We start from the raw sequence: 56,645 nt of genomic DNA, 5'->3' as shown, positions 1-56,645 counted from the left end.
TCGCTTACCACCAAGCAAGCATCCTGACTCAAGATGGAACCCTGATTCAGATATGAATCTTCGTTCTACGGGCTAATAAGCTTTCGCAGATTTAATTTGCAATCTTTTTAGAGACAGGGAGTAAAGTAAGGCTCTATCTGAAAAAATAACTTTTTAATTCCTTCTTTTGGCAGTCGGCATTGTAATTCTCGTGAGGCGTACTAATAGTAAAGCGAAAGTATGATTCGCTCTGCTTGGTAGATTTACTCATTACTTTTTCGGAATTTCTATTGCCCAAAGGAGAAAACTTCAATGGCTCAAACTCAAAAACCAGGCCGACCAACTGATGCTAAGCCAGATGAGTGGCAACAAGACCTAAATCCGCAGCCTATGGCTGGCCGAAATCATGGTCTTGAGGGACCGCATCCAGAGAAAGCAGAGCTGAATGCTTATGAGGTTAAGGAACTGCATCAGCAACTCTCAGATTATACAGATGACGAACTCAAGCAAATTACAGTGCTACCCCCCCGGAAGTCGTCTAGAACAAGGTGCAAAATAAATTGACCTGAATGATCCAGAACGTAGAGAGTTGACTGCAATGGGTGGAATGGAAGCTGGCCCTAATAATTGGTATGTACCGAAGACCGAGGTTGGTTATCAGCTTTGGAATCGGTTGACTGGTGTGCAAAATCCCGATCGCTTGGGAGAAGCCAGCGAGTCCTAAGCTAATGTGCGTTGAAATCGCAGATATTTTTCTGAAGAAGGTCATTTGTTATTTGTCTTTTGTAAATATAAATGACAAATGACCACCCTAATAAATATACAATTCAAATTTATTGATCTACTGGTTGGCAATTCACATATAGGACTCATATTTGATTTTTGAAAAAAACTCAGTACAGTTTTATTCCTTCTTCCCTGTTCCCTCCCTACGTAAATAATTTCAGTAATCAAATCGGATTGCTATATTTTTGTTGTAATTCATCGGGAACTGGCACAGGGCGACCATTCTGAAAACTCACAAATGCACCTTTTTGTGTAGCTACTGCTGCTATAACATTGTTAGCTAAAATTTCTGCTTGTACAGTCCATTTTAACCGCCCCAAATTACTTAACCATAAACGGCCAATCACTTGGTCAATCAATTTGACAGGACGTTTATATTCAATTTCAGTGCCTGCAAGTATAGGTGCATATCCTTGAGCGATTTGTGTCTCAATAGGTAAATGTTCATTTAAGAATTTCAAGCGTAAATCTTCTAGCCATCTGATATAAACTATATTGCTGACAATGCCAGCAAAATCAATATCATAGGTTCTTACAGGTATAGCAAGCTCTACTTCTAGTGGTCTGTGCAAGTTATCAGTTAATGACATAATTACTCCTGAATTTCATAAATAAAACCGAACTGTCTGTTAATTATCAAAAAAATTTCAAAGATGACTTCCTATATATTGATTCAGGTGATTAATTGCTCTTTGCATGTGAATCGAATCTCCATATAGCTTGCTCATCATAATGGCTCCCTCCAAAGTTGCAATTATGACCGTGGCGACTTCATCTGCATCAACTCCAGAACGAATTTCATTCCTAGATATTCCTTTTTCAATAATTAGACCAATGAGTTGACGCCAAGAATCCATCCCCTGTTGAGCGCGTTTTCGTAATGCTGGATGCGCATCATCGCTCTCAATAGCAGTATTCAGTAGTGGACAGCCTCCTTTAATCGGGGGGTTATCTACAAAGCTGCTAAATACTCCAATTATTGCTTGCAGACGTTCGATCGCATGATGTTTGCTACGCAATGCAGCTCTGGTATGCTGACTAACGCAGGCGATCGCATAGTCAAAAGCCTGTAATGCTAGTTCATCTTTACTTTGGAAGTGATTGTATATTCCGCCTTTCTGCAAACCAGTAACACGCATAATGTCGGAAATTGACGAGCCAGCATACCCCTGTTGGTTAAACAGTTCGGCTGCTTGTTGGAGAATTTTTGCTTTTGTTTCTTCGCCTTTAGACATTAAAACTTTTCCGACCGATCGGTTTTATTTAGTCTAGCACGATGAATATCGGAGAACCAAAAATTTTACTCTAAACTCCTGAGACTACTGTCACATTTACTAGTGCGATCTGACCTTTCGGTTGTGCCTACACTACAACAGCGCAATAAAATCTTCAACGGTCAAGTCTATTTGTCGAATGATTGCACGTAGAGTACCTCGGTCTAGTTCATCGTGATTTGGCACAGTAACAGTTGTTTTAGGCTCCTCACGAACTAAAATAATATGACTGCCCCGTTGTCGAGTCACAATAAAGCCAATTTTTTCCAAAGCTTTGATGCATTGTGCACCTGAGACAACAGGTAGCTTAGTCATACCAAAACAATTTCAACTCTATCTTCTGGAACAGGTTCACCCTGTTCTTGTAAAACTTCGATGTAGAGAGTAATTGCTTCTTCGATGTTTACTAAAGCCTCCTCACGTGTTTTCCCTTGACTAATACAACCTGGTAAACTTGGGACTTCAACAATAAAATATCCATCTTCGCCGGGATAAAGCAGCACTGTACGCTTTGATTTGGGCTGAGTTTGTGCCACAGTCATTGCTGAACACCTGCTTGGTTAACTTTAAGCCAATGCTAGCATTCGCTAGAAGGAAAGCTTGAGTGCGATCGCACTCAGTATGAACCTGTTTAGATAGGGGCCTATCAATGGCTGTTGGAATGAAAATTGCTGGAACAAAACAAGAAGTGATATCAAAGCTTTTTGTAATCAGGGATGATGGAAAATTAGTTTTTTCAGCAATGCCGACAGCAATTAGCAGAAATGTTATAACCCCAGAAGAGTTATTCCATAATTGGCAAGAGTTCTATGATTACCTTATGGAAGGTACTGTGATGTATAAAATCAGGTTTGAAGATCGGGGGGATGTAGTAGAGATATTTACTCAGCTTGATGGCTCTCCAAAATATCAATACATCAAGTCAGCGTTGAAGTTTTATATTAAAGTATCGGGGCTAAGTATTGTTGAATAGCAGTTTTACATAAACGATTAAGGTATATGGTAACTCTCGAAACAGAACGTCTGCTGCTGCGAATGTTCCGTGAAGAAGATTTCGATGATTATGCTGCGATATTTAGCGATCCTGAAGTAACCCGCTATCTTGGCGATGGCAAACCCTTGTCACGCTTTGCAGCTTGGCGTAGTTTGGCTGTCATGCTGGGACATTGGCAACTACGAGGCTATGGAATGTGGGCGGTTGAAGAATGTCAAAGTGGAATTTTAGTTGGTCGCATCGGATTTTTTTACCCTGAAGGCTGGCCTGGATTTGAAATTGGATGGGTATTGAAGCCAGCTTATTGGGGATTAGGTTACGCCACTGAAGGGGCAAAAGCCGCACTTAATTATGGTTTTAGCGAGCTAGGTCAAGAGCATGTCATTAGCCTCATCTATCCTGATAACATCAGATCGATCCAAGTCGCTAAGCGGTTAGGAGAGAAACTTGAAGGAAAGACCACAGTTTTTGGTAGAGAAGCTTTAATTTATGGCATCAACCGAGAAGCATGGGATATTACCTAACATATTTAGTGGCGCTGAGTTCTAAGTTATAAAGCTCGGTTCAACTTTATCTTTAAGCTAGTGAACTTATCTAACAAAACAAGTGGCTGCCAGATTAAGAGTATGTTCGCTTAGACTCATTTATAATCTATGTGTTAAAAAAGTATTGTTAGTCTAAAAGATTACAGTACCGAACGGATTGCTTCATTCTTGGAGACGTATTTTCTAGCTATTTAGCGTCGGTCAGCTAAATCTTGAGATTGCTAAGGGTATGTTGAATAAGGAATAGGTTAACATGAGTGTGCCAGAGTCTAGCTACGTTTTTGCTAATTCCCAACATCTTAGAGAGCTTGAAAGACTTCAAACAATTGAAAAAGTATTTGATCCAGCAAGCCAACGACGAATTTTAGCAACAGGATTGACAACAGGTTGGCGATGTCTGGAAGTAGGCGCGGGGGCTGGCTCAGTCATGCGATGGATGGCAGACATAGTTGGAGAAAGCGGTAGGGTTGTTGCTGTAGATGTAGATACTCGTTTTTTAACAGAGCTACAGCCATCTAATGTTGAAGTATTAAAAGAGGATATTCGGCATCTAGTGCTGGAGAACCAATCTTTTGACTTGATTCATGCACGTTTCGTTCTCGTCCACATACCCGACTTTCGAGTTGCTTTATCCCAAATGTTGAGCCTGCTAAAACCAGGTGGATGGATTGTGCTTGAGGAGCCTGACTTTGCTGCTGCGAGGGCAATTGTGGGAAATTCAGAAGCACTCCAATCTGTGAATCGAGTTAATCAAGCTATCCTGCGGATGTTTGCAAATAAAGGACTTGATTATGCTCTTGGTGTGAAGTTACCTGCTATCTTCCAAAGGCTAGGATTACAAAATTTATCTGTAGAGAACGATACACCTTTAGCCAATGGTGGTTTTGGGATAGCAACAGTGATGAAAATGTCTGCGATACAACTTGCAGAAAATTACATTGCAACTGGTCAAGCAACTGATCATGACATTGAGCAATATTGCCAATTTGCAGATGAGCCAAGTACTTGGGCCATCTATCACGCCACGGTGGGAGTTGTCGCTCAAAAAGAAGCAATTATCTAAAATTATGCCCAATTGCTGCAAGGGAAGTGATATCTTGTTCGGTGAAAGACTGATCATTAAGACAGCAGGAAAACAAGGAGAAAAAGAGTTTTCTGATGTTTGCATAGATGCGAGAATTATAACTAATAAATCGGGCTTGATATCATTTCTAACTTTGATTAGACGCTGTATTATAACCACTAAAAGGAGGTTGCTTGGGTAAGCTGACTGTCACTTTAGTTCCTTGCCCTATTTGACTAGACAAAGTAATACTGCCTCCATGTAACTCTACACAAGATTTAGCGATCGCTAGCCCTAAACCTGTTCCAGAAATTGTACCAACGTTACTTCCGCGACTAAAGGATTGAAATAACTTTTGTTGATCTGCCATCGGTATCCCAATACCCTCATCTTTGATGTAAAACATCACATCTAATTCTCTGCCAAGTAGGTAAACCTCTACACTACCTCCCTGCGGAGAATACTTAATAGCATTGGAGATTAAATTTACAAATATTTGTTGCAAAAGCCCGCGATCGCCACAGAAGCCTTTGTTATTTCCACTACTGTTAAAAATTAATTCATGGCGCTCAGTTAATGTCTCTTGTGCTTGTTCCATTAGATCACAGAAAAATTGCAGCAGATCGAGTGGGATGGGCTGAAATCTGGTTTTGTCTAGTTCAATTTGGTTAACCATCAGCATGTTATCTACGAGTTTCGACATAGACCTAGCTTTCTGCTCAATAATTCCTAGTAACCTCTGTTGTTTAAGCTCATCCAATCGCTGACTATGTTTGATCAGAGTTGATGCAGCAGCCAAAATTGAAGTTAACGGCGTGCGATACTCATGGGAAACTGTGGCTACGATTTGGGATTTAAATGTATTGAGTTGCTTTTCTTTCACAAGCGCCGCTTGAGTTTGGGCAAGCAATTCAGCCTGTTGGATGGCGATCGCTAGTTGCACTGACAATTCATTGAGTATTTCTACTTCATCAGCTTGCCACTGCCGTTCTCCCGACTTGTGGTGAGCAATCAACAAGCCCCAGATCTGATCTTCTGGTTTGCTATTATTACTCAAATTAATCGGAACTACTAAATTTATTTTTGGATTAAATTGTTTTAATAGGTTGAGGTAACTATGACTCAAACCAGCTTCGGAGAGTTGAGGAATAGCTAACTTGCATCCCCAATGATGATTTTCGCCTCCTACCTCATGACAGATAGCTTGGATATCATTGCATTGTGTCACAGTCTCCCATGACTCAACAGAGGAGGCTACAGTCTTACCGCCATTATCTGCGGCAAACTTATACACCAAGACGCGATCGCACTTGAGAAGTTGCTGTACCTCCACCACCGCCGTATTTAATATTTGCTCCAGATCGAGAGACTGACGAATTCGTAAAGCAGTCGTAGCAATTAAGCGCTGTCGTTCTCGATTTTTACATAGCTGGGCTTGCAAGCACGATTGCTTGATTGCATTGCGCACAGCTAGTTGCAGTACATCTGGTTTCAGGTAATGCTTGACCAAATAATCTTGAGCACCCCGTTTCATTGCTTGTACGGCGACCTCTTCATCACCCCGTCCAGTTAGCATAATCACTGCTAGCGGAGGATCAAATCTTTCTTGTGCTAATTTGTCAAAGAATTCCAATCCACTCATATCAGGTAAGCAGAAATCCAGCAGAATTACATGGCAATGATTTTTTTGGCACAAAGCCAGTCCATTCTCTGCACAGTCTGCCTCTAAAATCTGATAGGACTGGTACGGATCTTGTAAAAGATATCGACGATAAATTTTCCGATCCGCTGCACAATCATCAATTATCAGTAACGTCGATATGTCCAGCATAAAAGTATGAGGAGCAGGAGAGTATATAGATTTTTTGAGCAGGTTGCGATCTATTGCATAATTCTAAAAATAATCTAAAATAAATATAAATAAAATCTAAAATTTATTGAAACAACTTAAAGCGATTGACTAACGTGCCCGAAAAACCACGTCGGTATTAAGTCGTAAGCAATTAGTAGTAAAGAAAATCCAGAAATCGACACTAACAGGGGGATACGAGGTGACGCGGAGAACGAAGAGATCGCGAAGACGCAGAGAAACAGACTCGCTGAGAGCCTTTGTGCCATATGGGTATCAAAACCCAGCCTCAACAGACGCATACAGTCTACTCCTGTGTTGCGCTCCACGGCCTTCTTTTCTTCCGACTACCGCATCTACAAGAACGACACAAATCAGTTTTAGGCTGGCGGAGTATTAGCCTCAAGCCAATAGTCTACAAATGCTTGAATCGTCTTTTGCAGTTCTTGCGCATCCATTGGCTTGACAAGATAGCCATTTGCGCCCTTTTGGTAACACAATTCAATATCCCTAGGGTTAGCTGATGTAGTGAAAACAACTATAGGGATTTCTCTGAAACTTCTGTCTTGCTTGAGTCGCTCTAGAATGTCACGACCATCAATACCCGGCAAATTTAGATCGAGCAGGATAACAGAGGGTCTGAGCGCTACATGAGAATTTTCATTGCTGCCCTCTTTATACAGCAAGTCTAAAACCTCGTCCCCATTTGTACAGCGATATATGGGGTTTTGGACAGCCATGCGTCGCATTAGGCGTTGCAATATCCTAAAATCTTCATTGCTGTCCTCAACTATCAGCAGAGGTTCATGAAGTTTCCTTGTCATCAGTTGTCTTAACAAAATGTAATAATTAAAAGATTTTTGTTACTTATCTTAAACTATTCCAGAGTAAAATAAAACGTCGAGCCAATGCCTACGGTAGATTCAACCCAAATCCGGCCGTTATGCAGCTCTACAATCTTCTTAACAATAGCTAGCCCTGCACCTACTCCCCCACCGTACTTTTCCTGGGAGTGGAGTCGCTTAAAAAGTCGAAAGATGGTTTCGCGGTGATGCTCTGGAATGCCAATACCGTTATCTCGTACATAAAACAGCGGGGGTACTGGAGTTTGCTCTTTTGTCTGCTGCTCATCGGGATCTAAATAGCCAATCTCAACCCATTGCTCTGCCTTATCGTTGTATTTGAATGCATTGCCAATCAGGTTACTAAAGACCTCGTTAACGAGAACTGAATCACACTGAACTGTTGCTAAAGGTCGAGGAATGCGAATATCCAAAAGCTGAGAATCTTGACGGCTAGCACGAAAGACATCAATTAATTGGTTGAGCAATTCGTTAAAATCAATGGCTCGCTTGCGCAGTTGTGCTTTTCCTAACTGGGCGAGTCGCAGCAGCGCATTAATCAGAGTTTCCATGCGCACCGATAAAGTCACGACTGTCTCTAAGCACTCAATCCCGTCATCATCCAGAACTAGTCCGTAATCTTCCAACAGAATTGTTGAGTAATTATAGATACCCCGCAAAGGTTCCTTCAGATCGTGGGAAGCAGCATAGGCAAAAGAGGCTAGTTCGCGGTTGCTGCGTTCTAGATCTAGGTTAATTTTGGCTAACTCATCTGCTTTAGAAAGCACAATACCAACAATTGCATTCCTGAGAGCGATCGCACTATCAAGTTCACATGGTTTCCAAGGTAAGGAAGTTAATCTCACCGTTTCCTGCCATTTGGCAAAGGATTTGCGCGGATTCAGGGTGAGAGTATCATCTGCTAAGTGAATAAATTCATTGGGGTTACCTGCCCAATTTACTGTTTGGATAACTTCGGGACGAAACCAGAGAATGTAATAGCGTCGGACTTGAGAAATCCGCAGTAGTAATAAGCCACTGACAGTATCTTTAAAGGCAATGCCATCAGGATAAAGCTGCGGTAGAGAATTTGTAGAAAATAGGTTGTCCTTTACTTGAGTATCTGCCCATTCAATTAGGGCACGAACTTGCTCAATATCGGGTGTTGCTCCTACAAGTGTAATTTCATTATCTAAACAAACTGCTGCACCAGAGGCGCTAACAACATCTAGCAAGCGGAGTTCTGGCTTAATCAAAGCATCAATAAAATTATCGGCTTGGGAAATAGACTCGATAAACTCAGACTGTAGAGATTTAAGTTTGACTTTATAATCTAATTCCAATTGATTAACTTTGTGCGTTAACTCTGAGGACACAATCCGTCCCAAAAACTCGCAGATTTGACGCAGTTCGTAGGAAATATGTTTAGGCGTGTGATGATGGCAGGAAATTAAACCCCAAAGCTGCTGCTCTTGAATCAGCGAGATTACCAACAGTGCTGCTACGCCCATATTTTGGTGATATTCAATACAACATGAATCAACGCTCCTGAGTACAGATAGACTTAAGTCTAGAGGTTGATGTGTGATGGGATTTTCAATGGGAACTAGCTTGACTGGTTGAGCAGTTAAATTAGGGATAAATCGCAGCAAAGAACGCGTGTATAAATCTCTAGCCTGTGCGGGAATATCTGTAGCGGGATAATGTAGCCCTAAATATGGTGGTAAATCCTCACGTTTGGCTTCGGCAACGACGGAACCTGCTGCATTACGATCAAATTGATAGACCATCACTCGGTCAAAAGCTGTAATTTCTCTAAGTTCTGTTGCCACCAGATGCAAAAATTCTGTCAGGTTTGATGTCTTTTGCATTTGGGCGATCGCTTCATTGACTAAAGTATAGAAACTTAAGAAACTCACCTCATCTCTAGAATGAATCGGTTCTAGTTCAAGAATTACAACATCTTCTGTACGATGGACAATACAGTCGAAGTATCGCTCTTGATTTAAAGTAATAATTGATACTTTGTAACTTGTGACACTATCAACTTTTTTTGACCAGCATTGCCTGATGGCTGCAACTTGTTCTTGAGCCAGCAAGGTGTTTAGGGGTTGACCAAGCAATTCTTGAGTAGTTCTGCCCAAGTAGTCCAGGGTGTTATCGCTAACTTGCAGAATATCTAGCTGGGGACTAAGAGCCAGCAGTACACCATGAGGTTGGATTGAGCCAGGGATATGAATTGGTTTGCGATCGTGATTAGTCAAAGAAGCAGTTTGGGCAGTTTTGTCTTCTGACTGGCTCATAACTTATCTAACGAAAAGCCTCTTTTACAATACCGCAATTAAATTTTATATTTCTTTAAACATTGAGTAAAAAGTACAATTATCTAGCAAATTCTCCTCTCATCCCCTGCTGTCCATTTACTGAGTAAGTGTGAGCGATCGCTCTTACTCTATGAATATTAGACAGAGAGTTGTGCGATCGCGTGACTATACACGGCTAAGATTGAAGTTAATATGCTGTGGTTTATATTGGAATTTTTAATTATGGCTTACGAAGCCACAAATTAACTTCTCCCGGAGCCTAATGTTACTAAAGCTATATAATCTGCCTGGTCATGAAAATCATTACAGTAAAGCAAACAATGTTGGAATAAAATCTTTAAAGGGAATACTTAAGCTATCAATATTTAGTAAATTATAGTATAATTAAATACTAAGTTTTACAGACTTACTATTTAATTTAAACAATACCCTCAATTTGAAGTAAGGATTTTTATCCTACTGTAAAAAGCAAATTTATAATAGCTATAAAGTTTTATGGTTAATAAGTAAGTTTTAATTATTATTTAATCTATGAATCTTGACAAATTTAAAGAAAATATCTGTAAAACTGGATTTGAATTGGAGTTCAGGATATCTGAAACTCTTCGTAATAATGGGTGGACAGTAATAAACAATAAATACTATATAGATGATTATGAAGATAAAGTTCGTGAAATAGATTTAATAGCTTATAAAGCATCAAAGGTACAGGATGATTTTATTATATACACTACTTTAGTTATAAGTTGTAAAAAGAGTGAAAAAAATTTATGGGCTTTACTTTCTAAAAATCTAGATGTAAAAGATCCTAATTTAGAATTAAAACCAGTTCATATATGGACAAATAATAAAGTTTTGAATTTTATAATTTCACACGAAAATTTCAAAGATAAATATTATAGCTATATTGAGACAAAAAATATTAAAAGCGCTATAAAAGTGCCTGAATTTCATATTTTTGCGTTTCAAGAAATGGATATTCAGGAAGCAAAACCGAAAAATGATAGTGCTATCTATGATTCAATAACTTCTTTAATGAAAGCTCAATCATATGAAATGAATTCTCTAATAGAGAGAAATGATAAAAGACCTAATACAATATACCAATTCAATCTTTTATCATTAATTGATTCAAAATTAATAAGAATCCATTTTGAAGAGACTAATATTAATGCTTCAGAGATACAAGAAGATAATTATATAGCAAGATATATTATAAAAAAAGAGCAAACGTTTGCTAGTATACATTTTATACAAGCATCTGCTTTTAAAGAAAAATTAAATCAATATGATAATCTTCACAACGAAAATTGTTTATTTTTTAGAGAGCATTATAATTTATTTTACACTGATGCTGCAATTAATAATCATAAAAATATATTATTTTTTGATGTTTTTTATTATAAATTGAAAAAAATTATTTTAGGATATTTTAATAATAAAAATAATAGTATTTATTTTGAGTTGCATGATTTATTCTTTGATAAAGTAACTCATGTTTTACAGGTAAATAAACATGATTGCTCCTTTAGCTATAACAAAAATAATATATTAGAAATATATTTACATTTACCAGAGCATATTTTTGAAAAAATACAAAATAATAGAAAAATAAAATTGGAAACAGGAAAGCTCCTAAAAAATGTTTATAGGTATACTGGAAAATTTGATTTTACAGATATACCTTTTTAAATTCTCAATCTCAAAAAGTAGAAATTTATTGTCTTAAATTAAGTAAAAATTTTACCAGATTTTACAAGTTAATCTAGCGAAGATGTTTACTCTAGGTTGCTTGTAAAAATGAGATTCATCTTACACTGTATAAGTTACTTATTCACAGAAGCTTAACCAAGTTTGAATGAGTTAACAAGTTTGCACTGGCTCTTACTTACAGTTTTATGATTGATATAAATATGCGTAGACTTATAGTATTTCATACTTTTTATAAGCATCTGTTAATTAGCTGCAAATTTATGCCAAGCTAGCAGTACTTAACGGCATTAATTAGATTAAATTTCACTAATACTGCTGAATCAGAATAATGCTCAGATGACCCATCACATTTTAAAAGCAACTAAAGAAACAGTTCATCTCGGTGGTTTTTCGCATTTGCTATCACCCGTGCTAACTGTTGCTTCTGGTGACACTATTGAGGTGGAAACTTACAGTGGTTATTATGTATATGAGAAAGCACCACCTGAGTTTGTTAACCAAGAATTTCTTGATATCTGCCAAAATTTGCCGTCAGAACGCAAAATTGCAGGAGGGCCACATTTACTGACAGGGCCAATTTATGTGCGGGGTGCGGAACCAGGAGATGTTTTGGAAGTACAATTAGAAGCGATCGCACCGAGTTTACCTGTAGGCTTCAATGCAATTCGTACAGGTTGGGGAGCTTTACCTGAAAAGTTTCATCAACCTGCTTTAAGATTTATTCCCCTCGATCTAGAAAACAAAATTGCTGAATTTCCTCAAGGTACTGGCATCAAAATTCCCCTCAAACCATTTTTTGGTATCCTTGGTGTTGCTACTCCAGAAGCATCTCGAACTTCAATTCCTCCTGGTAGTTACGGCGGTAATATTGATAACCGAGAATTACAGGCAGGTTCTCGGTTATTTTTACCGATTTTTGTTCCAGGCGCGTTATTTTCTCTTGGTGATGGTCATGCAGCACAAGGAGATGGTGAAGTAAATGTTACTGCTATTGAAACTTCTATGAACGGTACAATTAAACTTACAGTTCGTAAAGACTTACATTTAACAACACCAATTGGGGAAACTCCTACTGATATCATCACAATGGGCTTTGGTCAAACCTTAGATGAAGCCTTAGAAAAAGCTTTGAAAAATATGATTGATTTTCTAGAACGCTTCACATATTTATCACCAGAAGATGCATATGTACTTTGTAGTTTAGCGGTAAACTTTCGGATTACTCAAGTTGTGAATAGTCCGCAAAAAGGAGTGCATGGTATGCTACCTAAATCAATTTTGTCTCAGACAATTAGTTTATAACCTCACATCTAGAGACCACTTATTATGTCTAATATTCTCATCCAACTGTTACTAATTGGTTTAGTTGCTGGTGTTGCTGGAGGTATGTTTGGTATTGGTGGCGGAGCAATAATGGTGCCAGCAATGGTGTTACTGATGGGTATGGATCAGAAGTTCGCCACAGGTACTTCCATTGCTGCACAGATATTACCAATTGGTATTTTAGGAGCCGCAGTTTACTATCGCAATGGTCAGCTGAATATCAAATATGCTGTGATTATTGCAGTTGGTTTAGTAGTGGGCAATTTATTTGGAGCATTGTTTGCAAATCAGCCTTTTATTAGCAGCGAGACAATGAAAAAACTGTATGGTATCTTTTTGCTACTCCTAGGTGCTCGCTATTTAATTAACCGCTGAAAAATTTAGTTGAGCTTTGCCAGAATTGTGGCTAAGCTTTCACCCAGCTTTTCAATAGATTGGTGTTGCTTCTCATCTTTTAATGTATCGTCGGCATTGAAAGCTTCGTAAGCTTTGGGTACAGCTATTTGATCGGGAAGCACCAAGACTCTAATATTTCCTAAAATACTGCGCAGATGAACCAACCCCCGCAAACCACCTAGTGCCCCAGGTGAAGCACTCATCAGCGCAGCCACCTTGCCTGAAAAAGCTGCTAGAGGAGGTTCATTTGGCGCTGGACGGGATGCCCAATCGATCGCATTCTTTAAAACTGCTGAAATCGAACTGTTATATTCAGGCGAAGCAATTAGCAATCCTTGATGCGAAATTAGCAACTCCTTAAATTTACCTGCGTTTTCAGGTTGTCCTTCTTGTTTTTCTAGATCCTCATCGTAAAGAGGCATCGGTAAATCGCGCAGATCTAAATAAGTTACTTCCGCGCCTGCGGTCTTAGCACCATTCGCTGCGATTTTAGCCAATTTCTTGTTGTAAGAGTCTGCGCGGGTGCTGCCAGCAAAGGCTAGAATTTTAGGTGTATATGTCATAGGTATAAATGCTTTAAGGTTGATAGTTTAGTAAATCCTAATGCATTATCAGGTTTTGTAGCTGGCACCATTTGCTACATTAGATTTTCTTTAGAAATTCCTGTTTAGAGATCCATTGTGAGAGTGGAGAGATGAAGAGGCGATCGCTGTTAGATAAATTGCTGGATTATGAGATGCGATCGCCTACTCTACTAGGTAATTGCTATCATCAGTAAATCATTAAATTCCGCCAAGCGGTACTAGGCTACGTCTACCGTTATCAGTAATCAAATGACCCTTGACTCTTGACCCTTGTTGAATTTTAAATTGCTTAACAATGGATCGTCGGAATTTTCTCAAGTATGCGACTTTAGCAGGATCTAGCTTTGCCTTGACTAGCTGTATTCAAGGTAAAAATTCCAAATCACAAAGCGAACTAGTGCCAACAGCCTCCCCTGTGGTAGTCAACGAACCGCTAAAAGTGGGATTTGTATATGTGGGGCCTGTCGGTGACTTTGGCTGGACTTACTCCCATGATTTAGGTCGCAGAGAAATGGAAGCGAATCTCCAAGATAAGGTTAAAACTACCTTTGTGGAAAATGTTAGTGAAGGTGCTGATGCTGAGAGAGTAATTCGGCAACTAGCATTAGACGGTAATAAATTAATTTTTACAACTTCCTTTGGCTACATGAACTCCAAAATTAAAGTTGCCAAAGACTTTCCTCATGTTGCATTTGAACATTGTAGAGGATACAAACTTGCTGCCAATGTCGGTACTTATTCAGGACGCTTTGAAGAACCGCACTATTTAACCGGTCTGATTGCGGGTAAGATGACCAAATCTAATGTCATTGGTTTTATTGGGGCACATCCAATCCCAGAAGTAATTCGCGGGATCGGCGCATTTACCCAAGGACTGCGGACAACAAATCCTCAGGCAAAAGTCAGGGTGATGTGGGTACAAAATTGGTACGATCCTGCAAAAGAAAGGGACGCCGCCCAAGCTTTGATTAATTTAGGTGCAGATGTACTAAGCCAACATACTGACTCTGCGGCTGCTATTCAACTCGCAGCAGAGAAAGGCATTTATGCCTTTGGTTACAATACCGATATGAGTAAGTTTGGTGCTCAGGCACACCTCACATCAGCAATTAATAAATGGGGAAAATTTTATATAGATACAGCCTTGGCTGTCATAAACAACACATGGAAGCCGCAAGCGATTTGGCATGGTATTGCTCAAAGCATGGTAGATATTTCCCCGATGAATCCAGTGATTCCTAGCGATGTTCAGCAATTAGTCAATACTAAACGCAATCAGTTTATTCAGGGTACTGCCAATCCTTTTGACGGCCCGGTAAAAGACCAAAAGGGAGTTGTAAGAGTACCAAAGGGTAAAGTGTTGGATAATAAAGCACAACTGGAAATGGATTGGTATGTTGAGGGAATTGAAGGGTCGATTCCTAAAAGTAAATCCTAAATAAATTTTGCGATTTAGTGATTGAAGATGGTGTATTTAAATATTGATAATTTATTTATTCGTTCTCAAACCAAACTAGTAGGGTGGGTACTGCCTAGGCTGTTGACTCTGTGCCTTTTTAGGAGTGGAAAAATCATGCAAAATATGTGTTGTCATTGCGAACGCTTTGCTCGCAATGACTAAAGGGAGACTTTCCAGTAGACAGAAAAGTTGCATGAACCAAAAATGGGAAAATTCCATCAAAGTGAACAGCCTAGGTACTGCCCACCAATACTTCAATATCCAGCAGATAAACTCTAGGTGGGCGATGCCCATTTTACGAAATCCAAAAATTCTCTGATTTGTGAAAATTGTTTCTAAATAACCTCCAAGTACGCTAAGCAGGAGAAGACACAGAAAATTTTAGTAAGATTTTACAAAATTTTTAAAAGTAAACTATTACTGTAAGGTAGTAAGAATTTTACAATTTAAAAAATCTTAAAAGTATAGAATAAAACTTTTTGACGCCGCTAAGGCTTTCCTTAGAGAATTTTAAATTTTGAATTCTGCACAGCAATATTAATATATGCAAATCTGCCAAAACCCCAATTGCTCAAATCCCTTTAACCTTGACGGCAATAGATTTTGCACCAGTTGTGGTTCAAACAGCTTTGGTGTGTTGTTCAAAAACCGCTATCGGATCAACAGATTATTAGGTGAAGGTGGTTTCGGTAAAACCTATGAAGCAAGAGATATAGATAGATTAGATGCACCTTGCGTAATCAAGCAATTTGTACCACAAGTACAGGGAACAGGTGCACTGAAAAAAGCAGCAGAAATGTTTAAGGAAGAGGCAAGGCGCTTATTTGAGCTAGGAGAAAATCATCCCCAGATACCGCGACTGGTTGCCTATTTTGAGCAAGGATTAAATTTATATTTAGTGCAAGAATTTATTTCTGGGGAAACTTTATCAGAAGAACTCCAACAACACACTTTTAGTGAAATCCAGATCCGAGAACTGTTAGCTGATTTATTGCCGATTCTGCAATTTATTCACGATCGCAATGTAATTCATCGGGATATTAAACCAGAAAATATTATTCGCAGGGCATATGACCGCAAATTAGTACTCATTGACTTTGGCGGTGCTAAGCAAGTTACACAAACTACCTTAGCCCGCCAAGGAACGGGAATTTATACGATTGGTTATGCTCCTTTGGAACAAATGCAAGGATACGCTTATCCTGCAAGTGATTTATATGCATTGGGTGCGACTTGTGCGCGGCTGTTAACGCGGTGTTTACCGTTACAAGATGCCTATGGCAATCTTGCTGATACTCTTTATGATGTCAACGAGGCGCGGTGGTTGTGGCGGGAACGACTTAAAGAGCAAGGTTTAAGCATTAGTAATGATTTAGGACATATTCTCGATAAGTTACTGAAACATTTTGTCAAGGAAAGGTATCAAACAGCAGCAGAAGTTTTGCAAGACTTGCAAAATACTACATCTAGTGTGCCACCGACAATTCCAATTTTTTCCCAATCAACAGCTAATGCTCAAGCCTACAATTTTTGGGGATTAGATAAGGTACAACGCCAAGACTACCAAGGGGCTATTACTGATTTCAATCAAGCTTTACAGATTAATCCTAGCTATATTGAAGCTTGGAGTAACAGAGGTAATGTCTACTTCCAAATGGGCAAGTATGATGCTGCACTTGCAGACTTCGATCGCGTTTTGAGCATCAATCCCAACTTTGTAGAGGCAATTCAAGGTCGGGAGAAAATTATCGCTATGCAGCGCCACCATACACCTGTGCAGTCTCAACCGCAATTTCAACAAGCTGCTTTCGCCTATGCTTTAAGTGGACATTCCCAGCTTGTGAGGTCTGTTGCCTTCAGTAGGAATTACCCAACCCTGATTAGTAGCAGCAATGATAAGACAATCAGGACTTGGAACTTACAAACACGCAAAGTGCAAGGTGTGCTTTATGAAACTGGGCTTTGGGTAGTGGCGGCGATCGCTCCCAATGGGCAGACTCTTGTTAGCGGTAGTAGCGATAAGACAATTAAAGTTTGGCATCTGGGCGCTAGCAAACCGCAGCGCGTCCTCAGAGGACATTTTGACTTAATTAACTCGCTGTCCATCAGTCCTAATGGGCAGATTCTTGTGAGTGGAAGTAGGGATAAAACAATTAGAATTTGGCAACTGGAGACAGGAAATTTACAGCAAACCCTTCCCGCACAGAGTGGCTTTGTGTACACCACAGCTATCAGCCCAGATGGTAAATTTCTCGTTAGTGCTGGTAGCGATAAGGCAATTAAAATTTGGCAGTTGGACAATGGCGAACTGCTACGCACGATTACAGATAACCCTGCCTTTGTGCGTGCTGTTGCCATTAGCTCAGTCCGGCAAATTATCGCCAGTGGCGGCTACGGTGCAACTATCAACCTCTGGAACTTCTACACAGGACAGCTACAGCAGCGTCTGGAAGGACATAATGGCTTAATTCAAAGTCTGATCGTTACCCCAGATGGGCAAACTCTGATTAGTGGTAGTGGCGATCGCACAATCAAGATTTGGAGTTTACAAACTGGGAAGTTGCTGCAAACTCTGACAGGGCATACTGCTAGCGTGCTAGCTCTCGATATCAGTCCCGATGGACAAACCCTCGCCAGCGCTGGCGAAGATAAGACTATTAGGATTTGGCAAGCAAGTTGATTAGTGGAACTGTGTTTGCTGGCGCTTGTAAATAAAAAAAATAGGAACATCCTAATATCTAATAGTTTAAGGAATTCCTATAGACAATTGCTATCGGTATATTTTCAAGGTGCTAGCCAAGAAAAAGGAGCAAAAGGGATATTTCTTAATACCCAATAGCCAAGAATAATTTTCAAAACCAGCCAAATCCAAGCAGGTTTAATAAAAATTTGGGGAATTTTTGCACCAATAATTATAGGCGCGCTGTAGCATACATAAGAATAAACTAAGTATGGCATGGCTAACATCATCAAGGGGTTCAACTCAAAAGCCTTGAGTATATGCCCGTGAAGTAGCTGGTGTAAAGCTCTTAGCGTGCCACAGCCAGGACAATATAAGCCAGTCAGCGACCGAAATGGACTAGGGGGGTAAACAGGGGAATTGCTGGGATTAAAAAAGTATAAAATAATTGCAGCTAAAACGATAATCCCGGAAAGGGCTGCTACTTTCAAAGTTTTTGTAGATACAGAAGATGAGCGACGATAAATTATGTTCATTTTCGGATTTCAGGAATTTTCTTGCTAAAGTTTTTCAATTTTTAATTACATAACTTTTAGCGTGGTTGCGGGGCTAAAGATACCAAAACTGCTAGGAGAAAATATACTAATATCACAGCGAGTCCTGAACCAAAAGATACCCAACACCATGTTTTAGCACTTTTAGATGCTTGCATCGCACCTTCATAATCCCCGGCTTGCAACTTTGTATTTACTTGAGCCGCATAAACGATCGCCACAATTCCAAACGGTAAACAGCAGAAAAGCGTAGTTAAAATTGCTTGCGGCAAATAGTTTGGTACATTCTGAGATTGCATTAAAATATCCTTGCAATGTCATTAAACAGACAATTTGCGTTTTTAGTAATATGTCTATAAAAGATATCAGAATTAGCTTTACGTCTCAAAAGCTGCTTCATAAAAATAAATACTAAGTATTTTTCCGCTTTTATAGCGTTATTATTTAATTTGTGAAATCTTTCTACGTAGCATTGCTCAGATATTTGACTTATTGTTGATAATGCTTACCTACAACTGTCCAAGTGATATTTTAAAAGACTTTTTTTTAGTGTTATTCGGTCTTCGCTGTTTAATAATTATTTTTAACTGTATTGGTTTAAAAAAGAAACATTCTCTTTTGGAACTCGAAACTTTGAGTTCAGAATCCAAAACTTGGAGATAAAAGCTTGATTGGTGAGGCTGGAAACTTAAATTTTACTGTTCTGAGTTGAGAGAATCGTGCAAATCTGCTAAATTGTAATGCACACTAAAAGTATGGGGATGATTTGTCCCTAATCGTCGCTCTAAAATATCTAAAGCTTGGATGAACAGAGGTTCAGCTTCGCTGTATCTACCTTGGGAATAGTAAAAAAATGCTAGATTGTTGAGGCTAGTAGCAAAATCTGGATGTTCTTCTCCCAACAACTGACGTATAATTGCTAAAGCCTGGATAAACAGAGGTTCAGCCTCGCTGAATTTACCTTGAGAGTAGTAGACAACTGCTAGATTGTTGAGGATATTAGCCACATCGGGATGTACTTCTCCCAGTAGCTTGCGCTTATGTGCTAAGGCTTGCATAAAAAATTGTTCTGCTTGTTGGTATTTGCCTTGGAAACGACAGATTTCTGCTCGGTTGTTGAGGTGTGTGGCAAAATCAATATGTTCTTCTCCCAGCAGCTTCTTAATGATTGACCCAGCTTGTATAATAAATAATTCAGCTTCCCTGTACATACCTTGGGAGTAAGAGAGTGCTGCTAAGTTGTTGAGGCTAACGGCGACATCACGATGTTCTTCTCCCAGCAGCTTGCGCCTGAGTGCTAATACTTGAGTGAACAATAATCGAGCTTCCCTATATCTGCCTTGGTAACGGTAGAGTGTTGCTAAGTTGTTAAAAATAGTGGCAACATCACGATGTTTTTCTCCCAGCAGTTTACACTTGAGTGCTAATGCTTGGGCATAGAGTGTTTCGGCTTCATTGTATTTACCTTGGGAACAGTAGAGTGTTGCTAGGTTATTGAGACTATTAGCGACATCGGGATGTTCTTCTCCTAGCAAATTGCACCTAATTTTTAAAGCTTCAATATACAAAGGTTCGGCTTCGCTATATTTAGCTTGGTAACAGTAAATTTCTGCTAATTTGTTGAGGCTAGTAGCGACATCTGGATGTTCTTTTCCCAATAGCTTACTCTTAATTGCCAAGGCTTCGATATACAAAGTTTCAGCTTCGCTATACTTACTTTTGAAACAATATAAATATGCTAGATTTTTGAGGCTGGTAGCAACATCAAGATGTTCTGCTGCCAACAGCTTGCGCCTAATTACCAAGACTTCGATGTACAACGGTTCTACTTCGCTGTATCTACCTTGGGAATAGTAGAAAGATGCTAGATTGTTGAGACTAGTAGCGACATCAAGATGTTCTGCTACCCACAGTCTGCGCGTAAGTTCTAATGATTTAACGTAAAAATATTCAGCAAGGCCGTTTCTACCTTGAGAATAATAGAAAGATGCTAAGTTGTTGAGGCTAGTAACAACGGCTGGATGTTCTTCTCCCCAACGATTTTTAGAAAATTCTAGACATTGTATATAACAACTTAAAGTTTGATCGTATAAACCTTGAGCCTGATAAAATTGAGCATCGCTGACAAAAGACGAAATTAAATCATCATCACTCAAGTCCATAAATGAACAATCTTAGTTATTGAATTATACTGTTTGTTATTATTTTAATAATCTCTCTCTATAAAATAAAAAGTATTACCTGGGATGTGGCAATAGAAAAACCTAACAAAACCTAGGATATAGGAAGCTCATCATCTAATACGGTTCAGTTAAGCCTCAAAGTTGTGTAAGTTGACGGTTATTCCTAAAATGGAAATTAACTTTGGTGCATCTTCAAGATTTCTCACTGTTGTCTCCATAGATACAAAGCAACCACGTTTCGTTCTAAAAAGCCAAAAAATAGAGGTAGTGGACAACTTGTTCAATCTCCCATATCTCACATCTCTAATTAGCTTTTTAGTTTTAATTGAATCGTATTGTGTTATGCCTAACTTTACCTATGAAATTGTACAGATGCAAGCTGGTGAAGCTACAGATCGTCTGTCTGAGTTTGCTGAGATCCGAATTGATGCTGTTGAGGATGGTGCATCAGTTAGCTTTATGCTGCCTTTTACAAATTGTGAGCAGGTAGAGAAATTAAAAAATATCAAAAAATAAATTATCAAAAATTAAGCGATCGCATTCGGCTAATTCATTAAGGATTAGTTTTCCTCCCAAAGCCATTTACCCATACTAGCCGCCATGAAATAGGACAGTGGATGGGAGGAATTAATCATAATTAGGTTCAGTCACCAACCTAAAAATTCACTACTAATGCTACTCTTCAGGGGGAGCAGCTTGTGGCAATACAGAACGGTCTTCATCTGAAGTTGTCAGAGGTACGTTTAAATGTTTTCTTGCCATTTCCTCTGCTAAGCTACGGTCTTGCTCATTCTCAAACTGACTTTCATCAAGTAAATGCCGATTCCGTGCTGCTTGATCTCGACTTGGCGGAGCGCCATTTTTCCATCTGTATTTAAAGTCCATACTTACACAGCAGTTAGACTGCGGTTTATTTCTACGGTCTTAATAGTAGAGATGAAACAAACATTTTGCTTCTACCATAAGTCGAAACCACTATAATTTCGCTCAATTTTTGTCTTCGTTGATCAAAACTAGCTGTCCTTCTTGATATGCCTGTCGTAAGGCTATAGCTTCTGCTACGATTTGTTGGGCGCTTAAACCCTCTGTATCCATCATGCGTTGCAGAGTTACCCCTGTGCGCTCATCCTCTTCATGAATGGCAGGAATTTGGCAATATCTTCCGCCATTCTTAGTGCGCCGCCAAATACTTGGTTTTTCCGGTTTTGGTGCTTTGGGAGTGCGATGTTCTTTGATTAAAGAACGCACCGCTTCTTGGGTAATGGTGCTCAAATCTAAAAGCGCGTCTATTACCTGCTTGTATTTATTACTGTTATTTGCGAGCTGATATACAGTCAAGGGTTCAATTTGTGCTAAATCTTGGGGCGAAAATTCATCAAATACCGCCGCAATCTTCAGATACCTTTTTTCCTCACCCATCCAGCCTCGGTCAACAAGTAGTTTTTTGTACTGCTTCAGTGAAAGCTTCTGTTTTTGTTCGGCTAACCAAAAGGCATGATGTAAAATTGTTTTGGTAACATCAGCCAGTGAAAGTAAGGAGAATTTTTCTCCACCAACACTTTTGAGAGCATTGGCTTTTTCTTGAGCGTATTGCTCAAACTCTGATTTTGTAATGGCTTTAGAGTCAACCTGCGTTGGAATTACACTCTGCACTTGTGTGATCATGATGTTGACCTCCTAAAAAATCCCCAATATGCACAACAAATCCATCGCCTTAGGTTCTTGCTAGAAGGCAATCGCACTCAAGTTAGTGGAAGTTGGGAAATAAAGTTTGTTACTAGAACAATTGTACTACCAAAAGATAAATAAGAATCCCCAAACATACCCAAATTTTAGGGGAGGCGATGAAAGCTTTATACCAGAGAGCTTGAACTCAGCTATCCAAGAGCATTTTGGCTTGCATCCTACAGAAGATTGGCGATCGCTTAATTAAGGAAGGGAGCGTTTGCAGTGCCTCAGTTGCAAGGGTTTGATGTTCACCTTAACCATTTCTTTGACTAATGGACGCGATCGCATCGCACCACACAATTTTTTTTCTTAGTCGTTTTATAGAAACTAGAACTCAACACTCTCAAGTGCAGTCTTTTGCGATCGCAAAATAGTTTTGGTAATTAAAATTGATCCGAGCCGGAAATTATCGATAACTATTCAGAAACTCCACAAAAACTGATAGCGTCAGACAAAGGAAAGATTATTGTGGATGTGACAGATTGAAAACGCGATCTAATTATTGGCAACTGCTACCTTATATCCAACCCCAGTGGCAAACCATCACTAAGGGATTTATTGGCATTTTAGGATATGTGCTAGCTACATTAACGCTGATTAATCTCGCAGGTAAATTGGCAGTTCCTTTTGGAGACGGTAATGTAGTAGCGATCGCACAAATAGCTGGAATCTGCGCTGTAGTATTTCTTGTCCGCGGCTTTTTTCAGTCTGTGCAAGATATATATATGGCGCAAGCTGCTTTAAGAGTAGCTTTTAATCTCCGCAAGCAAGTTTATGCCCATCTACAAAAACTTAATCTCAGCTATTTTGAAACAGCAAAAGCAGGTGATTTATCTTACCGCCTGACTGAGGATATTGACAGGGTAGGGGAAGTAGTCAATAAAATATTTCACGATTTTATTCCTTGTGTTTTGCAGCTGCTAGCAATTCCCATCTACATGATTTGTCTGAATTGGCAGCTGACACTAGCAACGGTGATTGTTGCGCCGCTAATGGGGATTTTAATTGGCTGGTTTGGCGAACGGTTACAGAAGTATTCTCGTCGTAGTCAAAATCGTGTATCAACTTTATCTGCGATACTTACAGAAGTTTTTAGTGGGATTCGTTTAGTACAAGCTTTTGCTGCCGAAAACTACGAAATTGCCAGATTTAGCCGAGAAGCAGAACGCAGCCTCAAAGCCAAATACTCAGCAGAACGACTCAAAGCAATTCAAATCCCTATCGTGGGATTTTTAGAAGCGGTGAGTGCTTTATCGCTATTAATGGTGGGAGGCTGGCAAATTTCTCAACGCAATTTAACAGTAGGAGAGTTTTTCAGCTACCTGGCGGCGGCGGCGTTATTAATTGACCCGATTGGACATACTACCAATAATTACAACGAATTTAAGCAAGGTGAGGCATCGGTTGACCGAGTTTTTGAATTATTGGCAATTCAACCGACGGTATTAGAAAAGCCAAACGCCATAGTTCTTCCTCCTGTGCAAGGCAAGGTGGAATACGCTCGTGTTGCTTTTGCTTATAAGCCTGGTGAACCTGTATTAAAAGATATCAGTTTGTTGGCACTACCAGGAGAAGCGATCGCTCTTGTGGGTGCTTCGGGTGCTGGTAAAACTACATTTGTGAATCTCCTACCCCGTTTTTATGACCCTGTATCTGGTCAAATCCTGATTGATGGTGTGGATATTCGAGATGTCACACTCCATAGTCTGCGGCGACAAATAGGAATTGTTCCCCAAGAAACCATCATGTTTTCTGGAACTATTGCCCAAAATATCGCTTTTGGACAAGACTCATTTGAAATGTCAGCAGTGGAAGCAGCGGCGAAAATTGCTAACGCCCATCAGTTTATTAGCCAGCTACCAGAGGGTTATGATACTTGGGTAGGTGAGCGTGGGGTGAATTTATCAGGGGGACAAAGACAAAGAATTGCGATCGCCCGTGCTGTTCTTCTCAATCCACAAATCTTGATTTTGGATGAGGCGACATCGGCTTTAGATTCGGAGTCAGAAGCACTGGTACAGGAAGCCTTGGAAAGACTGATGCAAGGTCGCACAGTGTTAATTATTGCCCACCGTTTAAGTACAGTGAGAAGATGCGATCGCATTTTAGTGCTGGAACAAGGACAAATGGTGGAATCAGGAACCCATGAAGAACTTTTAGAGCTTCATGGCCGCTATGCACGGTTTTATGCGCAACAGTTTAGTTAGTCATTTGGCATTTAGCACAGTTGGGGAGTTTGATTGCATCAGGGTGTAGATGCCGTGATTGGGGTATATTTGGGGGGCGATCGCATCAAAGATATTTCCACATCACTAGTCTTTGTTTCAAGATAAGCTCTAAGTAGCGCTCAGACACGATGGATAGGAGATCTAATGGGTCTATGAACAATCAAACCTGTTTTGGATACTCAGCTGTCCGAGTCTATATGTCAAGGTTCCTGGTATTTAGCGCTTACGTTGCGATTACCGTAGCGGCTTTCTCGCTGGCTGGCTGCGTGCGCGAGAAAACGAAAAAGATTGTCGGATTTTCGCAGACAGAGAACATTGGCCCGTGGCGCGTCGCGGAAACAAATAGCATCAAAGCCGAAGCCGCCAAGCGTAAGGAAACTTACGATTTCTTGATGACAGACGCCCAAGGGCAGACATCGAAGCAGTTCGCCGACATTGAGGATCTGATCGCACGGCAAGTCGATGCCATATTCCTCGCACCACGTGAGTATGAGGGTCTGACGCCAGCTTTGGAAGCGGCGAGAGCGGCAAAGATACCAGTGTTTCTCATTGACCGTGAAGCTGCGGGAAAACCAGGCGAGGACTTCATTAGCTTTCTGGGGTCGGATTTCATCGCGCAAGGCAGCCGCGTTGGTGAATGGTTGGCCAAGGCGACCAACGGTAAGGCATCCGTCGTGGAACTCACGGGAACGGCGGGTTCATCGGTCGCAATCGATCGGGCTAAGGGATTTCGCAACGCGATCGCTCCTTATCCCAACATGAAAATCATCGCCACGCAGACGGCAGATTTTTCACGGGCTGCGGCCCAGCGTGTAATGGAAAACATCATCCAGGCTAAGGGTTCTGAGATCACCGCAGTGTATGCTCACAACGATGAAATGGCATTGGGTGCAATCCAGGCTATCAAGTCCGCAGGCATGAAGCCGGGTAAGGATGTAATCATCGGTTCAATCGACGGTCAGAAATCTGCGCTCGAAGCGATTATCCGCGGCGAGCTTGGCGTCAGTGTCGAGTCAAATCCACGTTTTGGGCCGCTTGTTTTCGCCACGATGGAGAAGTATTTTGTCGGTGAAAAAATTCCTCCTCGGATCATTCTCAAGGATAGACTCTTCGACGCGACCAACGCCAAGGATTTTGTGCATGAAGCATACTAGTGGTCTATTGGGCATGGCGCATGGGGCATTGAGGATTAGCGAGGAAAGATTTCCATCAAAATTAATGTGGTGAAGTACTAAGTAGTTCCCGCCCTAAAATAAAGAAAAGATAACCTGGAATTATCCTGAGCTTCCACGATAGACAAAGATTACTATCGTGCGAAGTGAAGGATATCCACTATGGGCAATCAGGACAAAAACAGGTAAAGCCGATGAATCAGGCTACTCGAACTGTCCTTCGCATGACGGACATCAAGAAAAGTTTTTCCGGCGTGCCAGCGCTCTGGGGCGTTGATTTTGAACTCAAGGCAGGCGAGATTCATGCGCTGGTTGGCGAGAACGGCGCTGGCAAATCAACGCTGATTAAGATTATGACGGGAGCGTATCGACGGGACTCAGGCATTATAGAGTACGACGATGAACGCGTTGCATTCCAGAACCCGACCGAAGCGCAGGCGGCAGGTATCGTAGCCGTCTACCAGGAGATTCAGCTTGTGGGTTTCCGAACTGTTGCCGAGAATATTTTTCTTGGCAGAGAGCCACATCGCTTTGGCATCATCGATAGAGAGCGCATGAATACCGGAGCGGTCGAAATCCTGGGGCGCTTGGGGTTGCATATCGATCCGCGCTCGGTAGTTGGTTCGCTCAATATTGCCCATCGCCAGATGGTGGCGATCGCCCGCGCTATATCCTTTGGTGCGCGTGTGCTGATCCTCGATGAACCTACGAGTTCGCTTACGGAAACCGAGGTTGCTGTTCTTTTTGACGTTATGCGCCGGCTCAAGTCGGAAGGGACAGCCATCGTTTACGTCAGCCACCGTTTTGAAGAACTTTACGCCGTGTGCGATCGCGTGACAGTCCTGCGTGATGGGCGCAACATCGTGACGCAGCCGCTGACCACGCTCAATCGCCTGGATCTGGTGTGTCATATGCTGGGCCGCCAGCCCGATGAGGTGAGCGAAGGAGTTACAGCCTTTGCTGAGCGATCGCAAAACGCAGCAGGTCGGCCAGTGCTGTTGCAGGCGGAAGCACTCAAATATCAAAACCGACTCGCTGGTGTCTCAATTGAAGTCCGGCATGGCGAAATCGTTGGGCTTGCGGGTTTGCTCGGTTCTGGTCGCAGCGAAACGGCGCGCGCTCTATTCGGTGCCGAACCACTTGACGGTGGAACCGTAAAACTCGAAGGTAGCCTTCTGGAAGTGCGTAGTCCCCATGACGCCATCGACGCGGGAATGGCTTTCCTCTCAGAAGACCGCAAGGCGGATGGTATCATCCCTGAGCTTTCGGTGCGTGAAAACCTCACACTCGCTGCCCTACCTTCTCTTACGCAATGGGGCATCGTTTCCAAAAAACGACAGGGCGAACTCGTCAATCGTTTTATGCAGCGTCTTGGCATCAAGGCCGCCAGCGCCGAGCAGAAGATCCACGAACTCTCAGGTGGCAATCAGCAGAAAGTTCTGCTGGCGCGATGGCTGTGCAAGAATACGAAACTTCTTCTCCTCGACGAGCCAACTCGCGGAATCGACGTTGGTGCAAAGCGCGAAATTCAGCGGCTGATTGCCGAACTCGCAGAGCAAGGGCTGGGAGTTCTGATGATTTCATCGGAAGTGGAAGAACTTGTTGAAGGCTCACAGTATGTTGTCGTTCTGCGTGATGGGCGGTCAGTTGCAGAACTCAGTGGCGAGCAGAAGAATATCAAAGCAATTCTGCACGCTATGGCCGAAGGTGCAGATCGTGAAACAGAGCAAGACGCAAATGAATAGCAAAAAGCTCAGTTCGGGTTGGAGAACCCTGTGGAACCCAAACTTCGGCGCACCCGCGGCGCTCCTCATTCTTTATGTTGCGAACGCCGTTTTGACTCCGCGTTTCGCTACGGTGAGCAACACCCTGAATATGTTGCTCCAGGTGTCTACGACGATGATCGTTGCCATTGGGATGACGTTCGTTATTGCCTCACGCGGTATCGACCTCACGGTTGGTTCGACTATGGCATTGGTTTCAATTATTGTGGCATTGCTGATCAAGTATGGGATGGCGATCGCTCTCTTAGCTGCTTTGGGAAGTGCCCTGTTGATTGGTCTGCTTAACAGCTTTCTGATCTCACGGCTGAGACTGGAGCCTTTAATCACCACTCTGGCGGCTCTAATTGTGTGGCGTGGAATTGCTCAAGTGATCGGGGACGGCGAGATTGTTCCTTTTGCCCATCCCACCTTTGAAGCGCTGGGCAAGGGCTATCTCGGCCCTATCCCAATTCAGGTTGTGATTGCCACAGTTGTAATTGCAGCCGCGTTCTTCTGTATCCGGTCTACACTTTTTGGGCGTTACATCGTTGCAGTCGGCGGTAACGAACAGGCTGCACGGCTGGCGGGTATCCGTGCGGAGCGTGTGAAATCCATCGTCTATATAATTAGCGCCCTGCTGGCTGGATTGGCTGGGTTAATCGAGACAGCAAGGCTGGCTATGGGCGATCCCAGTAAGATTGGTGTTAACGCAGAATTCGATGCGATCGCGGCTGTTGTTGTTGGCGGCACGCCCTTCTCTGGTGGCCGTGCAAATGTGCTCGGAACTGTTGTGGGAGCCTTGATCATGCAGGTGATCTCCACAAGTTTCAATATGCTTTTGATTCCCTTCACCTGGTCATTGGTTTTGAAATCCGTAATTATTCTTTTCGCTGTTTTTTTACAGCGTCCTAGGGAGGTCTAACGGGGATGGCTGCCACAAGGATTGCGCTTGTCGGTACGCGGCTTGCGAAGCTACTTACCTCGCAGGGTGCGCTGCTCCTGCTTTTTTGTTTAGCTCTGTTCGCATCGTTTCGTTATGAAACCTTTCTGACACCGCTTAACCTGATGAACATCATGCGACAGAACAGTATGCTCGCGATCGTGGCGCTGGGCATGACTGTTGTGATCCTGAGTGGAGGAATTGATTTGTCTGTGGGTGGTCTCGTTGCTTTAGGCGGTGTCGTCGCCGCAATGCTCGCCGGACAGGGAAGCCTTGTGGCAATCGCCGGCGGTATTGCCAGCACCACCTTGCTCGGTGTGGTCAACGGTCTTCTCGTGTCCCGTGCCAGAATCCAGCCATTCGTTGTGACTTTATTTACCGCAAGCGCTGCGCGTGGGCTGGCATTGAGCATCACTCAGGAAAAGTCGATTGCCATATCATCGGCTGCTTCGGAACTTGTTTGGCTAGGTAGGGGGTTCATTGGCCCGGTTCCTGTCCCTGTGCTGATGGTTGCGCTTTTGTATTTCGCAGCTTGGTTTATGTTGCACAGAAGCCTATTAGGGTTGCATATATTCGCTGTCGGTGACAACGAGGAGTCCTCCCGGCTCATGGGTGTGAACCCGGATCGGGTAAAGCTTGCGGTCTACACAATCAGCGGTCTGCTTTCAGGGCTTGCTGGTGTTATTCTCGCGGGTCGTCTAGGGGCGGGTCAGCCTGTGGCCGCTTTTGGCTGGGAGACGGATGCGATCGCTGCGGCTGTCATGGGAGGAACGTTTCTCGGAGGAGGGCAAGGGAGCGTGTTTCCGACGCTTGCCGGTGTCCTTTTGCTCGGAATGATGTATAACCTTCTGAATCTCGAAGGGACGATTACTCCGTGGTGGCAGCTCGTCCTCCGCGGCGGCTTCCTCCTTCTGGTCGTAATTTTCCAGCAGCGCATCGCGCAGAAGACTTAACTTACTGTTCGCGCCATCGAAAGCAAATATAGCTGAGTTATTGATTGGGGCGCATCCATACAAACTCCCATTCGTTTTTGGTGTTAAATCAACAAAGGTGGGTTACTTTTATCAGGCTTAATCCCCTTGTGAGTGTAGTTTTTCATAATTCTTTTGGGTGAATAAGCTATTCAGCTATCCTCAGAAAAGTTGCGTTAATTGCAGTAGCAATTTTGGCAAAAACCTCACTAGCTGGCGAAGTCCGATGCTTCGCTTGGGCTATGTCGAAGCCAATGGCGATCGGGTTTCCAGTATCACCACCGCTACAAATATCAGGATCAATGGGGATTTGCCCCAACAGAGGTGCTTGTAATTCTGCGGACAGTTGTTCGCCGCCACCACTACCAAAAATTGGTGTGCGTGAACCACAATCTCCACAGATTAAATAGCTCATATTTTCAATGATGCCAAGGACAGGAACACCGACTTGGCGAAACATATTGATATTCCGTCGTACATCTGCGATCGCCACTTGTTGAGGAGTTGTCACTAGAATGACTCCACAAATTGGGCTTTCTTGGATAATTGTGATTTGAGCATCACCTGTACCGGGCGGTAAATCTATTAATAAATAATCCAATTCGCCCCATTCCACGTCTTGTAAAAATTGCGTGATAATTTTATGCAACACAGGGCCTCGCCACGCCAAAGGGCGATTTGCTTCTACAAGTAAACCGACTGACATTAGTTTTATTCCCTGAACTTCCAGGGGTAAAAACTTATCCCCTGTAGAAGTATTAATCACTTGAATATCAGCTTGGCCTAAACCTAACATTTGCGGTAAATTCGGCCCATAAACATCAGCATCTAACAGCCCGACTTTTGCACCTTGTAATCTTAAGGCTGCGGCTAGATTTACGGCCGTTGTTGATTTGCCTACGCCACCTTTACCACTAGAAACTGCTAGAGTTGTTCTAACACCAGGAATTGTACAAATTTGAAGATAAGTTTTTTTGCACCAAGATAGAGATGATAATACAGATTGAATTTCTGTATGTAATTGGTGCTGATGAGAACCAATGTATAACCGTAAATAAATATACTGATCAACTATACGGAGATTTCGTACCATTCCTAAACTAACGATGTCATTTTTTAAGGTAGGTTCTATAACCTGTTTCAGAAGTTTGACTACTTCTTGCTGATGAGAATTAGTATCTGGTTTTAACTGATCTTCTGGATGCTGAAAGGGAGATTCGTGGTTAGACATGGTTCGGAAAAGGTTAGTTATCAAAAATTTGCCATTTTCAGAAGCAGCGCTTTGCGGGTGCGACTGCGGAGGATTTAAACCCCGACTGTAGCTTGCTTCCTGTAGGGTAAAGTCTAAGCACCGGAAGCCAGCACTCAGAAATTTGTAAGAGAGAGTCTTAAAGCTTTTAATTTACGATAAGTTACCTCAGCAAAGCTCAGAAAGTACCTAATCTACAACCTCAGCATCCTTGTCAGATTATGTTAAGTATGCTAACTTTATGAATATCTAAATTTAAGTCACTCTAATAGTATCTCAGTAATCGGTGGGAAAGTAGCAAAGTCAGTGAACTTTTCATCCAAAAATTGGCTCAAGTCCCTCAAGGAAAATATTGATGCAACAAAGTAATAAAAAAAGCTCGGAAGTAGGCAAACTATTGTTTACCTTTTTGTATATTCCGCCTGCTTTAAAATCTCCAAATGTTTGTTGTTTTGTTATTGGAGAAAGCGTATCTTTTTTTGGTTCTTGGATGACTCAAATTGCCCTCATATGGATGGTTTATCAAATCACTAATTCAGCCATGTTAGTTGGCATAGTTGGGTTTACTAATCAATTTATGGGCTTGATTATTACACCATTGGTAGGTGTGTTCTTAGATCGCTGGAATTTACGTTATGTATTACTGACGACTCAGTTAGTCTCTATTTTGCTATCTGCTACTCTCACCGTTCTCACTATTAACGGTCAAATTACTGTGACCTGGATTATTATCATTGGGATCATGCAAGGAACTGTTAAAGCCTTTGATCTGCCAGCGCGTCTAGTAGCTATTCCTAGGCTTGTGAATAATAAAGCAGATACTTACAGTGCAATTTCTATTCATTCATTCTTAATTAATACAGCCAAGTTTGTCAGCCCAATGATCGGAGGATTACTACTTGCCAGAGTTGGAGCAGCTTCATGTTTCTTAGTTGATAGCATCAGTTATATACCTTTTATCTCTGCCATATTAACTGCTCAACTTAAATCAGATTTCAATAATTATTCACTTAAAAAAACAAATATTTGGCAGAATTTAAAAGAGGGTTTTGCTTTTTCGTATAATTTTCTACCGATTAGGTATGTTTTGATTTTACAAATTTTGATTTGTTTTATGGTGATGACTCATGTGAATCTCATGCCTGTTTTTGTGAAGGAAGTTTTAAACGGTAATGCAGAAACTATGGGTTTTTTGATGACAGCTTCTGCACTTGGTTCTATAATTGCAGGTCTTTATCTAATTTTAAGGAAGCAAGCTACAGGATTATTAGAAGTTATAGCGGTTTCTACTACAATTCTAGGTTTAGGTTTAATAATTTTCTCTCGCTTTAATAATCTAGAGATTTGCCTGGTATTAATCTGTATAGTTGGTATGACAAATACTCTTACATTGGCAGCCATTAGTAACTTTGTGCAATTAATTCTGGTTGATGAAAATAAGCGAGGTAGAGTTACAAGTATCTTTACAACAGGTTTTTTAGGAATATTGCCATTCGGTAATTTATTTTTTGGAGGATTGACCAGTAAAATAGGAGTTGATAATGCTTTATTATTCGGTGGTATTTCTTGTTTAATAGGAGCAGGCTTTTTTATAAGAAAATTACCAAAAATAACAAAAATAGTATCTTCAATTTATAGAGAAATGGGTTTAATTAGCCAATAAAATAAAACTGAATATAAATTTAAAGGCAATATGAGCGAGAGTTTGGACTTGAAACTGCTTTCCCTATCCAGTAAAATTTTGTAATTTTAGATTTGTTTTCACATTTAAATTCGTTTTCACCTAGTAAATCTATTATATAAACATAGGACTTATGCAAGAACCCTCTAAAACCCTCTTTCCTTTGTGTCCTTTGTGTCTTTGCGGTTCGTTTTTTCATAATTTTGCGTAAGTCCTGAAACAGACATTGTTTAAATTTTGCATTTTTCAATTATTCAAAGTTTAAAACCAAAAATTCGGTTCTAGCTAGAGTTGTATGTTAGAACCGAATAATATACAAGTTGGAAAAAATTAAGCTGTTAAATTGGACGTGGTTTAAAAGCCGCATCCGGTTTTTGATTAGGTGGTTGAATTAGGACATTGCTATTAGATTCTTGGTTAGGTAAATCCCAAATATCTTGTCTTGCCTGTTCTTTTTCTACTAATAACTGGAGATGAGGTGGTAAATGGGAATATTGCCCAAATGACCAAGGTTCTCCATCAGATAATTCTCTTTCTGTATTATGAAACATAATGTTCACCTTTGTTAGGAATATGCTATGACTATTGGGTGTTCATGGTAGAGTACACAGTTACCGATATTGCGGATTTTGTAATTTACGGGGTCGTTTAGGGTAAAAATTCGCAAGTCGCGCCAGGAAATGTGAAGAGTTATGGCTCAACTTTGCGCTTATTTACGCCGTGCTGTACTAGCCTCTATTACATTTGGCGATATCTTCGTTAAATGTGTTGTCCCAAAGTGGCTTGACATCAACTTTAGTAGGAATTACGCCTGCTTTGAAAAATGTATCAGCAACTTTTTGCTGAGATGAGATCGCCTCTTGAGACACAGGAAGTAATTTTTGGGGACGTTGTTGTTGTCCTTCCTGGGCATCCTTGTAAACAATGCCTTCATCAACATTGATAGCAGTTGCATAACTTTTAGACCACTGTTTGAGATTAGATTCCCGCCAGTTTTGTGACTTTTGCAAGCGGCAGAGAAAATCTGCGATAGCGACTTTTTTTTGGGGATCGGCGATCGCATTCGGCGCTGCAATAATCACAAAGTTACCGCTTAAAATATCTTTGGCAGATTCCAGTACCCGCGCCCCTTCTTTTTGTGCTTGCCCAATTGAGTAACCATAGGTAGCCCAAGCATCTAGATCGCCTTTGCGAAAAGCAGAAAGCCCATCGGGTATTGAAAGAGGAACTGCGTTGATGTCTTTCATCGTGAGTCCGACTTTCTCTAACATCTTGATTAGGAAGTAGTGGGCAGTCGTGGCTTTAACATAACCTACCTTTTTACCTTTAAGATCCGCGATCGTTTTTGCTGCCGAGTTCTTGGGTATGAGTACAACTTGACCAACTGTAGGCCCTTTAGTGGAGGCAATAATTTTTACAGATGCCTTGGATTCAAGAGCAAAAATCGGCGGAATTTCACTAGCTGAGGCTAGATCAATTGCACCAGCATTAATTGCCTGCACCATCAAATTACCCCCAGTAAATTCAGTAAACTGAGTTTTGTAGGAGAAATTATCCAGCCCAGCTAATTTTAAATTTAAGTCCCAACCACCTTTGTATTTGGCAACACGCAAATCAGTTGAATTTAAAGCTGTTGTGCCAGTTGGGGTAGGGTTAGCGGCAGTAATTGCCGGAATGGATGAACTAACAGAACTGACCGGACTAGCCGGACTAGTAGAATTAACCTCTGAACAAGCTACTGTTGTTAAACTCAACAAGTAACCCACAGGGAAGATAAAATTTTGACGCAGCCGCTTGGTATACACATTAGTCTTCCTAATTGAGCAAAATTTTACAGACAGGGGACGAGGAAAATGATGCAGAGAACCAATGCCCCTTGCCCCATGCCCGACTATTCCAACAAATCTGGTTCTTCGCGCACAATCCTGTTGTAGAGAGGTTGGAAACTAAACCAGCCAGCCGCATGAGTTCCAACTTGGCTATGGGTTAAAGTAGCAATTTCATGGTCAATGGAAATCGGTTTACCTGCTGCTTCTGCTAAAAGTTGAGCTTGAGCTGAACGCTCGAAACTTATATACCACCAAGCCGCTTCGTCTACTGTTCTTCCTACTGTCAAAAAGCCGTGATTCCGCAGAATGACAGCTTTTTTATCTCCTAATGCTTCAGCAATTCTTTTACCTTCAGAGGTATCTAGAACTACACCCTTATAGTCATCAAATATGGTGTGGTCTTGATAAAAAGCACAAGCATCTTGAGTTAAGGGGTCTAGTAGACGACCTAGACTTGACCAAGATTTACCATGCAGTGAATGGGCGTGTGCAGCTGCAACTACATCAGGTCGTGCTTCATGAACTTGGGAATGAATAGCAAAGGCGGCGCGGTTGACGGCAGCATCTCCTTTAACAACCTCGCCTTCTGTGTCAACTAAAATTAGGTCAGACACACGGATATGACCGAAGTATGTTCCTAGAGGATTTACCCAAAAATGGTCAGTAAATTCTGGGTCGCGGGCAGTAATATGACCTGCGATACCTTCACTAAAGCCAAAACGAGCAAATAGGCGAAATGCAGCAGCCAGGCGTTGTTTGCGGTGGAGGCGTTCTTCTTCGACTCGTTCAAAAACTGGTGGTTGGGGTCTATCGTATCTCGGCATGGTTTTCCTTTTATTCCTTAAATGGTGCGTTGGAATATCCAGAGCGAAAAGACCTGACAGTTTCTTGTTCTGGGTGATAGTGGTTGCGTAAAATATTACCAGTATCATTCCCCATGACATGAATGGAAATGGAAGGAGTAAAGACTGTTGTAGCCTTCACAGAGTGAATATCACCGTCAGGCGGTAACAGATGGTAAATATCACCACTTTTTACTTTATAGACACCGAGACTTTGTAACTGGGCGCTTCCTTCTACATCACCTTTATCTAGGCGACGGTAGACAGTTTCTTCTTGTCTGCCTTTATACAAACCTACAAGTCCCCAAGATAAATGGTCGTGGACAGGAGTTATGGAATTAGGCGGAATCACCAAACTAAAGATAGTAAGAGAACGATCCTGAGAACGATACAGCAACCATTGCCCAATTCCACCCCCCAAGCCGCTATGGTGATTTGGTTGGGCGAATTCCTCTGTTAACCAATCTTGTTTTTTCAGGAGTGCGGCAAAATGGGGTTCTAGGGTATTGAGGGTTTGTTTGCGATCGCGAGTTGTGTTAGAGATAATTTGTTTGGCGATCGCCACAAACTCACGTAAGTCTGGACTATCAATAAACCATTCATCTGTTTCTAAGGATTGGAGAATAGTTGTATGAGTCATAAAATTCCAGATTTGTAATTTAACTTTTGGGATTAAGACTTACGCACTCTGCCTTTTTTGTCATTTGTCCTCTGCTTCCTCATCTCCCTTGTCTCCCTTCCAACTTCCTACCTCGCCGCAGTAGTTCCTAACGGACACACCGAAGCTGCAATATCTACTCGTTTAGGAAGAATTTTTTGCTCTAGTAACCAATCAGCTGTTTTCTGAAGCTTGCCAATATCATCTGCATTGGGAAAGACGTAAGACTCTGGGCCACGATTCTTAGTGGCTTGCTTGGCTACAGCTTCCGAAACTTTTAGCTCTTTTACCATAAAATCTGCGGCTGCATCGCTATGCTGATTCAGCCATTCACCATCTTGGCTCAACGCTGTCAGTGCAGATTTAACTGCTACAGGATTGTCTTTAGCAGCATCACTTCGCACAACCATAATGCCGTAGGTAGGTGCAGGGTGCGTAGTGGTGATTCTCCGCGCCTGATGTTCTAGTTCTGCAATGGAAATATAAGGTTCCCAAACTGCCCAACCATCAACAGATCCTTGGTAAAGCGCTGGTGCAGCATCATTTGGCGATAAATAAACTCGCTGGACTTTCTCTTTAGGGATATTTTCTGTTTCTAAGACTTTTAATAACAGGTATTCACCTGCGCCCCCTTGATTAACTGCAACTTTTTTACCGACTAAATCAGCAGGTTTACGAATAGAAGAATCACCGCGAACTAAGATGGCACTACTTAAAGAATCTGGTTGAGGACGCTGTACAGAACCAATACAAAGTGGCTGTCCAGAAGCAATCCCGGAGATGGTAGGAATATCACCGCAACCACCAATGTCTGCACGATTACCATTAAGAGCCGCTAGCAACGTTGCACAACGGTCAAATGGCCCAGTCCATTCAACTTGAATATTTTGAGCTGATAGCTGACGTTCTAGGTTGCCGCGCTGACGTGAGATGGGAATAATCCCGCCTTTTTGGTATCCCAAGCGAACTGCGTTGCTTTTTTCTGGATTTTGATTACTACTGACAACTTGTGAGGCAGAATTTGAGTTAGCTGGGGGATTAACTGCTGTTTTTTGACTGCAACCAGTAACCATCAAACTTAGACATGAGACCGCAACCAAAAAACTACTGGCAGAATACACTTGCTGAGCGCGAAAGTTATGCTTTTTTAAAGAATTCACCACATTTTATTCCTTCATCTCAATTGTTGAGAGTTGAAGCAGCAGGCATATTTGTTTAATGTGAAAGGAAAAATCTACTTAAAATTGATAGACATATAGTAGATTAAAATTAATCATACCATTTTTTTGATTTTCTATAAAACTCAAGTCAATATTTCTTTATTTCCGAACCAGTGAATTAAGATGCCAGAATCCCCACTTTAGGGTCAAGCGTATCTATACCTGGAATGCCTAAGGTGATTGAGTGATTTCATTCAGCATCAGGCGAATCATTAACTGATGACGAAAACGTTCAACTTCCCGTTCACTTGGAAAATGTCCCAAGTGAGACTGATAAATTTCCCGTAAAATCCATGAGTTATAGGAAAAGCACTGGATAGCGATCGCGATTTTATCGTGTGTAGCAACATTTTAGGAAGTTGCAAGTACTAGAATGGGCTTTATTATATCCAGAAATTGTGAAAGCGATGCCTACGACGGGCTGCGCCTACGCACCCATTGCCAATTGATCCTTACCGAATGAGCAATGACAAAAACCCTTGCCTTTTGTCTTTAAATATGTGAAACTTTCATTAGCAAAATACTAAAAACCTACCAATTTACCGTATTTAAGCTTTATTGTGTAAATCTTCATAAAATCTTCAGGCAGCAATGCCAAGGATAATCTTCGTCAGCTAAGGATAGTTGGTCAAAAGCGCATTTAGAAACTAGGGTGATAATGCCATTTAGTTTATCTGCTTATCTCTGTTAGAGATTTACCTGAGAAAGCAAAAACGCAACATTGATGGCTAATAAGTAGATCTTTGAATAAAACAGGTAAGCAAAATTTCTGCATTTCTATATATTCACAGAAAATCACTCAAAAATTAGGAGGTTTTTTGGCATGGCATTGAAAACACATGGAATGCACTTGAAATTGTCAGGGCTGAGTAAATCTTTTGGAACAAAAACAGTTCTGCAAAATATTGATTTAGAAATTAAACCGGGCGAATTTGTGGCTATTGTTGGTCGTAGTGGGTGTGGTAAGAGTACTATGCTACGCCTAATCGCAGGCTTAGATGCACCGAGTGCAGGTGGTGTGTTTTTGAATGACCAACAATCTCACCAGCAGATTAATCCCACCATCAGAATGATGTTTCAAGATGCTCGACTTCTGCCTTGGCAGCGAGTGTTAGCAAATGTGGAACTGGGATTACTGGGTTCTAATTCTAAAGTTTATCCAAAACAGAGAGCTTTACAAGTGCTGCGGGCAGTGGGATTAGAAGACCGCGCGAATGAGTGGCCTGCCGTTCTCTCTGGTGGGCAACGCCAACGGGTGGCGCTAGCTAGAGCCTTGACGAGTCAACCTTCTTTATTGCTGCTAGATGAACCTCTAGGAGCGTTGGATGCATTAACACGCATTGAAATGCAGCAATTATTAGAGAATTTATGGCAGGAACAGCAATTTACGGCACTGTTAATTACCCATGATGTGGAAGAAGCCGTAGTTTTAGCAGACCGAGTAGTGGTGATTGAAGATGGTCAAATTGGTCTGGATGTCAAGATTGATTTTCCTCGTCCTCGTTCTAGAGGAAATGCAGAGTTTGCGAAGACAGTTGAGGCAATTTTAGAACGGGTAATGACGAAGCAAGAGAGCGATCGCTCTTCTTATGCACTCAATTCAGAAGCAGCTTAGCAAAATTCGTAATTAAGACGAGCAATGGTACAACTATTAGTTAAAGAAGAATCCCAAGATTGGATTGCAATCGCATCTTCCTTGGCGGCGGAACTGACAGCAACCGCAGTGGAAAGAGACCAAAAAGCTGGACTTCCCGATATAGAAATTCAACGGCTGCGGGAAAGTGGCTTATTACCTTTGGTCGTACCAAAAGAATATGGTGGTACAGGTGCAACTTGGGCAGAAGCTTTTAAGGTGATTCAACAACTCTCAACAGCAGATGGTTCTATTGGGCAGTTGTATGGCAATCATCTGAACTTAACAACTTTAGCTCATGTTTCTGGCACACCAGAGCAAAAAGAAAGATATTACCGCCAAACAGCCGAGAAAAATCTCTTTTGGGCAAATGCCATTAATACGCGAGATACCAGGCTGAAAATTACCCCCGATGGCGAAAATTTCCGCGTAGATGGCGCAAAAAGTTTTGGTACTGGTGTAGCGATCGCAGATTTGCGTGTCTTCTCTGCCCTTCAGGATGGTGTAGAAGCGCCCTGGTTGTTTGTCATTCCTAAAGACAGACCAGGGGTAGTTTCTAACCAAGATTGGGATAATATCGGACAGCGACGCACAGATAGCGATACATTCACCTTTCATGATGTCTTGGTAAAAAAAGATGAAATCCTGGGATATCCTCATCCTTCTGATAGTGGTTTTGCTACATTTTTGGGAATCATCGCTCAATTAACCAAAACCTACATTTATTTAGGGATTGCAGAAGGTGCATTAGCTGCGGCTAAAGAGTACACGAAAACTCAAACCAGACCTTGGATTACCTCTGGAGTAGACAGCGCCAGCAAAGACCCCTATATTCTGCGGCATTATGGTGAATTTTGGGCAGAACTGCAAGCCGCCATTGCTTTGAGCGATCGCACCGCCGCCCAAGTTCAACAAGCTTGGGACAAAGGATCTGACTTAACTTTTGAGGAAAGAGGAGAAGTGGCGATCGCCGTTTTCTCAGCCAAAGCCTTTGTTACCCGTGTGGGATTAGATATCAGCAACGGCATTTTTGAAGTTACAGGAACCAGATCCACAGCTAGTAAATACGGCTTTGACCGCTACTGGCGAGACTTGCGAACTTTTACCCTCCACGATCCAGTCGATTACAAACTCAATCACATTGGTAATTGGTTACTCAATCAAGAGTTACCAATTGTTACTCAGTATTCGTGAATTGGCGTTTGGCATTTGGTGTTGCCCCTTTTTCCCTTTTCTCCAATCCCCAGTCCCTATGTCTCTTAGTAAAACACTGCATCTATCAAACGAACTTTACCAATATCTACTGTCTATCTCTCTGCGAGAACCAGAATTACTGTTCAAGCTGCGGGAAGAGACGGCGCGTCATCCCAGAGCAAATATGCAAGTTGCACCAGAGCAAGGACAGTTTCTTGGTTTTTTAGTCAAACTGATTGGAGCAAAGAAGACTCTGGAGTTAGGAGTTTTTACAGGTTATAGTTCTCTGAGCGTCGCCTTAGCGTTACCACCTGACGGTAAAATCATAGCTTGTGATGTCAGCGAAGAATTTACAGGAATCGCTCGTCGGTATTGGGAGCAAGCAGGAGTAACAGAAAAAATTGACCTGCGACTTGCCCCAGCCATCGATACTTTAGATAAATTATTGGTAGAAGGAGAGGCAGAAACCTTTGATTTTGCATTTATTGATGCGGATAAGGAAAACTATTATGCTTACTACGAGCGAGTGCTAAAGTTAATTCGACCGGGTGGGTTGATTGTCGTTGATAATGTACTTTGGTCGGGACGTGCGGTACAACTAGATATCCAAGATCCAGCTACTAATGCGATCCGAGATTTTAATAGCAAGCTGCATCAAGATGATCGAATAGATTTAAGCTTGATTTCCATAGCAGATGGACTCACTTTAGCAATCAAACGTTAATTGATCATGACAGGTAAATTAAATAGCAAAGTCGCAATTATTACTGGAGCGTCTTCTGGTATTGGTGAAGCCACAGCACTAGCATTAGCAGCAGAGGGCGCAACAGTAGTACTGGCAGCTCGCAGAGGCGATCGCTTAAATGCCGTCGCCAAAAAAATTGTTACCAGTGGTGGCACAGCTTTAGCCATAATTACTGATGTTACAGACGAGACTCAAGTACAGAATTTAGTCCAGAAGACAAAAACGGAATTCGGTCAGATAGATATCCTCGTCAATAATGCAGGTATTGCTGCTGTGGGTGCGATCGCTGGTGGGAATACCTCAGATTGGAAGGATATGATTAATCTCAATTTGTTGGGATTGCTGTATGTCACCCATGCCGTATTACCAATCTTGAAAGCTCAAGGTGCAGGACATATCGTCAATATTTCATCTGTTGGCGGACGAACTGCACGGGTTGGTATAGGTGTATATAATGCAACAAAATGGGGTGTCAATGGTTTTTCAGAGTCCTTGCGGCAGGAAGTTTGCAAGGAAAATATCCGTGTCACGGTTATTGAGCCTGGGTTAGTTAATACAGAGATAAGCGATCGCATTACAGACCCTGTTTTTAAACAACAAATTGAAGAACGTCGTCTTTCTGTGACACCTTTAGAAAGTGAAGACATTGCGGCCGCGATCGTTTACGCCCTGACACAGCCACCCCGTGTGAATGTGAATGAAATTCTCATTCGACCAACATTGCAACATTGGTAAATTCTCTAGAAATACGGGAGAACGGGAAAAGGCAAATTTGAACTTATCTCAAACTTTTACCAAAGTGCAAAATTGCAGCCAGGATTAACAGGAACAACTCCAAAGCACAAACCCCATTCTACTGCCACATTACCCAACTATAGCTACCATGTAGAAATAAAAAAGCTGCGCGATCGCGAATCCATTCAAGCCGGAGAAAATCCTACTAGCTTCTATTTTGAACGATTTGCCAAAGTTCTAGGTGAACCCAACCCTGTGGCTGCGGCTCAAAAGTAGACCTTTTTCTAAACCTCTCCCCAAAGTAGGGAGAGGTTGAAAAATCTGATTTTTTCGTTGCTCATCTTGCTTACTCAAAGCTTTGGATGAGTGCAGGAAGCATACTTAGATCCTCAATAATTGCATCACATTCTACTGGTTCGCCCCAGTAATTATCGCGTTTCCATACTGCTTTCATTCCAATATTCTTGGCTCCCAACACATCAACTGTGGGATGATCTCCAACAAATACACTTTGCTGTGCTTGTACTCCTAATTTCCGTAATGCTCTAGAGAAAATTTCTGCTTCTGGTTTTCTTACTCCTTCACTTTCAGAAATAACAATGACATCAAAATAATTTTCAATTCCTAATTCTTGAATTGTGCGTTTCTGAAATTTTTCTAGACCATTGGTAATTATTCCTAACAAGTATCCTTCTGTCTTCAACGCTTCCAGCGTACTTTGCAAGTGAGGAAAAGGAACACAGGAAAAAATAAATTGATTTTCGTAATCTCTGAGTAAGTCTTGCCAACTTAGCTTTTGAATAAAAAACTCAGATATCAAGCTTTGATAAACTGTATCTTTCCAAACGTAACCCCGACTATCTAACGCAATAAATCTAGAAATATAATCGTCTTTTGGAATGCCATGTAGTACCGAGGCAAAGCGATCGTATTGAGTAGAAATAAATTGCTTGAGTGAAGTCTCTCGATCAAGTAGAGTTCCATCTAAATCAAAAAGGATTGCCTTGAGCATTCATTTAATCTAGTTATGTTATTTTACGCCGACCTAGTTATGCTCACAAATTAATTCTAAGAGGATGTTTGAAAAGTCCTCGATAATATAGCAAATACTTTTAGATCCCCCTAAATCCACGCCACTTGCTACAAGTCGGGGAACCCGCCCAATGCAGTGGCTACCCTTGAAAAAGGGGACTTTAATTCTCCCCTTTTTAAGGGGGGTAGGGGGGATCAATAAGTGTATAAAGTCACAGCCAAATACTTTTAAAACAACCTCTAAAACTTCGTAGCATTTGCATAGATAAAATAATGCTCTGTCAATTTTACATCAGCTTTAAAACCAACTTCTGTTAGATGCATTTGCAGTTCATCTGGCTGATAAAAAACTTTGATAATTTGAAATTCTTGCCCATCATTTAATTTACGACTTTTGTATATACTGCCGTCATCATTAAGAATATGGTTATTAGCTGTAGATGTCGGTTCAAAGCGCGAGTCAACAATAAATACTTGTCCACCAACGCGCACAGATTTATAAACTTTTAGCAAAAATGCTTCAAGTAATTCTGGCGGTACATGAGATAACCAGAAGGAGAAAAATACTAAATCATATTCAGCATCGGGTTCCCAGGCAAATAAATCTATTTGGTGATAGTCTACATTCGGTGAATTTAACTTACTGCAATTAATTTTAAGTACTTCTTCGGAAGAGTCTATTGCAGTAATTTTCTTGCCAATTTTTAAAAGCTCCTGTGTCCAAATTCCCGTTCCGCTGGCTAATTCTAAAATTTCCTCAGCTTGTCGAATTTGGTGTAAAGCTTGTTTGACAGCATCAACTTCTTTAAACCAAAGCTGGTTTAATTTCTCACCGCGATCGTAACGACCAAGACGATAGAACCACTGATCGTATTCGTTAGCTCTAGCACGATAGTAGGCAATTTGTTGTTGCAAAATATTATTTTTCATTGCCAGCTTTTCATCGGGTATAATCAAACCCTTAATAAATTTTACTATAATTGCCTGTAATTTGATACATATACCGTAGTATTATGCTGAAATAATTCCATTGCTTGCTTTCAAAAGCAGTATTCGCCCCAGTTTCTAGGCTATGTCTGAGAGATAATCTTTTAGTTGGTGATATTTTTATCTCTTTTAACTACGGTTATACAATCCATTTACTGTAGTTTATTTGTGTTGCATAGGTGTTTACCATTAGAAGCAGAGTATTTATGTTGTCCAAGCTCTTACAATCTCGAATATTAAACATTTCTATCGGCTTTCTCCAAAACTTTAAACAGAGAAGAATACGGATTTTTTCTTTACTGTTTGCAGTTGGGCTTGGCTTAGTTTTATTTGTTTCAGCTTGTTCTTCAAACGCAAACCAGCAAGCAACAACAACACCTACAGAACAGGCAACAACAACACCTAATCAGAGTTCAGCAACTAGTAGTAATACTGTTAGGATTGGCTTCCAGAAAGCGGGAACTATTTTAAGTGCATTGAAAACAAAAGGGGAGTTAGAAAAAGCTTTGGCAGCTTCTGGTGCTTCTGTAACTTGGAGTGAATTTCCATCAGGGCCGCCAATGTTAGAAGCCATCAACTCTGGCAGTATAGACTTTGGCTACACAGGAGAATCACCGCCAATATTTGCTCAAGCCGCAGGTACGCCTTTAGTTTATGTGGCTTACGATCCCTGGAGTCCAAAGGCTGAAGCTATCCTTGTTCCTAAAGATTCACCGATTAAAACAGTGGCGGATCTCAAAGGTAAAAAAGTTGCCTTTGCTAAAGGTTCAAACACTAATTACCTAATAGTAAAAGCACTGGAAAAAGCCGGACTACAATATACTGACATCCAAGCAGTTACTCTCCAGCCTTCCGATGCGCGTGCTGCTTTTGAAGGTAAAAACGTTGATGCTTGGGCAATTTGGGACCCATATTTAGCCGTAGCAGAGAAAGCAACAGGCGCACGCACTTTAACTGATGCAACAGGATTAGCACCGAATCGTGGTTATTATCTTGCTGCCAAGTCTTTTGTCGAAGCACATCCTGACACTTTGAAAATAGTTCTAGATGAAGTGAAAAAGACTAGTGACTGGGCTAAGAGTAATCCCACCGAAGTTGCTAAATTCCTCTCGCCTGCATTGGGTATTGATGCTGCTGTTTTAGAGTTAGCAGAAAAGCGGCGTGATTATGGCGTGCTTCCAATTACCGATGAAGTGATTGCGAAACAGCAAGAGGTTGCTGATGCTTTCTACAAAATCAAACTTATACCAAAACAAATTAATGTGAAGGACATAATTTGGCAAGGAAATAAGTAGTTTTTGTCATTTGTCATCTGGCATTCTCCTTTACCCTTTCCCCCTTGCCCCCTTTTCCGATATTTAACTCAGGTGATTATATGGAAACAAGTACCCAATGGATAAAAACCGATGTACTAGTGATTGGCGGCGGTACGGCGGGGACGATGGCGGGAATTAAGGCGAAACAGGCTAATCCAGAGGCAGAAGTGCTGATTTTGGAGAAGGCTAATATTCGTCGGAGTGGTGCGATCGCAATGGGAATGGATGGCGTGAATACAGCAGTCATTCCCGGACACTCTACGCCAGAACAGTATGTACGCGAAGTCACGATTGCTAATGATGGTATCGTTCATCAAAAAGCTGTCTACCAAACCGCAAAGCTAGGCTATGAAACCATTCAAGAACTAGAAAGTTGGGGTGTTAAGTTCCAAAAAGACCCCCAAGGAAATTACGATCTCAAGCAAGTGCATCGGGTAGGCAAATATGTATTGCCAATGCCAGAAGGTAAAGATCTAAAAACGATTCTTACCCGACAGGTAAAGCGCCATAAAGTCAATGTTACCAACCGCGTCATGGCGACAAGGGTTTTGGTAAAAGAAGGAAGAGCGATCGGTGCAGTTGGTTTTGATGTGCGCGGTGGCGATTTTGTTGTTATCCAAGCCAAAGCCGTAATTCTTTGCACAGGGGCCTGTGGGCGATTAGGATTACCTGCATCAGGCTACCTCTACGGCACTTATGAAAACCCCACTAATGCTGGCGATGGTTACTCAATGGCTTACCACGCGGGAGCAGAATTGAGTAACATTGAATGCTTCCAAATCAACCCCTTGATTAAAGACTACAACGGCCCGGCTTGTGCTTATGTTGCTGGGCCTTTTGGCGCATATACCGCCAACGCAGAAGGACACCGCTTCATTAATTGTGATTACTGGAGTGGTCAAATGATGCTAGAGATTTGGAAAGAATTGAACTCTGGTAAAGGGCCAATTCAGTTGAAAATGACTCATTTGGATGAAGATACTATTTCCGAAATTGAGTCTATTTTATGGGCAAATGAACGACCGAGCCGGGGACGCTTTCACGAAGGTAGAGGCGAAGACTACCGCACTCATGGTATTGAGATGAATATCTCCGAAATTGGCTTGTGTAGTGGACATAGTGCTTCTGGTGTTTGGGTAAATGAAAAGGCAGAAACCACAGTACCAGGATTGTATGCAGCCGGAGATATGGCAAGTGTTCCCCACAATTATATGATTGGAGCGTTTGTATTTGGTCGTTTGGCAGGAACTCATGCGATTGAATACATCCAAGATTTGGATCATTTGGAACCCGATCCTGAGTTTTTGGCAGCAGAAAAAGCAAGGATTTATGCACCTTTAAATCAGCCGAGTGGAATTCCCCATACTCAAGTTGAATATAAGTTGCGGCGACTAGTGAATGACTACTTACAACCGCCAAAATCAAATTACAAAATGGAGATTGGACTGAATAATTTTGTTCGTTATCATGATACGTTGGCCCACATGGGAGCGCACGATCCTCACGAACTCATGCGCTGTATGGAGGTGCATTTTATTAGAGATTGTGCAGAGATGGCTGCACGAGCATCAATATATCGCCGAGAAAGCCGGTGGGGACTTTATCACTATCATTTAGATTTTCCAGAGAAGAATAACCAAGAATGGTTTTGTCATGTGAATTTGAGAAAGAATGAAGCAGAAGAAATGGTGTTATTTAAGCGTGATGTTGAACCTTATATTGTGGATGTGGATTTAGGAAGAGAGGTTTATGATGTGGCGGTGAAATAAACTCATAGTCAGTAAATTAAGGCTAAAATTTTAATATTTGATTTCATTTTTAAACGCAAAGGGGCGCAGAGGTTCACGCAGAGGGGCACTGAGAAATAAGAAATTTGTTGCTAATGAACAATGAGAAAATTAAGATTAGATTGGCTGAGGGTAAAGATGCAGCGCGAATTGCAGTGCTTTGCGATCAGCTTGGATATTCTGCTACGTCGCAACAGATAGAGCAACGTCTTGTGCAAATTCAAGATAACAAAAGTCATGTTGTTTATGTTGCTACCTTAGCAAATGATTATATTATTGGTTGGGCACACGCTCACACTTGTGATTTAATCATTATTCCAAATCAAGCATTACTTTTTGGATTAGTGGTGGATGAAGATTATCGTCATGCAGGATTTGGACGTACATTAATGCAGTATATTGAGGAATGGGCTGCTTTAGTTGGATGTGAGGGCATTATTGTACGTTCTAATATTAAACGCACAGAGGCTCACATTTTTTATAAAAAAATAGGTTACACCAATACAAAACAGCAAATGACGTTTTATAAAAAAATTGCTTCGGAGTAGGTTTAATGCCCACCTACAGAAAATTACTTGTAAGCCATTTATTAATTAAAATTTCGGTGTTTTACAAATGCCTCTTTATGATTCCATTGGGAAACAATATACAAAAACTCGCGTCCCTGATCCGCGAATTGTCCAGAAGATAATCGACTTACTCAATTTACCGCAAGGTAGCATTATTGCTGATATTGGGGCGGGTACTGGTGGTTATTCTCAAGCGCTGGCTCATCAAGGATTTTCTGTTTACGCTATAGAACCATCATCAGTAATGCGTAAACAAGCATCAGAACATCCCCAAATTAAATGGTTGACTGGATATGCAGAAGCTTTACCTTTACCTGATAAATCTGTTGATGGGGTAATTAGTATTTTAACAATTCATCATTTTTCCGATTTAGAGAAATCTTTTCAGGAAATGCATCGGATTATTAAAGGTGGGGCAATTATATTGTTAAGTTTTGATATTAGATTTGCTCAGAAAATCTGGCTGTATGATTATTTCCCTTGGTTGTGGGAAGATGCACTAAAATTTCTTCCAGTTAATGAAATTACAAATTTGATTGAGAAGAATACTCAAAGGATTATTGAAGTAATACCTTTGATGTTACCCTACGATTTATCTGATTTATTTGCCGCAGCAGCTTGGAGGCGACCTGAATTGTATCTTCAGCCAGAAGTGCGTGCGGGAATATCTTCTTTTGCTTTAGGGAATCCTAATTTAATTGAATCTGGTGTTAAATCTCTTGCAGCAGATTTGAGTAGTGGTGAATGGGATAAAAAATATGGAGAGATTCGCCAGTTAACAGAAATTGATGTGGGTTACCGTTTTTTTAAAGCATCGATTGCAAACTAGCACATAAACTAATAAACCTAGAGGTATGATATGGCTTTAATTAATCAAAGAGTAGATGTTCCTGTGATTGTGGATGAATCTAAATGTTTAGAAAAATGTGTAGCTTGCATCGAAGTTTGTCCGCTCGATGTATTAGCGAAAAATCCGGAAACAGGAAAAGCATATATGAAATATGACGAATGCTGGTTTTGTCTACCTTGTGAAAAGGAATGTCCGACAAATGCCATTACAGTGCAAATTCCTTTTTTGTTACGGTAAAGTAGACAAAATATAGTATGGTGGGGAATGCCTATTTTACAAAGATATTAATTTTTGCTAAAAAATGAGAGCCTTAAAAAGGCGATCGCTAAACTAAATTTAGTATAAAATCACGCAATTATAAGAGTTTTATATAACAAATGTCATTAACTCCATCTTCAACTCCTCAAGGATTTAGTACGTTTATTACTAACTTAGGCATCAAGGACACTACTAACGATTTTGTATTGATTAAATCGGATGTTCCTTGTGTTGCTGATGGAGTATTTACACAAAGTCTTTTTGCTGGGCCAAGTGTGACTATTAGCCGCCAGCACCTAAAAGATCATCAAGCGCAGGGAATTGTTGTTATATCTAAAAATGCAAATGTAGCTAATGGTGCCATTGGTACTGCTGATGCAAAAGAAGTTATTCAACTTGTAGCAACTGAAACGGATATTTCTCCACACAATATTGTGATAGCTTCCACAGGCGTAATTGGTAGACGTTACCCTATAGAAAAAATCCGTACAGGATTGTTAGGAATTGGGACGAAATTAACTGCGGCTGATTTTAATTTGGCAGCACGCGGTATTATGACAACCGATACTGTACCTAAGCTAGCGGCGCGACAAGTTGGAAATGCCAAACTAGTAGGAATTGCCAAAGGTGTTGGTATGATTGAGCCAAATATGGCGACAATGCTAGCTTTCTTTTTTACAGATGCGGCGATTTCTGCTGATGCGCTGCGTTCAATTTTCCGTTCTACAGTAGATAAAACATTTAATTGCCTAAGTATCGACACCGATACTTCTACAAGTGACACTGCCATCATTTTGGCTAATGGTTTAGCAGGCGAAGTTTCAGAACAAGAATTTGCTAGCGCATTGCAAGAAATAGCCCATGAATTAGTTCTAAAAATTGCACGAGATGGTGAAGGTGCTACTAAAGTAATTGAAGTAACTGTAGATTCGGCTTTGAATTATACACAAGCTAAACGAGTTGCTAAAGTTATTGTAAATTCACCTTTGGTTAAGACTGCTGTCTATGGCGCAGATCCGAATTGGGGAAGAGTAGCTATGGCTATAGGCAAATGTGAAAATGAACTAGCAATCAATCCAGAAGATGTTGTAATCAGGTTTGATAAAGTTAAAGTCTATCCTAATATTTTAGATGAGGAAAATTTGGAACAGTTGCGACAAGTTATGTCTAAGGATAAAGTAAATATTCATGTTAGCCTCAATATTGGCGAGGCTGTCGCAACTGTATGGGGTTGTGATCTTTCAGAAGGTTACGTAGAAATTAACGGTAAATACTCAACTTAATTAAGTTTTCCCACTTTAGCTTGCAACCTTTTCTAAAAAACTGTCGAAAGTATTCGTGTTGATTAAATCATTTTCTATCAATACTCGACGTACAGCTACCAAATGCACAGGCTGAACATACGCTTGCTGCTCGTAAGCTGGTAAAACGATCAAAGCTCCTGAAGATGAAGACTGATAAACTTGTTGAGATCCAGTTGTCGGTACTTTGGTAAAACCTATCTTTAAAAGTAATTGTTCTAGGTCAGTAAATTGAATATTTCTAATCATTATGACGAATTACTCCTTTTAGCTGCTTGAGAACATAATTCCGATAATCAGCGAATTTTTTGATTGCCTCTTGATTTAGTATATTTGTTTTAGGCAAGCGAACAGTAACACTTTCACCAAGTTTGGATAGGTCAAACCCTGGCAAATTTTCAAAATACGCTTGTAAGTATAACTAATAAGCTATATCCAACTGAGCATCATATACAATCAGAATACAGGGCATAGGCTCAAACAACCACAATTCTAAATCTGCTCGCGCTATTGTAAAAGCAATAGTTTCTTGGTCTGCAAGTGTTCTAAGAGAATCTCTAGCCTTTAACTGTAGATAGATCTGACCATTTTCAATTTCACTATTTACACCATATGTAAAGATAATTAAATCAAAACCATAGTCATATTCAACTCGCTCTACTGAATAACCACATAAAAACACGTATTTTTCAACATGATTTACGCTTAAATCTGCTATAATATGCTCTTTGGGTCGTTTCTTTTTTGCCATTAATTAAATAGTATTGAATCTTTGTAAAGAATACAAAAAAAATTAATTTTTTGAAATCACTCCTACTACAAGACTTTGGTAAAAGAATTAACCAGTTTTATCAGGATTCAAAATGTCTGCAAATATAGACTCTGAATTAAACCAATGGTTGGAAATGTTACGATCGCCTGATGTAAGCGATCGCTTAGTTGCAGTCAAAACTCTGCAACACTTGGGGGATGAGGCGGCTATTGACGCTCTAATTGTAGCTCTGCAAGACGAAAGCACCGCCGTGCAAAAAATCGCTGTCACTGCTTTATGGGAACTTGCCAATCCCGCTGCTGTTCCAGCTTTATTACCCTGTCTCGCTTCACCAGATGCAGAAATTCGCAGTGAGGCGTTGTCAGCTTTGGGTGAGTTGGTATCGTCAGAAGATTTGCTGCTGTTATTAGATGCGTTACAGCAACAGGATATTAATCTGCAACTCAATGTGTTAATTCTGTTGCGAAAGATACACGATGCTCAGTCACTCTCGGCGGTGCTATCCTTCTTTGAGTCGGAACATCCTCAATTGCGAGAAGCGGCTGTCACCACTCTTAGCTATCTCAATCAAGTGCAGATATGCCCACCAGCATTATCTTTAATGAGCGATCGCGATGACAATGTCCGTCGTGCGGCTGCGCTGACGCTAGGGCATTTGGTAGATACAGAGTTAGTAGATTTACTTAGTAACGCGTTAAATAATGATACAGATTGGCAGGTGCGCCGCAATGCTGCCAAATCTTTAGCACTTCATGCTGATGCCAAAATTATTCCTACTGTACTATTAGCATTGAAAGATGAACATTGGCAGGTGAGAAAATTTGCTATCCAAGTATTGCAGAAAATACCGGATATACAGTCTTTACCCGCACTAATTGCAGCGCTAACAGATGAATATTCAGATGTGAGAAAAGAAGCTGCGATCGCTCTTGGTAATTTGGGTAAAACTGAAGCTTTAAACGCCCTTCAACAAGCGCTAAACGATCCCGATCGGGAGGTTAGTATCTACGCACAAAAAGCAATTCAGAAGATTGGAGAGCGAACGAGAATATAGTGTGGACACAGCTTTATAATTCCTCTGGTGGTAAGGCGATAAATCTAGTTTTCACACCGCGCTTTAATCCTGCTTGCTCATAAAAGTTCAAGGTTTCCTCACGCTTTGAACTAGTTAAAAGTATAACTTTATAACACTTTTGCTGCCACGCAATATTTAAGCCCACCCTACAACAATGGATTATGAAATACGTCCCCACATTAAAATGCGTTTGTAAGGAAAAAAGAATGGACGCTCATCGGGTAAAACATCGAATAATTTTTGCTGATACCTTTCTACAAATAGCTCATAAGTTTGGGTATCTAACTGCGTCTCATAGGCTGTAAGCAAAGTTCCGCGATACCATTCCACTACAGCTTCTCGTGAAGGTAACAAATGCCCATAAATTTGCAACTTTACTTGTTGCTTAACAAAGCCTAATTTATAAAGCAGTTTAGCATAAGCTACAGGAGAAAGTACTTCTAACCGCCGCACATATCCACTTAATTCCTGACTAAATTCTTTTGCTGTTTCCACTGCTAACTGATGCACTGGTTCATTATCCATTGCTGGTATTTGGATAGCTAATTGTCCACGCGGTTGTAGCTTGTCTCTTAATTTTGAAAATAATGCTTCGTGTCCCGTTAACCACTGTAAAGCAGCATTAGAAAACACGACATCAAACTTACCTTCTCCTGGGCTATCCTCAATTTTTCCTTGCTCAAACCGCAACCCATCCCCTGCAAATTGACGCGCTACAGATAGCATTTTTTCAGAAGCATCTATACCTAAAGTCTCCTTAGCAACTAATTTTTCATGGAGATACTTGGTTAACTTTCCTGTTCCACATCCTAAATCTAAAACTCGTAAGTTTTCTTGGGGATTGAGCAAATCTACTAAGTCATAAAAGGGGCGACTTCTTTCTGTTTGAAATCGTTCATATAATACGGGATTCCATTTATCTGGCATTTTACTACCCTATTTTTTGATGTTGGTAGAAGAGACTGGGGATTAAAGATTGGGGATTAAGGGCAATAAAATTTAAATTGTCTAAGAAAATTGAACCTTACCCAATTTTTTTAAAGCAAAAAATAATGAACTAATATGAAATGATTGGAGAAGGATACCGTTATCAAGATTTTGAATTAAATTGTTTAATGGCAGTAGCTTTACATTTATTATTTCTGTTGGATCTAAGTTTAAATCGGCTACAAGCTCTACATCTGTTGCCAAAAAACAATGGATTAGGTTATTATGAGTCGCTGAATTTGGTGATATTATTCCTGTTTTGATAAAATTGTCGCTACTGTATCCCGATTCTTCTAATAATTCGCGTTTTGCTGCTTCTAGTGGAGAAATATCTTCTGGTTCCATACCACCACCAGGTAATTCTAAAACTGTCTTTTGAATACCGTGGCGATATTGTTCAACTAACACAATTTCCTGAGTTTTAGTTATGGCGACGATATTAACCCATGTAGAATATTCAAAAACATAAAAAGGCTCTACTATTTGTCCCTCAGGCATTTGATAAGTGTCAGCACGAAGTGTAAGCCATTTATCTTTTACTAGATATCTAGACTTTAATATATTCCAATTTAACAAATCCACATTTAAACCTCTTTTTGCTTTGTTACCAACTCTTCATGCAGTACTAATGCTAAATCCTGTAATGCATGTTCACCATCACCCACAAACGTGGAACCGTGCATTGTTGCCAGGGTTTGCGGCTTGAGTGCTGCTAATTCTTGGAGAATGCGGTCGCTATGGGTTGTATAGGGTATGTAATTAGGAAAGGGACTGGCTTCATAATTAGCGATGGTTTGCCGGAAACGCTCAATTACATCAGACTCAGTTATTGGTTCTACATCTCCAAACTGATGAAATAGATCTGAACACAACAGTGTTTTATTGGTAGTTTCAAAAAACAATCCTGCATCCCAACCGTGCGGGAGTTGCGGTGTATGTTGAAACTGAAAGCGATATTTCCCAGTATTCAAAACTTCATTGTGCTGCAAAGTTGTGGATGGACGGATGGCAAAATCATCTACACTTACAAAAGCTGCAATCGGAGTACAAACTGTCTGAGCATTTGGTGCAATGGAAAGCCATTCATTCAGCGATCCACACTCATCTGCTTCAAAATGGCTAAAGCTAATCCAGCGAATTTGTGATGAGTCAATAATCTGATTCACTGCATCACGAACCTGTGGAAACAGTTTCTTCAAACCCGTATGAAATAATAATGGCTCTTCGTCTTTTACTAAAAATTGGATAAATTGCAGATTTATATTTGAGTCATAAGTAGAGATGCGATAGATATCCGGAGCAATTTCAGTAATGCTAGTCATAGTTGTAAATAAAATTTATATCGGTAACAAAGAAACATGAGCATCCCTAGCCGTGAATAAAAAAGTAGATAGTCATACTAAAAGCCACAAATATAACAAATTTCCGAATTAATTGTGGTTTAAGTTTACGTGCATAATGGGCGCTTAAATATCCACCCAAAGAACCACCCACTGCCATTAAAATCGCCTGTTGCCAAACAATCACGCCTGCAATAAAAGTAGTAGTGAATAGAAGTAAGCTATGGAGAACAGTTAAAGATGGTGGCATAATTGTGAGCTAAAAATTAGAAATTATCAATTTGGAAATATCTTCTGGAGAATGAACAATCCAATCAGCACCGTGAGTTTTCAATTCTTCCTCAGTTCCGTAGCCATAGGTAACGCCAATGGTTGCAACTTGATGGCATTTGGCTCCAATCATGTCGTGTTTGCGATCGCCTACCATGACGACATCAGAAGGTGAAAAATTTTCGCTGTGTAAAATGTGATGAATCAAGTCTCCTTTAACGCTGCGGGTTCCATCTAGTTCACTACCGTAAACACCATCAAAAAGCGACGATAAACCAAAATATTCAATAATGCGAGTGGCATAAATATATGGTTTTGAAGTAGCAACAAAGGTTTTATAACCAGCAAAGCGAATAGTTTTTAAAGTTTCGGGAATCTGGGGATAAAGAAGATTTTCAAATAATCCAATCGTGGAAAAGCGATCGCGATACAGTGAAATCGCCTGTTCCAGCACAGTATTATCTTTGGTTTTCAGTAGTTGTGAAAAACTTTCTTTGATGGGTGGACCAATACACCAATGCAATTCATCAGCATCCTGAAGTCTATGACCAAGTTCAGATAGAGCATACTGAATACAGCGTGTAATGCCAGGTTTAGGATCTGTCAATGTCCCATCTAAATCAAAAAGGATAGCGTTAAAACGCATATTTTAACTTCTAATTTTCATCTTTTGAATCAAGCCTTCTCCACTCAGCAACGCGATCCCCAATGAGACAACGCCAATCCCCACGCTCTGAATCACGTTTAAACTTTCGCTAATCGTTGCCCATGCAACTAGTGCAGTCATTGCAGGACTGCTCGCGCCGATTATAGAGGCGGTAGTTGCGCCAACCATACGAATCCCCAAATTGTTGAAAGTGTGTCCGATAAAGCTAACTAGACCCGAAAAAATACTGCCAATCCACATAGGTGTCCAATCAAGTTGGGCACTGGCAGGAGGCCAAAACAGTAAACTAACACCAGAGAGCAGCAGGGTAGAGGCAAAACTGATCCAAGTGAAGGGAACTGGATGAAATTTTTGCAAACATTTTTGGGCGAGGACGTTATAGCAGGCGTTAAAAATCCCAGCAATAACGCTGGCACAAATACCGATCGCAATGGTACGACTGCTGTGAGTAGTAGAAGATGGGGGAATGGTGAGAACTCCACCCGCCAGAATAATGCCCATCACCAGCCAACGGAAGGGCGTGGGACGTTGGCCAAAAAACCTCCAAGATAGTAGCGCCGTAAACACGGGATAGGTAAAGAAAAGGGTGAGAGCAATTCCAGTGGGAATCAAGCCAATAGCAATGTAGAGTAAAGTAATATACACAAACATCAGCACCCCACAACCAAAAGCTGGGAGCATAACATCCAAGCGATCGCGTAGCGCGCTGGAGGCATCGCGTCTGAACAAGTCTTGAAATTCTTTAGGAGCAGATGGATATAGCTTGAATGATAGAGAAGCCATGAGTGGAACCACCAGCAGCATTCGCATAAACATTAGCAAGAATGAATTTTGCAAATCTGGTTTAACGTATCCACCGAGTAACAAGAAACCCAGCACGAGATGTTCTGAAAACAAAACTCGCACAGTAACGTTGTGAAATGACAAGAAAAAGGAGGATAGAATAACCGTCAGGATGCCCAACACGGTAAAAAGTCTTCGTAAGACCTGCTTGTATTGCTGAAACCACTGGAATAACAGACCAGACATTTAAGGGTATAAGATCCCTAGCACTAGGTCGTCGTTATAATTGCCAGACTTTATACCCTAAAATTTTGTATGAGTCGATGTCAAGCTAATTCACAATTAACCGCATAGCAAAATAGGCGGTTTGAATTAGGAATCTGGTTTAGTTACTTGCAGAGATGGTCGCTCAGAAAATTCATCATACCAACAAGCAAGTTTAGGATAGTTCTGTCGCCATTGCAGTTCCGGAAGACGAATTTCTAATCCCAATGCAGACGCGAGGGTGATATGAGCAAGCTTAGGAGTTTGGTCAAGTTTATCTGAAATTTTCTCGAAGTAGTCTAAAACTCTCAAGGCTCGCGATTGCTCTAACTCAATTATCCCTGGTGATTGTTCATTAGACTTCTTGCAGAAGTGGGGAAAAGGGTAAGGGGAAAGGGCTAATAAAAACCCTTTTCCCTTTAACCTTTTCCCTTTCCCCCCTCTTGCAAAAGTTACTTTTGCAAGAGGTCTATTGCGTGAACGCCTGATCTCCCGCACCCAAACAGCAATACCATCTAGAAACCCACCAGTTATACCTTCGAGTTGCTGTAAAAAAGCATGAGAAATGTCAGCAATTAGTTTGATTTTAGGATTGAAGTGATTGAGATAAACACATATTATGCGCGTTTCGCTCAAGATAAATCCATCGTCAGTCGCTAGAGTTGGAACTTTACCTGTAGGGTTGTAGTTCAGTAGATTGCTATTTGGATCTCGTACCGTAACTTTTTGCATTTCGATGCGATCGCCGAGTCTGAGTTCCAATACAGCTACCCGTGCTATGCGTGCATAAGGTGAGTTAGGTGTATAAAAGAGTTTCATCAACAAGTGTGACTTTTTTTGATACAGCTAGACTAAATCTAAACACCAGGGGTGTGTCCACCATCAACAAGAATCTCTGCACCTGTAATCGAAGAGGCAAGGTCAGATACTAAAAATAAAGTTAGTGCAGCTATTTCTTCCGGTTTGACGATTTTCCCTAAAGGAATCGCCTGCAAGGATTCTGTTTTAATTTCTTCAACACTCACACCACGAGCTTGAGCATTTTGCTTTGCCAAAGTTTCTGCACGTTCAGTTGCCGTCAGACCAGGCGAAATGGCATTAATGCGAATATTATCTTGAGCTAGTTCTTTAGAGATTCCGCGCGTGAAGTTCAATAGGGCAGCATTCGTTGTACCACCAGGAAGAAACGCTGGTCGAGGTGTGCGTCCAGCGCCACCGATAATATTGACAATTCGCCCATCACGCCGACTT

The 56,645-nt window shown here is 41.0% G+C and carries 62 protein-coding genes (1 of these 62 running past the window's edge); 31 read left to right on the top strand and 31 right to left on the bottom strand.

Annotation, left to right across the window (positions count from 1 at the left end; genetic code table 11):
- The 3 genes from BV372_RS37480 to BV372_RS37470 form a co-directional block, all read left to right on the top strand.
- Positions 1–56, top strand: partial view of a hypothetical protein gene (locus BV372_RS37480; protein ID WP_256973136.1) — the end only. 67 nt of this gene lie to the left of the window's left edge; only the last 56 of its 123 coding nucleotides appear in the window; the start codon falls outside the window, past its left edge; it ends in the stop codon at positions 54–56.
- A gap of 235 nt (positions 57–291) precedes the next feature.
- The gene (locus BV372_RS37475) at positions 292–543 is read left to right on the top strand and encodes a hypothetical protein (protein WP_256973135.1); all 252 of its coding nucleotides are present in this window, start codon (positions 292–294) and stop codon (positions 541–543) included.
- 34 nt (positions 544–577) lie between these two features.
- Entirely contained in the window at positions 578–703 is a 126-nt protein-coding gene (locus tag BV372_RS37470) for a hypothetical protein (RefSeq protein ID WP_256973134.1), read from the top strand.
- Between the two features lie 226 nt (positions 704–929).
- Here BV372_RS37470 and BV372_RS09345 read toward each other — a convergent pair whose 3' ends face one another.
- The 4 genes from BV372_RS09345 to BV372_RS09330 all read right to left on the bottom strand — a co-directional run bounded on the left by BV372_RS09345 (position 930) and on the right by BV372_RS09330 (position 2,581).
- Entirely contained in the window at positions 930–1,355 is a 426-nt protein-coding gene (locus tag BV372_RS09345) for a thioesterase family protein (RefSeq protein ID WP_086686099.1), read from the bottom strand.
- A gap of 57 nt (positions 1,356–1,412) precedes the next feature.
- Positions 1,413–2,000, bottom strand: coding sequence for a TetR/AcrR family transcriptional regulator (locus BV372_RS09340; protein WP_086686097.1), 588 nt, complete (start codon positions 1,998–2,000; stop codon positions 1,413–1,415).
- 132 nt (positions 2,001–2,132) lie between these two features.
- The gene (locus BV372_RS09335; protein WP_086686096.1) at positions 2,133–2,354 is read right to left on the bottom strand and encodes a type II toxin-antitoxin system HicA family toxin; all 222 of its coding nucleotides are present in this window, start codon (positions 2,352–2,354) and stop codon (positions 2,133–2,135) included.
- Positions 2,351–2,581, bottom strand: a complete 231-nt coding sequence (locus BV372_RS09330) for a type II toxin-antitoxin system HicB family antitoxin (protein ID WP_086686094.1) — start codon at positions 2,579–2,581, stop codon at positions 2,351–2,353. Before BV372_RS09330 ends, BV372_RS09335 begins: the two co-directional genes overlap by 4 nt.
- A 107-nt stretch (positions 2,582–2,688) precedes the next feature.
- Here BV372_RS09330 and BV372_RS09325 point away from each other — a divergent pair, with 107 nt between their 5' ends.
- From BV372_RS09325 to BV372_RS09315, 3 genes are all read left to right on the top strand, one after another.
- Positions 2,689–3,012: a hypothetical protein gene (locus tag BV372_RS09325; protein ID WP_086686092.1), complete on the top strand. Its 324-nt coding sequence runs from the start codon at positions 2,689–2,691 to the stop codon at positions 3,010–3,012.
- A 26-nt stretch (positions 3,013–3,038) separates the two neighbouring features.
- Entirely contained in the window at positions 3,039–3,557 is a 519-nt protein-coding gene (locus tag BV372_RS09320; RefSeq protein ID WP_086686090.1) for a GNAT family N-acetyltransferase, read from the top strand.
- Positions 3,558–3,831: 274 nt separating this feature from the next.
- Complete coding sequence (locus tag BV372_RS09315; RefSeq protein ID WP_218776699.1) at positions 3,832–4,641, top strand: bifunctional 2-polyprenyl-6-hydroxyphenol methylase/3-demethylubiquinol 3-O-methyltransferase UbiG; 810 nt, start codon at positions 3,832–3,834, stop codon at positions 4,639–4,641.
- 148 nt (positions 4,642–4,789) lie between these two features.
- Here the strand turns inward: BV372_RS09315 and BV372_RS09310 are convergent, their stop codons facing one another.
- The 3 genes from BV372_RS09310 to BV372_RS09300 all read right to left on the bottom strand — a co-directional run bounded on the left by BV372_RS09310 (position 4,790) and on the right by BV372_RS09300 (position 9,635).
- Complete coding sequence (locus BV372_RS09310) at positions 4,790–6,472, bottom strand: ATP-binding protein (RefSeq protein WP_086686088.1); 1,683 nt, start codon at positions 6,470–6,472, stop codon at positions 4,790–4,792.
- 398 nt (positions 6,473–6,870) lie between these two features.
- Positions 6,871–7,314 (bottom strand): response regulator, encoded by a 444-nt coding sequence (locus BV372_RS09305; protein ID WP_086686086.1) that lies wholly within the window; start codon positions 7,312–7,314, stop codon positions 6,871–6,873.
- A 53-nt stretch (positions 7,315–7,367) separates the two neighbouring features.
- Positions 7,368–9,635, bottom strand: coding sequence for an ATP-binding protein (locus BV372_RS09300; protein ID WP_086686084.1), 2,268 nt, complete (start codon positions 9,633–9,635; stop codon positions 7,368–7,370).
- A gap of 552 nt (positions 9,636–10,187) precedes the next feature.
- Between BV372_RS09300 and BV372_RS09295 the strand changes: the two genes are divergently transcribed.
- From BV372_RS09295 to BV372_RS09285, 3 genes are all read left to right on the top strand, one after another.
- Positions 10,188–11,348 carry a hypothetical protein gene (locus tag BV372_RS09295; RefSeq protein ID WP_086686082.1) on the top strand — a complete coding sequence of 387 codons (1,161 nt, stop codon included), beginning with the start codon at positions 10,188–10,190 and terminating at the stop codon, positions 11,346–11,348.
- Between the two features lie 357 nt (positions 11,349–11,705).
- Entirely contained in the window at positions 11,706–12,671 is a 966-nt protein-coding gene (locus BV372_RS09290; protein ID WP_086686081.1) for an acetamidase/formamidase family protein, read from the top strand.
- A gap of 24 nt (positions 12,672–12,695) precedes the next feature.
- Positions 12,696–13,067, top strand: a complete 372-nt coding sequence (locus tag BV372_RS09285; protein ID WP_086686079.1) for a sulfite exporter TauE/SafE family protein — start codon at positions 12,696–12,698, stop codon at positions 13,065–13,067.
- A 5-nt stretch (positions 13,068–13,072) separates the two neighbouring features.
- Here the strand turns inward: BV372_RS09285 and BV372_RS09280 are convergent, their stop codons facing one another.
- A complete protein-coding gene (locus BV372_RS09280) occupies positions 13,073–13,651 on the bottom strand; it encodes an NADPH-dependent FMN reductase (RefSeq protein ID WP_086686077.1) in 579 nt (192 codons plus the stop codon).
- A 316-nt stretch (positions 13,652–13,967) separates the two neighbouring features.
- Between BV372_RS09280 and BV372_RS09275 the strand changes: the two genes are divergently transcribed.
- Together BV372_RS09275 and BV372_RS09265 are read left to right on the top strand one after the other, a co-directional pair.
- Complete coding sequence (locus tag BV372_RS09275; protein WP_086686075.1) at positions 13,968–15,110, top strand: BMP family ABC transporter substrate-binding protein; 1,143 nt, start codon at positions 13,968–13,970, stop codon at positions 15,108–15,110.
- Positions 15,111–15,675: 565 nt separating this feature from the next.
- Positions 15,676–17,811, top strand: coding sequence for a tetratricopeptide repeat protein (locus BV372_RS09265; RefSeq protein ID WP_086686071.1), 2,136 nt, complete (start codon positions 15,676–15,678; stop codon positions 17,809–17,811).
- A gap of 104 nt (positions 17,812–17,915) precedes the next feature.
- On the opposite strand, the gene BV372_RS09260 is transcribed toward BV372_RS09265, so the two are convergent.
- The 3 genes from BV372_RS09260 to BV372_RS09250 all read right to left on the bottom strand — a co-directional run bounded on the left by BV372_RS09260 (position 17,916) and on the right by BV372_RS09250 (position 20,527).
- Positions 17,916–18,347 carry a DUF2752 domain-containing protein gene (locus BV372_RS09260; protein ID WP_086686070.1) on the bottom strand — a complete coding sequence of 144 codons (432 nt, stop codon included), beginning with the start codon at positions 18,345–18,347 and terminating at the stop codon, positions 17,916–17,918.
- Between the two features lie 56 nt (positions 18,348–18,403).
- Positions 18,404–18,664: a CD225/dispanin family protein gene (locus BV372_RS09255; protein WP_086686068.1), complete on the bottom strand. Its 261-nt coding sequence runs from the start codon at positions 18,662–18,664 to the stop codon at positions 18,404–18,406.
- Between the two features lie 396 nt (positions 18,665–19,060).
- On the bottom strand, positions 19,061–20,527 hold the full coding sequence (locus tag BV372_RS09250) for a tetratricopeptide repeat protein (RefSeq protein ID WP_086686066.1): 1,467 nt from the start codon (positions 20,525–20,527) through the stop codon (positions 19,061–19,063).
- 189 nt (positions 20,528–20,716) lie between these two features.
- Here BV372_RS09250 and BV372_RS09245 point away from each other — a divergent pair, with 189 nt between their 5' ends.
- Positions 20,717–21,064 carry a hypothetical protein gene (locus BV372_RS09245; RefSeq protein ID WP_086686064.1) on the top strand — a complete coding sequence of 116 codons (348 nt, stop codon included), beginning with the start codon at positions 20,717–20,719 and terminating at the stop codon, positions 21,062–21,064.
- Between the two features lie 159 nt (positions 21,065–21,223).
- On the opposite strand, the gene BV372_RS09240 is transcribed toward BV372_RS09245, so the two are convergent.
- Together BV372_RS09240 and BV372_RS09235 are read right to left on the bottom strand one after the other, a co-directional pair.
- Entirely contained in the window at positions 21,224–21,433 is a 210-nt protein-coding gene (locus BV372_RS09240; RefSeq protein WP_086686062.1) for a bromodomain-containing protein, read from the bottom strand.
- 102 nt (positions 21,434–21,535) lie between these two features.
- Positions 21,536–22,213, bottom strand: a complete 678-nt coding sequence (locus BV372_RS09235; RefSeq protein WP_086686060.1) for a hypothetical protein — start codon at positions 22,211–22,213, stop codon at positions 21,536–21,538.
- 106 nt (positions 22,214–22,319) lie between these two features.
- Here BV372_RS09235 and BV372_RS36115 point away from each other — a divergent pair, with 106 nt between their 5' ends.
- From BV372_RS36115 to BV372_RS09210, 6 genes are all read left to right on the top strand, one after another.
- Positions 22,320–22,481, top strand: coding sequence for a hypothetical protein (locus tag BV372_RS36115; protein WP_179198025.1), 162 nt, complete (start codon positions 22,320–22,322; stop codon positions 22,479–22,481).
- A 277-nt stretch (positions 22,482–22,758) separates the two neighbouring features.
- Positions 22,759–24,483 (top strand): ABC transporter ATP-binding protein, encoded by a 1,725-nt coding sequence (locus BV372_RS09230; protein ID WP_086686058.1) that lies wholly within the window; start codon positions 22,759–22,761, stop codon positions 24,481–24,483.
- 173 nt (positions 24,484–24,656) lie between these two features.
- Complete coding sequence (locus BV372_RS09225) at positions 24,657–25,658, top strand: ABC transporter substrate-binding protein (RefSeq protein ID WP_086686056.1); 1,002 nt, start codon at positions 24,657–24,659, stop codon at positions 25,656–25,658.
- Between the two features lie 242 nt (positions 25,659–25,900).
- The gene (locus tag BV372_RS09220) at positions 25,901–27,421 is read left to right on the top strand and encodes a sugar ABC transporter ATP-binding protein (protein ID WP_256973133.1); all 1,521 of its coding nucleotides are present in this window, start codon (positions 25,901–25,903) and stop codon (positions 27,419–27,421) included.
- Complete coding sequence (locus BV372_RS09215; protein WP_179198024.1) at positions 27,414–28,361, top strand: ABC transporter permease; 948 nt, start codon at positions 27,414–27,416, stop codon at positions 28,359–28,361. Before BV372_RS09220 ends, BV372_RS09215 begins: the two co-directional genes overlap by 8 nt.
- 5 nt (positions 28,362–28,366) lie before the next feature.
- Positions 28,367–29,332, top strand: coding sequence for an ABC transporter permease (locus BV372_RS09210; protein ID WP_086686053.1), 966 nt, complete (start codon positions 28,367–28,369; stop codon positions 29,330–29,332).
- A 166-nt stretch (positions 29,333–29,498) separates the two neighbouring features.
- Here BV372_RS09210 and BV372_RS09205 read toward each other — a convergent pair whose 3' ends face one another.
- The gene (locus tag BV372_RS09205; protein WP_086686051.1) at positions 29,499–30,581 is read right to left on the bottom strand and encodes an Mrp/NBP35 family ATP-binding protein; all 1,083 of its coding nucleotides are present in this window, start codon (positions 30,579–30,581) and stop codon (positions 29,499–29,501) included.
- A 373-nt stretch (positions 30,582–30,954) separates the two neighbouring features.
- On the opposite strand from BV372_RS09205, the gene BV372_RS09200 reads away from it, so the two are divergent.
- Positions 30,955–32,262, top strand: coding sequence for an MFS transporter (locus tag BV372_RS09200; protein WP_086686048.1), 1,308 nt, complete (start codon positions 30,955–30,957; stop codon positions 32,260–32,262).
- A 356-nt stretch (positions 32,263–32,618) separates the two neighbouring features.
- On the opposite strand, the gene BV372_RS09195 is transcribed toward BV372_RS09200, so the two are convergent.
- The 5 genes from BV372_RS09195 to BV372_RS09175 form a co-directional block, all read right to left on the bottom strand.
- Positions 32,619–32,831, bottom strand: a complete 213-nt coding sequence (locus BV372_RS09195; protein ID WP_086686046.1) for a hypothetical protein — start codon at positions 32,829–32,831, stop codon at positions 32,619–32,621.
- 177 nt (positions 32,832–33,008) lie between these two features.
- A complete protein-coding gene (locus tag BV372_RS09190) occupies positions 33,009–34,085 on the bottom strand; it encodes an ABC transporter substrate-binding protein (protein ID WP_256973132.1) in 1,077 nt (358 codons plus the stop codon).
- 86 nt (positions 34,086–34,171) lie between these two features.
- The gene (locus BV372_RS09185) at positions 34,172–34,933 is read right to left on the bottom strand and encodes a class II aldolase/adducin family protein (protein WP_086686044.1); all 762 of its coding nucleotides are present in this window, start codon (positions 34,931–34,933) and stop codon (positions 34,172–34,174) included.
- Positions 34,934–34,943: 10 nt separating this feature from the next.
- Complete coding sequence (locus BV372_RS09180; RefSeq protein WP_086686042.1) at positions 34,944–35,591, bottom strand: hypothetical protein; 648 nt, start codon at positions 35,589–35,591, stop codon at positions 34,944–34,946.
- A gap of 107 nt (positions 35,592–35,698) precedes the next feature.
- Complete coding sequence (locus tag BV372_RS09175) at positions 35,699–36,772, bottom strand: aliphatic sulfonate ABC transporter substrate-binding protein (RefSeq protein ID WP_256973131.1); 1,074 nt, start codon at positions 36,770–36,772, stop codon at positions 35,699–35,701.
- A gap of 880 nt (positions 36,773–37,652) precedes the next feature.
- Here BV372_RS09175 and BV372_RS09170 point away from each other — a divergent pair.
- From BV372_RS09170 to BV372_RS37065, 5 genes are all read left to right on the top strand, one after another.
- On the top strand, positions 37,653–38,444 hold the full coding sequence (locus BV372_RS09170; RefSeq protein WP_086686041.1) for an ATP-binding cassette domain-containing protein: 792 nt from the start codon (positions 37,653–37,655) through the stop codon (positions 38,442–38,444).
- A gap of 24 nt (positions 38,445–38,468) precedes the next feature.
- Positions 38,469–39,656, top strand: coding sequence for an acyl-CoA dehydrogenase family protein (locus tag BV372_RS09165; protein WP_086686039.1), 1,188 nt, complete (start codon positions 38,469–38,471; stop codon positions 39,654–39,656).
- Positions 39,657–39,714: 58 nt separating this feature from the next.
- Entirely contained in the window at positions 39,715–40,380 is a 666-nt protein-coding gene (locus tag BV372_RS09160) for a class I SAM-dependent methyltransferase (protein ID WP_086686037.1), read from the top strand.
- 6 nt (positions 40,381–40,386) lie between these two features.
- Entirely contained in the window at positions 40,387–41,136 is a 750-nt protein-coding gene (locus BV372_RS09155; protein ID WP_086686036.1) for an SDR family NAD(P)-dependent oxidoreductase, read from the top strand.
- A gap of 72 nt (positions 41,137–41,208) precedes the next feature.
- Positions 41,209–41,412, top strand: coding sequence for a hypothetical protein (locus BV372_RS37065; protein WP_086686034.1), 204 nt, complete (start codon positions 41,209–41,211; stop codon positions 41,410–41,412).
- Positions 41,413–41,482: 70 nt separating this feature from the next.
- On the opposite strand, the gene BV372_RS09145 is transcribed toward BV372_RS37065, so the two are convergent.
- Both BV372_RS09145 and BV372_RS09140 read right to left on the bottom strand, forming a co-directional pair.
- Positions 41,483–42,148 (bottom strand): HAD family hydrolase, encoded by a 666-nt coding sequence (locus BV372_RS09145; protein ID WP_086686032.1) that lies wholly within the window; start codon positions 42,146–42,148, stop codon positions 41,483–41,485.
- A 260-nt stretch (positions 42,149–42,408) separates the two neighbouring features.
- Complete coding sequence (locus BV372_RS09140; protein ID WP_179198023.1) at positions 42,409–43,098, bottom strand: class I SAM-dependent methyltransferase; 690 nt, start codon at positions 43,096–43,098, stop codon at positions 42,409–42,411.
- Positions 43,099–43,361: 263 nt separating this feature from the next.
- On the opposite strand from BV372_RS09140, the gene BV372_RS09135 reads away from it, so the two are divergent.
- The 6 genes from BV372_RS09135 (at position 43,362) to argJ (ending at position 49,218) form a co-directional block, all read left to right on the top strand.
- Complete coding sequence (locus tag BV372_RS09135) at positions 43,362–44,450, top strand: sulfonate ABC transporter substrate-binding protein (protein ID WP_086686030.1); 1,089 nt, start codon at positions 43,362–43,364, stop codon at positions 44,448–44,450.
- Positions 44,451–44,530: 80 nt separating this feature from the next.
- Positions 44,531–46,240 (top strand): fumarate reductase/succinate dehydrogenase flavoprotein subunit, encoded by a 1,710-nt coding sequence (locus BV372_RS09130; protein ID WP_086686028.1) that lies wholly within the window; start codon positions 44,531–44,533, stop codon positions 46,238–46,240.
- A 113-nt stretch (positions 46,241–46,353) separates the two neighbouring features.
- Entirely contained in the window at positions 46,354–46,806 is a 453-nt protein-coding gene (locus BV372_RS09125; protein WP_086686026.1) for a GNAT family N-acetyltransferase, read from the top strand.
- A 67-nt stretch (positions 46,807–46,873) separates the two neighbouring features.
- Positions 46,874–47,656 carry a class I SAM-dependent methyltransferase gene (locus BV372_RS09120; RefSeq protein WP_086686024.1) on the top strand — a complete coding sequence of 261 codons (783 nt, stop codon included), beginning with the start codon at positions 46,874–46,876 and terminating at the stop codon, positions 47,654–47,656.
- A 30-nt stretch (positions 47,657–47,686) separates the two neighbouring features.
- Complete coding sequence (locus tag BV372_RS09115) at positions 47,687–47,914, top strand: ferredoxin family protein (RefSeq protein ID WP_027401230.1); 228 nt, start codon at positions 47,687–47,689, stop codon at positions 47,912–47,914.
- Positions 47,915–48,054: 140 nt separating this feature from the next.
- Positions 48,055–49,218 (top strand): bifunctional glutamate N-acetyltransferase/amino-acid acetyltransferase ArgJ, encoded by a 1,164-nt coding sequence (gene argJ, locus BV372_RS09110; protein WP_086686023.1) that lies wholly within the window; start codon positions 48,055–48,057, stop codon positions 49,216–49,218.
- A 15-nt stretch (positions 49,219–49,233) separates the two neighbouring features.
- On the opposite strand, the gene BV372_RS09105 is transcribed toward argJ, so the two are convergent.
- Together BV372_RS09105 and BV372_RS37465 are read right to left on the bottom strand one after the other, a co-directional pair.
- Complete coding sequence (locus BV372_RS09105) at positions 49,234–49,485, bottom strand: hypothetical protein (protein WP_086686021.1); 252 nt, start codon at positions 49,483–49,485, stop codon at positions 49,234–49,236.
- 172 nt (positions 49,486–49,657) lie between these two features.
- Positions 49,658–49,987: a DUF4365 domain-containing protein gene (locus BV372_RS37465; protein ID WP_256973130.1), complete on the bottom strand. Its 330-nt coding sequence runs from the start codon at positions 49,985–49,987 to the stop codon at positions 49,658–49,660.
- 112 nt (positions 49,988–50,099) lie between these two features.
- Here BV372_RS37465 and BV372_RS09095 point away from each other — a divergent pair, with 112 nt between their 5' ends.
- Positions 50,100–51,062 carry a HEAT repeat domain-containing protein gene (locus BV372_RS09095; protein ID WP_086686019.1) on the top strand — a complete coding sequence of 321 codons (963 nt, stop codon included), beginning with the start codon at positions 50,100–50,102 and terminating at the stop codon, positions 51,060–51,062.
- Positions 51,063–51,242: 180 nt separating this feature from the next.
- Here the strand turns inward: BV372_RS09095 and BV372_RS09085 are convergent, their stop codons facing one another.
- The 8 genes from BV372_RS09085 to BV372_RS09045 form a co-directional block, all read right to left on the bottom strand.
- The gene (locus tag BV372_RS09085) at positions 51,243–52,010 is read right to left on the bottom strand and encodes a methyltransferase domain-containing protein (protein WP_086686018.1); all 768 of its coding nucleotides are present in this window, start codon (positions 52,008–52,010) and stop codon (positions 51,243–51,245) included.
- An 81-nt stretch (positions 52,011–52,091) separates the two neighbouring features.
- Positions 52,092–52,652 carry an NUDIX hydrolase gene (locus BV372_RS09080; RefSeq protein ID WP_086686016.1) on the bottom strand — a complete coding sequence of 187 codons (561 nt, stop codon included), beginning with the start codon at positions 52,650–52,652 and terminating at the stop codon, positions 52,092–52,094.
- A 2-nt stretch (positions 52,653–52,654) separates the two neighbouring features.
- Positions 52,655–53,392, bottom strand: coding sequence for an MBL fold metallo-hydrolase (locus BV372_RS09075; RefSeq protein ID WP_086686014.1), 738 nt, complete (start codon positions 53,390–53,392; stop codon positions 52,655–52,657).
- Positions 53,393–53,438: 46 nt separating this feature from the next.
- On the bottom strand, positions 53,439–53,660 hold the full coding sequence (locus BV372_RS09070) for a hypothetical protein (protein WP_256973129.1): 222 nt from the start codon (positions 53,658–53,660) through the stop codon (positions 53,439–53,441).
- 9 nt (positions 53,661–53,669) lie between these two features.
- Positions 53,670–54,326 (bottom strand): HAD family hydrolase, encoded by a 657-nt coding sequence (locus tag BV372_RS09065; RefSeq protein WP_086686013.1) that lies wholly within the window; start codon positions 54,324–54,326, stop codon positions 53,670–53,672.
- 3 nt (positions 54,327–54,329) lie between these two features.
- Entirely contained in the window at positions 54,330–55,376 is a 1,047-nt protein-coding gene (locus BV372_RS09060; protein ID WP_218776698.1) for a DMT family transporter, read from the bottom strand.
- A gap of 126 nt (positions 55,377–55,502) precedes the next feature.
- Positions 55,503–56,213, bottom strand: coding sequence for a glutathione S-transferase N-terminal domain-containing protein (locus BV372_RS37460; protein WP_256973128.1), 711 nt, complete (start codon positions 56,211–56,213; stop codon positions 55,503–55,505).
- A gap of 38 nt (positions 56,214–56,251) precedes the next feature.
- The coding region (locus BV372_RS09045; protein ID WP_143845039.1) for an SDR family oxidoreductase at positions 56,252–56,645 on the bottom strand (394 nt) is incomplete at its 5' end.

Origin of the sequence: Nostoc sp. T09 (assembly GCF_002154695.1) — a bacterium.
GTDB lineage: Bacteria > Cyanobacteriota > Cyanobacteriia > Cyanobacteriales > Nostocaceae > Aulosira.
This window is presented reverse-complemented; position numbering and strand designations above follow the sequence as displayed.

Excerpts from the sequence above, each read along its gene's own strand:
- BV372_RS37475 (WP_256973135.1), top strand. The coding sequence starts at position 292 with ATGGCTCAAACTCAAAAACCAGGCCGACCAACTGATGCTAAGCCAGAT.
- BV372_RS37470 (WP_256973134.1), top strand. The coding sequence starts at position 578 with ATGGGTGGAATGGAAGCTGGCCCTAATAATTGGTATGTACCGAAGACC.
- BV372_RS09345 (WP_086686099.1), bottom strand. The coding sequence starts at position 1,355 with ATGTCATTAACTGATAACTTGCACAGACCACTAGAAGTAGAGCTTGCT.
- BV372_RS09340 (WP_086686097.1), bottom strand. The coding sequence starts at position 2,000 with ATGTCTAAAGGCGAAGAAACAAAAGCAAAAATTCTCCAACAAGCAGCC.
- BV372_RS09335 (WP_086686096.1), bottom strand. The coding sequence starts at position 2,354 with ATGACTAAGCTACCTGTTGTCTCAGGTGCACAATGCATCAAAGCTTTG.
- BV372_RS09330 (WP_086686094.1), bottom strand. The coding sequence starts at position 2,581 with ATGACTGTGGCACAAACTCAGCCCAAATCAAAGCGTACAGTGCTGCTT.
- BV372_RS09325 (WP_086686092.1), top strand. The coding sequence starts at position 2,689 with ATGGCTGTTGGAATGAAAATTGCTGGAACAAAACAAGAAGTGATATCA.
- BV372_RS09320 (WP_086686090.1), top strand. The coding sequence starts at position 3,039 with ATGGTAACTCTCGAAACAGAACGTCTGCTGCTGCGAATGTTCCGTGAA.
- BV372_RS09315 (WP_218776699.1), top strand. The coding sequence starts at position 3,832 with ATGAGTGTGCCAGAGTCTAGCTACGTTTTTGCTAATTCCCAACATCTT.
- BV372_RS09310 (WP_086686088.1), bottom strand. The coding sequence starts at position 6,472 with ATGCTGGACATATCGACGTTACTGATAATTGATGATTGTGCAGCGGAT.
- BV372_RS09305 (WP_086686086.1), bottom strand. The coding sequence starts at position 7,314 with ATGACAAGGAAACTTCATGAACCTCTGCTGATAGTTGAGGACAGCAAT.
- BV372_RS09300 (WP_086686084.1), bottom strand. The coding sequence starts at position 9,635 with ATGAGCCAGTCAGAAGACAAAACTGCCCAAACTGCTTCTTTGACTAAT.
- BV372_RS09295 (WP_086686082.1), top strand. The coding sequence starts at position 10,188 with ATGAATCTTGACAAATTTAAAGAAAATATCTGTAAAACTGGATTTGAA.
- BV372_RS09290 (WP_086686081.1), top strand. The coding sequence starts at position 11,706 with ATGACCCATCACATTTTAAAAGCAACTAAAGAAACAGTTCATCTCGGT.
- BV372_RS09285 (WP_086686079.1), top strand. The coding sequence starts at position 12,696 with ATGTCTAATATTCTCATCCAACTGTTACTAATTGGTTTAGTTGCTGGT.
- BV372_RS09280 (WP_086686077.1), bottom strand. The coding sequence starts at position 13,651 with ATGACATATACACCTAAAATTCTAGCCTTTGCTGGCAGCACCCGCGCA.
- BV372_RS09275 (WP_086686075.1), top strand. The coding sequence starts at position 13,968 with ATGGATCGTCGGAATTTTCTCAAGTATGCGACTTTAGCAGGATCTAGC.
- BV372_RS09265 (WP_086686071.1), top strand. The coding sequence starts at position 15,676 with ATGCAAATCTGCCAAAACCCCAATTGCTCAAATCCCTTTAACCTTGAC.
- BV372_RS09260 (WP_086686070.1), bottom strand. The coding sequence starts at position 18,347 with ATGAACATAATTTATCGTCGCTCATCTTCTGTATCTACAAAAACTTTG.
- BV372_RS09255 (WP_086686068.1), bottom strand. The coding sequence starts at position 18,664 with ATGCAATCTCAGAATGTACCAAACTATTTGCCGCAAGCAATTTTAACT.
- BV372_RS09250 (WP_086686066.1), bottom strand. The coding sequence starts at position 20,527 with ATGGACTTGAGTGATGATGATTTAATTTCGTCTTTTGTCAGCGATGCT.
- BV372_RS09245 (WP_086686064.1), top strand. The coding sequence starts at position 20,717 with ATGGAAATTAACTTTGGTGCATCTTCAAGATTTCTCACTGTTGTCTCC.
- BV372_RS09240 (WP_086686062.1), bottom strand. The coding sequence starts at position 21,433 with ATGGACTTTAAATACAGATGGAAAAATGGCGCTCCGCCAAGTCGAGAT.
- BV372_RS09235 (WP_086686060.1), bottom strand. The coding sequence starts at position 22,213 with ATGATCACACAAGTGCAGAGTGTAATTCCAACGCAGGTTGACTCTAAA.
- BV372_RS09225 (WP_086686056.1), top strand. The coding sequence starts at position 24,657 with ATGAACAATCAAACCTGTTTTGGATACTCAGCTGTCCGAGTCTATATG.
- BV372_RS09220 (WP_256973133.1), top strand. The coding sequence starts at position 25,901 with ATGACGGACATCAAGAAAAGTTTTTCCGGCGTGCCAGCGCTCTGGGGC.
- BV372_RS09215 (WP_179198024.1), top strand. The coding sequence starts at position 27,414 with ATGAATAGCAAAAAGCTCAGTTCGGGTTGGAGAACCCTGTGGAACCCA.
- BV372_RS09210 (WP_086686053.1), top strand. The coding sequence starts at position 28,367 with ATGGCTGCCACAAGGATTGCGCTTGTCGGTACGCGGCTTGCGAAGCTA.
- BV372_RS09205 (WP_086686051.1), bottom strand. The coding sequence starts at position 30,581 with ATGTCTAACCACGAATCTCCCTTTCAGCATCCAGAAGATCAGTTAAAA.
- BV372_RS09200 (WP_086686048.1), top strand. The coding sequence starts at position 30,955 with ATGCAACAAAGTAATAAAAAAAGCTCGGAAGTAGGCAAACTATTGTTT.
- BV372_RS09195 (WP_086686046.1), bottom strand. The coding sequence starts at position 32,831 with ATGTTTCATAATACAGAAAGAGAATTATCTGATGGAGAACCTTGGTCA.
- BV372_RS09185 (WP_086686044.1), bottom strand. The coding sequence starts at position 34,933 with ATGCCGAGATACGATAGACCCCAACCACCAGTTTTTGAACGAGTCGAA.
- BV372_RS09180 (WP_086686042.1), bottom strand. The coding sequence starts at position 35,591 with ATGACTCATACAACTATTCTCCAATCCTTAGAAACAGATGAATGGTTT.
- BV372_RS09170 (WP_086686041.1), top strand. The coding sequence starts at position 37,653 with ATGGCATTGAAAACACATGGAATGCACTTGAAATTGTCAGGGCTGAGT.
- BV372_RS09165 (WP_086686039.1), top strand. The coding sequence starts at position 38,469 with ATGGTACAACTATTAGTTAAAGAAGAATCCCAAGATTGGATTGCAATC.
- BV372_RS09160 (WP_086686037.1), top strand. The coding sequence starts at position 39,715 with ATGTCTCTTAGTAAAACACTGCATCTATCAAACGAACTTTACCAATAT.
- BV372_RS09155 (WP_086686036.1), top strand. The coding sequence starts at position 40,387 with ATGACAGGTAAATTAAATAGCAAAGTCGCAATTATTACTGGAGCGTCT.
- BV372_RS09145 (WP_086686032.1), bottom strand. The coding sequence starts at position 42,148 with ATGCTCAAGGCAATCCTTTTTGATTTAGATGGAACTCTACTTGATCGA.
- BV372_RS09140 (WP_179198023.1), bottom strand. The coding sequence starts at position 43,098 with ATGAAAAATAATATTTTGCAACAACAAATTGCCTACTATCGTGCTAGA.
- BV372_RS09135 (WP_086686030.1), top strand. The coding sequence starts at position 43,362 with ATGTTGTCCAAGCTCTTACAATCTCGAATATTAAACATTTCTATCGGC.
- BV372_RS09130 (WP_086686028.1), top strand. The coding sequence starts at position 44,531 with ATGGAAACAAGTACCCAATGGATAAAAACCGATGTACTAGTGATTGGC.
- BV372_RS09125 (WP_086686026.1), top strand. The coding sequence starts at position 46,354 with ATGAACAATGAGAAAATTAAGATTAGATTGGCTGAGGGTAAAGATGCA.
- BV372_RS09120 (WP_086686024.1), top strand. The coding sequence starts at position 46,874 with ATGCCTCTTTATGATTCCATTGGGAAACAATATACAAAAACTCGCGTC.
- BV372_RS09115 (WP_027401230.1), top strand. The coding sequence starts at position 47,687 with ATGGCTTTAATTAATCAAAGAGTAGATGTTCCTGTGATTGTGGATGAA.
- argJ (WP_086686023.1), top strand. The coding sequence starts at position 48,055 with ATGTCATTAACTCCATCTTCAACTCCTCAAGGATTTAGTACGTTTATT.
- BV372_RS09105 (WP_086686021.1), bottom strand. The coding sequence starts at position 49,485 with ATGATTAGAAATATTCAATTTACTGACCTAGAACAATTACTTTTAAAG.
- BV372_RS37465 (WP_256973130.1), bottom strand. The coding sequence starts at position 49,987 with ATGGCAAAAAAGAAACGACCCAAAGAGCATATTATAGCAGATTTAAGC.
- BV372_RS09095 (WP_086686019.1), top strand. The coding sequence starts at position 50,100 with ATGTCTGCAAATATAGACTCTGAATTAAACCAATGGTTGGAAATGTTA.
- BV372_RS09085 (WP_086686018.1), bottom strand. The coding sequence starts at position 52,010 with ATGCCAGATAAATGGAATCCCGTATTATATGAACGATTTCAAACAGAA.
- BV372_RS09075 (WP_086686014.1), bottom strand. The coding sequence starts at position 53,392 with ATGACTAGCATTACTGAAATTGCTCCGGATATCTATCGCATCTCTACT.
- BV372_RS09070 (WP_256973129.1), bottom strand. The coding sequence starts at position 53,660 with ATGCCACCATCTTTAACTGTTCTCCATAGCTTACTTCTATTCACTACT.
- BV372_RS09065 (WP_086686013.1), bottom strand. The coding sequence starts at position 54,326 with ATGCGTTTTAACGCTATCCTTTTTGATTTAGATGGGACATTGACAGAT.
- BV372_RS09060 (WP_218776698.1), bottom strand. The coding sequence starts at position 55,376 with ATGTCTGGTCTGTTATTCCAGTGGTTTCAGCAATACAAGCAGGTCTTA.
- BV372_RS37460 (WP_256973128.1), bottom strand. The coding sequence starts at position 56,213 with ATGAAACTCTTTTATACACCTAACTCACCTTATGCACGCATAGCACGG.